General features: G+C 54.1%; 73 protein-coding genes and 1 tRNA gene (2 of these 74 cut by a window edge). 26 read left to right on the forward strand and 48 right to left on the reverse strand.

Annotated elements, in window-relative coordinates:
• The 27 genes from IB212_RS15575 to IB212_RS15705 form a co-directional block, all read right to left on the reverse strand.
• Positions 1-662, reverse strand: partial view of a phage minor head protein gene (locus IB212_RS15575; RefSeq protein WP_223239671.1) — the 5' portion only. Its footprint begins 106 nt before the window's first position; only the first 662 of its 768 coding nucleotides appear in the window; its start codon is at positions 660-662; its stop codon lies off the left edge, out of view.
• On the reverse strand, positions 592-2,079 hold the full coding sequence (locus IB212_RS15580) for a DUF1073 domain-containing protein (protein WP_188245908.1): 1,488 nt from the start codon (positions 2,077-2,079) through the stop codon (positions 592-594). The genes IB212_RS15575 and IB212_RS15580 overlap by 71 nt, the downstream gene beginning before the upstream one ends.
• 1 nt (position 2,080) lies before the next feature.
• Positions 2,081-3,454: a PBSX family phage terminase large subunit gene (locus IB212_RS15585; RefSeq protein ID WP_188245909.1), complete on the reverse strand. Its 1,374-nt coding sequence runs from the start codon at positions 3,452-3,454 to the stop codon at positions 2,081-2,083.
• Positions 3,429-4,028 carry a hypothetical protein gene (locus tag IB212_RS15590; protein WP_188245910.1) on the reverse strand — a complete coding sequence of 200 codons (600 nt, stop codon included), beginning with the start codon at positions 4,026-4,028 and terminating at the stop codon, positions 3,429-3,431. The genes IB212_RS15585 and IB212_RS15590 overlap by 26 nt, the downstream gene beginning before the upstream one ends.
• A 5-nt stretch (positions 4,029-4,033) precedes the next feature.
• Positions 4,034-4,219, reverse strand: coding sequence for a hypothetical protein (locus tag IB212_RS15595; protein WP_188245911.1), 186 nt, complete (start codon positions 4,217-4,219; stop codon positions 4,034-4,036).
• Positions 4,220-4,227: 8 nt separating this feature from the next.
• On the reverse strand, positions 4,228-4,431 hold the full coding sequence (locus IB212_RS15600) for a hypothetical protein (protein WP_188245912.1): 204 nt from the start codon (positions 4,429-4,431) through the stop codon (positions 4,228-4,230).
• 511 nt (positions 4,432-4,942) lie between these two features.
• Entirely contained in the window at positions 4,943-5,359 is a 417-nt protein-coding gene (locus tag IB212_RS15605) for a DUF2570 domain-containing protein (protein ID WP_188245913.1), read from the reverse strand.
• Positions 5,352-5,846, reverse strand: coding sequence for a lysozyme (locus tag IB212_RS15610; RefSeq protein WP_079916582.1), 495 nt, complete (start codon positions 5,844-5,846; stop codon positions 5,352-5,354). The genes IB212_RS15605 and IB212_RS15610 overlap by 8 nt, the downstream gene beginning before the upstream one ends.
• The gene (locus IB212_RS15615; RefSeq protein ID WP_021241270.1) at positions 5,846-6,118 is read right to left on the reverse strand and encodes a hypothetical protein; all 273 of its coding nucleotides are present in this window, start codon (positions 6,116-6,118) and stop codon (positions 5,846-5,848) included. The genes IB212_RS15610 and IB212_RS15615 overlap by 1 nt, the downstream gene beginning before the upstream one ends.
• A 428-nt stretch (positions 6,119-6,546) precedes the next feature.
• Complete coding sequence (locus IB212_RS15620; protein ID WP_188245960.1) at positions 6,547-7,311, reverse strand: antitermination protein; 765 nt, start codon at positions 7,309-7,311, stop codon at positions 6,547-6,549.
• Between the two features lie 157 nt (positions 7,312-7,468).
• On the reverse strand, positions 7,469-7,651 hold the full coding sequence (locus IB212_RS15625; RefSeq protein ID WP_188245914.1) for a hypothetical protein: 183 nt from the start codon (positions 7,649-7,651) through the stop codon (positions 7,469-7,471).
• Complete coding sequence (locus IB212_RS15630) at positions 7,639-7,836, reverse strand: protein ninH (RefSeq protein WP_188245915.1); 198 nt, start codon at positions 7,834-7,836, stop codon at positions 7,639-7,641. The genes IB212_RS15625 and IB212_RS15630 overlap by 13 nt, the downstream gene beginning before the upstream one ends.
• Complete coding sequence (locus tag IB212_RS15635; protein WP_188245916.1) at positions 7,833-8,441, reverse strand: recombination protein NinG; 609 nt, start codon at positions 8,439-8,441, stop codon at positions 7,833-7,835. The genes IB212_RS15630 and IB212_RS15635 overlap by 4 nt, the downstream gene beginning before the upstream one ends.
• Positions 8,416-8,601 (reverse strand): protein NinF, encoded by a 186-nt coding sequence (locus IB212_RS15640; protein ID WP_188245917.1) that lies wholly within the window; start codon positions 8,599-8,601, stop codon positions 8,416-8,418. The genes IB212_RS15635 and IB212_RS15640 overlap by 26 nt, the downstream gene beginning before the upstream one ends.
• Positions 8,594-8,899, reverse strand: a complete 306-nt coding sequence (locus IB212_RS15645; RefSeq protein WP_188245918.1) for a phage protein NinX family protein — start codon at positions 8,897-8,899, stop codon at positions 8,594-8,596. Before IB212_RS15645 ends, IB212_RS15640 begins: the two co-directional genes overlap by 8 nt.
• 1 nt (position 8,900) lies before the next feature.
• Positions 8,901-9,128 carry a hypothetical protein gene (locus tag IB212_RS15650; RefSeq protein WP_188245919.1) on the reverse strand — a complete coding sequence of 76 codons (228 nt, stop codon included), beginning with the start codon at positions 9,126-9,128 and terminating at the stop codon, positions 8,901-8,903.
• 394 nt (positions 9,129-9,522) lie between these two features.
• On the reverse strand, positions 9,523-9,960 hold the full coding sequence (locus IB212_RS15655; RefSeq protein ID WP_188245920.1) for a recombination protein NinB: 438 nt from the start codon (positions 9,958-9,960) through the stop codon (positions 9,523-9,525).
• Complete coding sequence (locus IB212_RS15660) at positions 9,941-10,189, reverse strand: DUF3850 domain-containing protein (protein ID WP_188245921.1); 249 nt, start codon at positions 10,187-10,189, stop codon at positions 9,941-9,943. The genes IB212_RS15655 and IB212_RS15660 overlap by 20 nt, the downstream gene beginning before the upstream one ends.
• Positions 10,190-10,191: 2 nt before the next feature.
• Positions 10,192-10,374 (reverse strand): hypothetical protein, encoded by a 183-nt coding sequence (locus IB212_RS15665; RefSeq protein ID WP_188245922.1) that lies wholly within the window; start codon positions 10,372-10,374, stop codon positions 10,192-10,194.
• 11 nt (positions 10,375-10,385) lie between these two features.
• Positions 10,386-10,586, reverse strand: a complete 201-nt coding sequence (locus IB212_RS15670; protein WP_223239672.1) for a hypothetical protein — start codon at positions 10,584-10,586, stop codon at positions 10,386-10,388.
• A 25-nt stretch (positions 10,587-10,611) separates the two neighbouring features.
• The gene (locus IB212_RS15675; RefSeq protein WP_188245923.1) at positions 10,612-10,800 is read right to left on the reverse strand and encodes a hypothetical protein; all 189 of its coding nucleotides are present in this window, start codon (positions 10,798-10,800) and stop codon (positions 10,612-10,614) included.
• On the reverse strand, positions 10,790-11,245 hold the full coding sequence (locus IB212_RS15680; protein WP_188245924.1) for a transcriptional regulator: 456 nt from the start codon (positions 11,243-11,245) through the stop codon (positions 10,790-10,792). Before IB212_RS15680 ends, IB212_RS15675 begins: the two co-directional genes overlap by 11 nt.
• On the reverse strand, positions 11,242-12,615 hold the full coding sequence (locus tag IB212_RS15685) for a replicative DNA helicase (RefSeq protein ID WP_188245925.1): 1,374 nt from the start codon (positions 12,613-12,615) through the stop codon (positions 11,242-11,244). Before IB212_RS15685 ends, IB212_RS15680 begins: the two co-directional genes overlap by 4 nt.
• Positions 12,612-13,418, reverse strand: coding sequence for a replication protein (locus IB212_RS15690; RefSeq protein ID WP_188245926.1), 807 nt, complete (start codon positions 13,416-13,418; stop codon positions 12,612-12,614). The genes IB212_RS15685 and IB212_RS15690 overlap by 4 nt, the downstream gene beginning before the upstream one ends.
• Entirely contained in the window at positions 13,411-13,557 is a 147-nt protein-coding gene (locus IB212_RS15695) for a DUF2740 family protein (protein ID WP_088130987.1), read from the reverse strand. The genes IB212_RS15690 and IB212_RS15695 overlap by 8 nt, the downstream gene beginning before the upstream one ends.
• Before the next feature lie 34 nt (positions 13,558-13,591).
• Entirely contained in the window at positions 13,592-13,870 is a 279-nt protein-coding gene (locus tag IB212_RS15700; RefSeq protein WP_045259811.1) for a lambda phage CII family protein, read from the reverse strand.
• Between the two features lie 106 nt (positions 13,871-13,976).
• Positions 13,977-14,207 carry a YdaS family helix-turn-helix protein gene (locus IB212_RS15705; RefSeq protein ID WP_045408360.1) on the reverse strand — a complete coding sequence of 77 codons (231 nt, stop codon included), beginning with the start codon at positions 14,205-14,207 and terminating at the stop codon, positions 13,977-13,979.
• A 110-nt stretch (positions 14,208-14,317) separates the two neighbouring features.
• Between IB212_RS15705 and IB212_RS15710 the strand changes: the two genes are divergently transcribed.
• The 21 genes from IB212_RS15710 to IB212_RS15810 all read left to right on the forward strand — a co-directional run bounded on the left by IB212_RS15710 (position 14,318) and on the right by IB212_RS15810 (position 23,488).
• Positions 14,318-15,013: a helix-turn-helix transcriptional regulator gene (locus tag IB212_RS15710; RefSeq protein WP_188245962.1), complete on the forward strand. Its 696-nt coding sequence runs from the start codon at positions 14,318-14,320 to the stop codon at positions 15,011-15,013.
• Positions 15,014-15,520: 507 nt separating this feature from the next.
• Positions 15,521-15,624 (forward strand) — tRNA-OTHER (locus IB212_RS15715).
• A gap of 22 nt (positions 15,625-15,646) precedes the next feature.
• On the forward strand, positions 15,647-15,907 hold the full coding sequence (locus tag IB212_RS15720; protein ID WP_223239673.1) for a hypothetical protein: 261 nt from the start codon (positions 15,647-15,649) through the stop codon (positions 15,905-15,907).
• 314 nt (positions 15,908-16,221) lie between these two features.
• Positions 16,222-16,356 (forward strand): hypothetical protein, encoded by a 135-nt coding sequence (locus tag IB212_RS15725; RefSeq protein ID WP_262985612.1) that lies wholly within the window; start codon positions 16,222-16,224, stop codon positions 16,354-16,356.
• Positions 16,356-16,535 (forward strand): hypothetical protein, encoded by a 180-nt coding sequence (locus tag IB212_RS15730; RefSeq protein WP_188245927.1) that lies wholly within the window; start codon positions 16,356-16,358, stop codon positions 16,533-16,535. Before IB212_RS15725 ends, IB212_RS15730 begins: the two co-directional genes overlap by 1 nt.
• Positions 16,536-16,736: 201 nt before the next feature.
• Positions 16,737-16,871: a hypothetical protein gene (locus IB212_RS15735; protein ID WP_063957786.1), complete on the forward strand. Its 135-nt coding sequence runs from the start codon at positions 16,737-16,739 to the stop codon at positions 16,869-16,871.
• Positions 16,856-17,002: a host cell division inhibitory peptide Kil gene (locus IB212_RS15740; protein ID WP_188245928.1), complete on the forward strand. Its 147-nt coding sequence runs from the start codon at positions 16,856-16,858 to the stop codon at positions 17,000-17,002. Before IB212_RS15735 ends, IB212_RS15740 begins: the two co-directional genes overlap by 16 nt.
• A 96-nt stretch (positions 17,003-17,098) precedes the next feature.
• The gene (locus tag IB212_RS15745) at positions 17,099-17,407 is read left to right on the forward strand and encodes a hypothetical protein (protein ID WP_188245929.1); all 309 of its coding nucleotides are present in this window, start codon (positions 17,099-17,101) and stop codon (positions 17,405-17,407) included.
• Positions 17,404-18,225, forward strand: a complete 822-nt coding sequence (locus IB212_RS15750) for a PD-(D/E)XK nuclease-like domain-containing protein (RefSeq protein ID WP_188245930.1) — start codon at positions 17,404-17,406, stop codon at positions 18,223-18,225. The genes IB212_RS15745 and IB212_RS15750 overlap by 4 nt, the downstream gene beginning before the upstream one ends.
• Positions 18,225-18,794 (forward strand): hypothetical protein, encoded by a 570-nt coding sequence (locus tag IB212_RS15755; protein ID WP_188245931.1) that lies wholly within the window; start codon positions 18,225-18,227, stop codon positions 18,792-18,794. Before IB212_RS15750 ends, IB212_RS15755 begins: the two co-directional genes overlap by 1 nt.
• Before the next feature lie 314 nt (positions 18,795-19,108).
• A complete protein-coding gene (locus IB212_RS15760) occupies positions 19,109-19,399 on the forward strand; it encodes a DUF5405 family protein (RefSeq protein ID WP_188245932.1) in 291 nt (96 codons plus the stop codon).
• On the forward strand, positions 19,396-19,569 hold the full coding sequence (locus tag IB212_RS15765) for a DUF2737 family protein (protein ID WP_188245933.1): 174 nt from the start codon (positions 19,396-19,398) through the stop codon (positions 19,567-19,569). The genes IB212_RS15760 and IB212_RS15765 overlap by 4 nt, the downstream gene beginning before the upstream one ends.
• A complete protein-coding gene (locus IB212_RS15770) occupies positions 19,566-20,291 on the forward strand; it encodes an HNH endonuclease signature motif containing protein (RefSeq protein WP_223239674.1) in 726 nt (241 codons plus the stop codon). The genes IB212_RS15765 and IB212_RS15770 overlap by 4 nt, the downstream gene beginning before the upstream one ends.
• Positions 20,288-20,473, forward strand: coding sequence for a hypothetical protein (locus IB212_RS15775; protein WP_188245934.1), 186 nt, complete (start codon positions 20,288-20,290; stop codon positions 20,471-20,473). The genes IB212_RS15770 and IB212_RS15775 overlap by 4 nt, the downstream gene beginning before the upstream one ends.
• Positions 20,470-21,042, forward strand: coding sequence for an ead/Ea22-like family protein (locus IB212_RS15780; protein ID WP_188245935.1), 573 nt, complete (start codon positions 20,470-20,472; stop codon positions 21,040-21,042). The genes IB212_RS15775 and IB212_RS15780 overlap by 4 nt, the downstream gene beginning before the upstream one ends.
• Positions 21,043-21,166: 124 nt before the next feature.
• Complete coding sequence (locus IB212_RS15785) at positions 21,167-21,994, forward strand: hypothetical protein (RefSeq protein WP_188245936.1); 828 nt, start codon at positions 21,167-21,169, stop codon at positions 21,992-21,994.
• On the forward strand, positions 21,994-22,236 hold the full coding sequence (locus tag IB212_RS15790) for a hypothetical protein (protein ID WP_188245937.1): 243 nt from the start codon (positions 21,994-21,996) through the stop codon (positions 22,234-22,236). The genes IB212_RS15785 and IB212_RS15790 overlap by 1 nt, the downstream gene beginning before the upstream one ends.
• A gap of 207 nt (positions 22,237-22,443) precedes the next feature.
• Positions 22,444-22,587 carry a hypothetical protein gene (locus IB212_RS15795; RefSeq protein ID WP_223239675.1) on the forward strand — a complete coding sequence of 48 codons (144 nt, stop codon included), beginning with the start codon at positions 22,444-22,446 and terminating at the stop codon, positions 22,585-22,587.
• A gap of 36 nt (positions 22,588-22,623) precedes the next feature.
• Positions 22,624-22,872 carry a hypothetical protein gene (locus tag IB212_RS15800; protein WP_188245939.1) on the forward strand — a complete coding sequence of 83 codons (249 nt, stop codon included), beginning with the start codon at positions 22,624-22,626 and terminating at the stop codon, positions 22,870-22,872.
• Positions 22,873-22,979: 107 nt separating this feature from the next.
• Positions 22,980-23,210, forward strand: a complete 231-nt coding sequence (locus tag IB212_RS15805; protein WP_188245940.1) for a hypothetical protein — start codon at positions 22,980-22,982, stop codon at positions 23,208-23,210.
• Between the two features lie 155 nt (positions 23,211-23,365).
• Complete coding sequence (locus tag IB212_RS15810; protein WP_337992686.1) at positions 23,366-23,488, forward strand: AlpA family phage regulatory protein; 123 nt, start codon at positions 23,366-23,368, stop codon at positions 23,486-23,488.
• On the opposite strand, the gene IB212_RS15815 is transcribed toward IB212_RS15810, so the two are convergent.
• A complete protein-coding gene (locus IB212_RS15815; RefSeq protein ID WP_188245941.1) occupies positions 23,457-24,644 on the reverse strand; it encodes a phage integrase central domain-containing protein in 1,188 nt (395 codons plus the stop codon). The two genes, IB212_RS15810 and IB212_RS15815, sit on opposite strands and share 32 nt — an antisense overlap.
• Before the next feature lie 317 nt (positions 24,645-24,961).
• Here IB212_RS15815 and IB212_RS15820 point away from each other — a divergent pair, with 317 nt between their 5' ends.
• Genes IB212_RS15820 through IB212_RS15830 form a run of 3 tightly spaced genes read left to right on the forward strand, consistent with a single transcriptional unit; the run spans position 24,962 to position 27,911 of the window.
• The gene (locus tag IB212_RS15820; RefSeq protein ID WP_041908951.1) at positions 24,962-25,942 is read left to right on the forward strand and encodes a tripartite tricarboxylate transporter substrate binding protein; all 981 of its coding nucleotides are present in this window, start codon (positions 24,962-24,964) and stop codon (positions 25,940-25,942) included.
• An 11-nt stretch (positions 25,943-25,953) separates the two neighbouring features.
• Positions 25,954-26,385, forward strand: a complete 432-nt coding sequence (locus IB212_RS15825; RefSeq protein ID WP_014884622.1) for a tripartite tricarboxylate transporter TctB family protein — start codon at positions 25,954-25,956, stop codon at positions 26,383-26,385.
• An 11-nt stretch (positions 26,386-26,396) separates the two neighbouring features.
• Positions 26,397-27,911, forward strand: a complete 1,515-nt coding sequence (locus tag IB212_RS15830; protein WP_041908947.1) for a tripartite tricarboxylate transporter permease — start codon at positions 26,397-26,399, stop codon at positions 27,909-27,911.
• Here IB212_RS15830 and menE read toward each other — a convergent pair whose 3' ends face one another.
• From menE to IB212_RS15870, 8 genes are all read right to left on the reverse strand, one after another.
• On the reverse strand, positions 27,912-29,273 hold the full coding sequence (gene menE, locus IB212_RS15835; RefSeq protein ID WP_188245942.1) for an o-succinylbenzoate--CoA ligase: 1,362 nt from the start codon (positions 29,271-29,273) through the stop codon (positions 27,912-27,914). It abuts the gene before it with no gap.
• Positions 29,270-30,235, reverse strand: coding sequence for an o-succinylbenzoate synthase (menC, locus tag IB212_RS15840; RefSeq protein WP_041908942.1), 966 nt, complete (start codon positions 30,233-30,235; stop codon positions 29,270-29,272). Before menC ends, menE begins: the two co-directional genes overlap by 4 nt.
• Positions 30,235-31,092, reverse strand: coding sequence for a 1,4-dihydroxy-2-naphthoyl-CoA synthase (gene menB / locus IB212_RS15845; protein WP_028013920.1), 858 nt, complete (start codon positions 31,090-31,092; stop codon positions 30,235-30,237). The genes menC and menB overlap by 1 nt, the downstream gene beginning before the upstream one ends.
• Positions 31,089-31,865, reverse strand: coding sequence for a 2-succinyl-6-hydroxy-2,4-cyclohexadiene-1-carboxylate synthase (gene menH, locus IB212_RS15850; protein ID WP_188245943.1), 777 nt, complete (start codon positions 31,863-31,865; stop codon positions 31,089-31,091). Before menH ends, menB begins: the two co-directional genes overlap by 4 nt.
• Positions 31,862-33,532 carry a 2-succinyl-5-enolpyruvyl-6-hydroxy-3-cyclohexene-1-carboxylic-acid synthase gene (menD, locus tag IB212_RS15855; protein WP_041908939.1) on the reverse strand — a complete coding sequence of 557 codons (1,671 nt, stop codon included), beginning with the start codon at positions 33,530-33,532 and terminating at the stop codon, positions 31,862-31,864. Before menD ends, menH begins: the two co-directional genes overlap by 4 nt.
• Positions 33,533-33,620: 88 nt before the next feature.
• Positions 33,621-34,916 (reverse strand): isochorismate synthase MenF, encoded by a 1,296-nt coding sequence (gene menF, locus IB212_RS15860; RefSeq protein WP_188245944.1) that lies wholly within the window; start codon positions 34,914-34,916, stop codon positions 33,621-33,623.
• A gap of 85 nt (positions 34,917-35,001) precedes the next feature.
• Positions 35,002-35,307, reverse strand: a complete 306-nt coding sequence (gene elaB, locus IB212_RS15865) for a stress response protein ElaB (protein ID WP_028013924.1) — start codon at positions 35,305-35,307, stop codon at positions 35,002-35,004.
• A gap of 53 nt (positions 35,308-35,360) precedes the next feature.
• Positions 35,361-35,822, reverse strand: a complete 462-nt coding sequence (locus IB212_RS15870; RefSeq protein WP_069733486.1) for a GNAT family N-acetyltransferase — start codon at positions 35,820-35,822, stop codon at positions 35,361-35,363.
• A gap of 71 nt (positions 35,823-35,893) precedes the next feature.
• Here IB212_RS15870 and rbn point away from each other — a divergent pair, with 71 nt between their 5' ends.
• Both rbn and IB212_RS15880 read left to right on the forward strand, forming a co-directional pair.
• A complete protein-coding gene (rbn, locus tag IB212_RS15875; protein WP_045629891.1) occupies positions 35,894-36,811 on the forward strand; it encodes a ribonuclease BN in 918 nt (305 codons plus the stop codon).
• Positions 36,812-36,875: 64 nt separating this feature from the next.
• The gene (locus IB212_RS15880; RefSeq protein WP_028013927.1) at positions 36,876-37,880 is read left to right on the forward strand and encodes a chemotaxis protein; all 1,005 of its coding nucleotides are present in this window, start codon (positions 36,876-36,878) and stop codon (positions 37,878-37,880) included.
• 91 nt (positions 37,881-37,971) lie between these two features.
• Here the strand turns inward: IB212_RS15880 and nuoN are convergent, their stop codons facing one another.
• The 12 genes from nuoN to nuoB form a co-directional block, all read right to left on the reverse strand.
• Positions 37,972-39,429 (reverse strand): NADH-quinone oxidoreductase subunit NuoN, encoded by a 1,458-nt coding sequence (gene nuoN, locus IB212_RS15885; protein WP_028013929.1) that lies wholly within the window; start codon positions 39,427-39,429, stop codon positions 37,972-37,974.
• Positions 39,430-39,435: 6 nt separating this feature from the next.
• Positions 39,436-40,965: an NADH-quinone oxidoreductase subunit M gene (gene nuoM / locus IB212_RS15890; protein WP_008500214.1), complete on the reverse strand. Its 1,530-nt coding sequence runs from the start codon at positions 40,963-40,965 to the stop codon at positions 39,436-39,438.
• Between the two features lie 76 nt (positions 40,966-41,041).
• The gene (gene nuoL / locus IB212_RS15895; protein WP_045629894.1) at positions 41,042-42,883 is read right to left on the reverse strand and encodes an NADH-quinone oxidoreductase subunit L; all 1,842 of its coding nucleotides are present in this window, start codon (positions 42,881-42,883) and stop codon (positions 41,042-41,044) included.
• Positions 42,880-43,182 (reverse strand): NADH-quinone oxidoreductase subunit NuoK, encoded by a 303-nt coding sequence (gene nuoK / locus IB212_RS15900; RefSeq protein ID WP_003861496.1) that lies wholly within the window; start codon positions 43,180-43,182, stop codon positions 42,880-42,882. Before nuoK ends, nuoL begins: the two co-directional genes overlap by 4 nt.
• Positions 43,179-43,733 carry an NADH-quinone oxidoreductase subunit J gene (gene nuoJ, locus IB212_RS15905; RefSeq protein WP_008500212.1) on the reverse strand — a complete coding sequence of 185 codons (555 nt, stop codon included), beginning with the start codon at positions 43,731-43,733 and terminating at the stop codon, positions 43,179-43,181. The genes nuoK and nuoJ overlap by 4 nt, the downstream gene beginning before the upstream one ends.
• A gap of 10 nt (positions 43,734-43,743) precedes the next feature.
• Positions 43,744-44,286 carry an NADH-quinone oxidoreductase subunit NuoI gene (gene nuoI, locus IB212_RS15910; RefSeq protein WP_003861491.1) on the reverse strand — a complete coding sequence of 181 codons (543 nt, stop codon included), beginning with the start codon at positions 44,284-44,286 and terminating at the stop codon, positions 43,744-43,746.
• A gap of 13 nt (positions 44,287-44,299) precedes the next feature.
• Complete coding sequence (gene nuoH / locus IB212_RS15915) at positions 44,300-45,277, reverse strand: NADH-quinone oxidoreductase subunit NuoH (RefSeq protein ID WP_008500211.1); 978 nt, start codon at positions 45,275-45,277, stop codon at positions 44,300-44,302.
• Complete coding sequence (gene nuoG / locus IB212_RS15920) at positions 45,274-47,997, reverse strand: NADH-quinone oxidoreductase subunit NuoG (protein ID WP_060571948.1); 2,724 nt, start codon at positions 47,995-47,997, stop codon at positions 45,274-45,276. The genes nuoH and nuoG overlap by 4 nt, the downstream gene beginning before the upstream one ends.
• A gap of 180 nt (positions 47,998-48,177) precedes the next feature.
• On the reverse strand, positions 48,178-49,515 hold the full coding sequence (gene nuoF, locus IB212_RS15925) for an NADH-quinone oxidoreductase subunit NuoF (RefSeq protein ID WP_188245945.1): 1,338 nt from the start codon (positions 49,513-49,515) through the stop codon (positions 48,178-48,180).
• Complete coding sequence (gene nuoE / locus IB212_RS15930) at positions 49,512-50,012, reverse strand: NADH-quinone oxidoreductase subunit NuoE (protein WP_006176513.1); 501 nt, start codon at positions 50,010-50,012, stop codon at positions 49,512-49,514. The genes nuoF and nuoE overlap by 4 nt, the downstream gene beginning before the upstream one ends.
• A gap of 2 nt (positions 50,013-50,014) precedes the next feature.
• Positions 50,015-51,817 (reverse strand): NADH-quinone oxidoreductase subunit C/D, encoded by a 1,803-nt coding sequence (gene nuoC / locus IB212_RS15935; protein ID WP_028013933.1) that lies wholly within the window; start codon positions 51,815-51,817, stop codon positions 50,015-50,017.
• Between the two features lie 89 nt (positions 51,818-51,906).
• On the reverse strand, positions 51,907-52,542 hold the 3' portion of the coding sequence (gene nuoB / locus IB212_RS15940; RefSeq protein ID WP_003861482.1) for an NADH-quinone oxidoreductase subunit NuoB. The gene runs 39 nt beyond the window's last position; the window shows 636 of its 675 coding nt (coding positions 40-675); its start codon lies beyond the right edge, outside the window — the gene reads right to left on this strand; the stop codon is at positions 51,907-51,909.

Below are 52,542 nucleotides of genomic sequence, written 5' to 3' on the forward strand. Positions count from 1 at the left end.
TCCTGACCATTAGCTTTCACGTGCTTGGGTCGTGGATGACTGCCTCCACCTGAATGTATCCAGATTCCTTTGGTGATACCCAGTGATTGCTGCCTGACCCTTGCTAACTCAGCCGTAGCCTTGTTGTTCTGATCGAGAGCAATGCGTTCTGCCCTGCGCCTCGTCACGCCGAATTGCTTCTGTAGTTCCTCGGTCATGTACTGCAGGTCACGTCCTCGCGTAATCGACTGGATAGTGATTGTCTGCACTTGGGTGAAATACTTCTCAGGGATGGATTTAATCAGGTTAACGTTTTCAGCAACGATGCCATCAACAGCCTGCTTCATCTCGGGCGTCATTGTGAATTTAACCTTTGGCAGGTCTTTTTCACCGATTGAGCGCTTGAGTGATTTTGTCGCTGTGCTGTCTACTGCTTTAACAAACTTAGGGGCTATTGTTACGGCCGCATCTGAGAATGTGGCAACCCATCGCTCCCTGAGGTCAATCAGGCGGTCGGCTATATCATTCATACCGCGCTCTCCTGACTGATGTGCGTTGTACTGAGCACGAGCCCAATAGTCAGCGCTCTTGACCATTTCCGAGATGAGACCTTTAAGCGACATCGCGTATTGATTTGCTATCGTCGCGTTGTAGCGAACCCGACGAAGGGTCTTTATCTTCATCAGTATCGTCCTCAGGACAGATGCTCACGACTTCATACTTGATGCCGTTGAACTCCGAATCATCATCAGCTGCGATCACCTTGCAAACCTGCTCAGGCGTTACAACTTCAGCATCAATCAGCTTCACATACGTATCAGCCTTCTTGTTGTTGATATCGGCAATTTCCAGGTCGCTCAGTTCATCCAGAGGATTGAAGTCGATATACAAGTCTTCGTAAAACTCCCCAAACTCATTCAGGCAGAGGATTTTCAGCACCCAGTCAAGCACCGGCTTGTAGCTGTTCTTCTGCTTGTTGGAGATGTTCTCGTGCTGTGATTCCCTTTCACCCTCGCCACTGGCGTTCATTCCGCTTGGCTGGCTGCCTGTCAGGCTTGTGACGCTTAGGCGTGAAGGTACGCAGATTAGCCTGAGCATCTCTGCCTGTAGCTCCTGAAGCCCTGAAAGCGATGTGTTCATCTGCTCCAGAGTTTCCTGGGTCTTATCGATTGCCAGGACGCCGTGGTTGTCTTTCCCATAGACCAGAGTATCTAGACGCTTGTCGAACTCATTGCGGTCCTGCAGATACGTTTCCATATCCGTAGACCAGATATACGTCCTGAAGGAAGTAATGATTCTCGGGATGTCATCGCGCACGCTTTCCCAGTTTGTTACATAGGGAAGCATCATCTGAATCAGGGACAGGCCGCCAAAGTTATAGGACGGCTTCAGCATGTCCGGCACCGAATAAAGCACCAGGGACTTCATGCGACTGGCGCTTACGATGCGACCCATCACATACCATTGCTGAGGCACGAAGAACTCAGGGCTGATTGGGTCGATTGCGTTGTATGCCTGTGGATAGGTCCACATCGGCTCAATAACGCGGAAACCTTCCAGATCGCCTTTCTTAATCTTCGTAGGGTCTAGCAGAAGCTCTTTGTCGCGTTCGTTCTCATCGCCCTTCATTTTCACAAACAGGAATGAGTTTCCGAACGCCTCAGCGTTGAATCCGAGCAGCTTAAGGTGTTTCTCTACCGCATACTTCTCAAACGCGTCCTCAAGCTGGCCGATGATATCTGAACGGTCATTCTTGGTATCGTTGGACTTCACCTTGAAGCCCTTACGGAACACCTCATTTACAGACTGCTCACAGGCTACGCGGTTCTCTGATTTCTGCGCCAGGGTAGCCAGCAATGGATAGCCCATGAATACAGAATCAGACGATACAAACACGCTGTTAAGCATGCCGTAATCGACGCTGTCACCTACTACTGCAGTATCAGGAACAACGCCTTTTGGTGGCTTATATGCTGCGTGCTTCATGCCCGCAAAGTGCTTGTCTATTTTTTGCTTCTGATACTCGCTGTCAGATGCCCATGACTGGCCCACAGCAAGCTTGCGCGGCTTCTGTGCTGCGCTTGTGTTTCGTTTTGACATGTTACCAGCCTGAGTTTTTGCCAACGAGAAGTGAGCGATTAATCGGTGCGTACGCCATAACGAAAGCATCTGCCAGGTTTGGCGACTTTATCTCTCGCTTAGCCAGGTCTTTTTTGCTCTCAACCTTTACGCGTCCGTTATTGTCGAAGTCGCGCTTGGGAGTACTGAGTTCAGTCTTCAGCTTTTCGAGATATGGCATATCAGAGGAAATGCTGATCATCTTCTCTGGCTTGAATGGCTCACCGCGCTTAATGGCGTTGAATGTGTTTCTGAACCGGTCGGCAAGACTCCACCACGACTGAGCTTTGATGTTTGAGAAGTAGTCCTTGTTGGTTATCTTCTCAACGTATAGCTTTTCTGGGTTGTGCACTGAGTCGCCAGCGTTGAACTTCGCATACTGGATTCTTGTTTTACGCTCTGCGTTAATCTCGCAAAACTTACTTCCCGCAAATGCACCTACACCAATGGAGTCATAGGTAATGTGAGCATCACGCTTAAGTGCCTCGCCATACACGCGCGAGCATGACTTACTTAGCTCATCCTCTTTCGCTGACCATTCATCGCACCAGAACGCCACAGAGCCATGCGCATACACCATCGCGCACTTATCCTCACCATCATCCGCAACGTCAAACCCGATGCGTTTCATGCCTTCTGGTTCGAACCCAAGCTTTATGTGCGCATCAATGGATGCCTCTATCCAGGAGCGCTTAATTACCGTCGCATCATCATCTGAGCGTGGCACGCCAAGATAGACATGCTCAAATGCCTCTTCGTCTCGCTCTTTCGCCGCGTCAATGACTTCAAGCATGGTCTTCGATAAGAATGGGTTCTCATCAAAGTTAATCTTGCGAACCAGCGTCCTTGGCGGAGGGTTAACGATGAAGTTTTGATATACGAAATCGGTGTAGAGGTTGGGGTTGAAGATAAACCAGCATTCAGAGCCTTCTTTACGAATGGTTGGCTCAAGTATCTCCCATTGCTCTTCAGTCAGTGCATGAGCCTCTTCCAGCCAGAGCACGTCGATACTCTCAAGCGACTTAATCTCATCAACGCTGTTCTTCAGGCCGTAGAAGATGAACTCCGTTCCGGTAACGCGATTGACTATCTTGTCTTTCAGCACACGGAAGCGCGACTGCAAGCCAAAGCGCTCAATCTGAATCTTCAACAGCGCGTAGACCGACTCGGCTATCTTGTTTTGTATCTGACGAGCACAAAGGAAGCGCAGCTTGTAATTGTTTGCCAGGTAGATAGCAAAACCTGCTGCATCCCATGACTTGGAGCTTGCCCGGCCACCATAGAGAATCTTGTTGCGTGATTGCGTAGTCCAGAAGTCTCGCAATACAGGGTTAAGAGTTGGTGTTGTAGAAGTCATTGAGGCTGGTTCCTTTGTTGACGCTTGAAGGCTCATCCTCTTTGATGCTGTAAGCCTCACGCTCAAGGCCGATTAATGTCTTGAGGGTGTCGCTAAGGTCTTTCATGGATTTGACGCGCTGGGGCATGCTGATAATTTTGTGGTACAGGTCATTGAGCTTGTCCTGCCCCTTATCATCAGGGTTAAGCATTAACTCGCCGAGCTTATGGAGAGCCTCAACGTCCGTGCATTCAGCTGATAGCTCACTGAAGAGAAGGTTAGCCAACTCTCTCGCTCGCTTTATATCACCCCTGTGCTCCATGCGAACATTGGCTATTGCCTCGGCCGTAGCCTCCACCAGTTCGCGTTCGCTGATATGGTTCTCACTGCGAACCTGTGCGCGAACCTCCCTCTTGCGAACCAGGTCATCAGCTTTGGCTTTAACCTTAGCTGCAAGGTCACGCGTCCATTCTTCTTTCTTTGCTCGCTTGCGTATGGCGGTATCACTTATGCCATGCTGCGATGCTATCTCTCTGAGGCTCAACACCCCGGCACGGTAAGCCGACTCGATGGCCTCCCAATCCGGAGTTGCCATGTTAATTACTCTTCAGTTTCGTATTGGACTTTGTACTGGTTGACCTTCTGCAGGTTATAGCTGCGTGTTTCGTTTGCGAGTTTCACGGTCAGAAACCCATCTTTAATCGACGGCTCAACCTTCGACTCAAAGTTTTCCCAGCTGAATCCATCCTGGTGAACGGATATCAGGAATTTATTAATTTTCGCCATTTCACACCTCAGCTTGATGCCATGTGACCTGCGGCGATCAGCTTGGTCAGCAGTGAGTTGAAGTCAGCCTGAGTAGGCGCTGCTGTTAACTGGGCAGTGAATGTCATCTGCTTAACTGTGCCGGCAGTGGATGTTGTTGCTGCTACTGGGGTTTCTGTTGCTTTTGTTACGCTTACTGCTTCGCCCGACTGAGCGACTACGATTGCTGGCATGATTTCACCTATGCGTTAACGATAATGATTGCGTCAGCGTTAAGTGGCTTGACGTATACAGGAGTGCCAGAAACGGCATGGTAGATACTCTGACTAATTGAGCCGCCTACAAAGGGAAGCCCAATCAGATCGTCCTCTGGTGCGTTAGTAGACTGGCATATGTACGCCTCGGTGCCTGAGATTGCGATTGTTGATGCAACGGTCCCAGCATAAACCTGAGTCCACACGCCTACTGGCGCGGATACGTTTGTTAATTCCATTGTTTGCTCCAATTTCTAGCGCAACGGTTTCTCTGCTTCTCAGTAGTGATTGGTTACTTACGGCTTACCCGTCAGCAAGATTGGGACCACCGCCTTATTGGGGTTGAGCAATCTGTCCTTGTCGGGAGGATTCGATTTCACGAATAGCTTCTAACTGTCCGTTGCAGTTCTCAATCGAAAGCAGTAGCGCGACGTTGAGCTGCACGCTGTCTCCGAATGTCATTTGTTCTGGCACTTCAGGCACCACGCAATCAATCAGTAGATTTGCGGGTATCGGCGGATTTTTTACCTTTATGGCCTCGCGCACTATCTGCTGCTTTGTGCACCCCGATAACAGCATTAGCAGGGATATACTCAACAGCACATGCATTGCCTTTGAGCGCATCCTTCACCTCTTCTTGCAGTTTCTGGGCTTTCATTTCAGCTGCGGCACGACGACGCGCTTCAGTTGCCACTATCTTGTTCATTACGCCGATCTGCTCTACCAGGCCATCAATCGAGTTAGCCAGACCTTCGTTCTTCTGCCCGATATCTTTAATCTGCTCGGATAGTCGCCCGTTATCTTCACTGAGCTTTTTGTTATCCGAGGCAAGGCGAAGCGTCAGAAGAATCACGATGACTATTGCTGCTATGGTGATGATCTCGCCTATAGGCCACTTCTTAAGCATTCTTCTGGCTCCATGTGCAAACCTGGTATTCAACATCGCGGCGGTTAATCAAGCCTTTCCACTTTTGACCACCTGCAAACACCCAACGCTTCAGCTCGTCACACGCACCAGAGTAGTCTTTGGCGTTGAGCTTTTTCATGAGCGTTGAGTTTATGGCGGCGCTTGCTCCAACGTTGTAGGCGAAGGAATAAATGGCGGCGCGTTGCGTTTCAGTGGTGGGAACTTTGATGGCCGGGTCTACTTGTCTTGCTATGCGAGTCAGATCGCTCTTAGTAATCGCATCGCATTCTTTGTCTGTATATCGCTTGCCGGGAATGATGTCTTTGCCGGTGTGTCCATCACAGACCGTGAGAACACCAACGACATCTTTGTAGGCGACATATTCCCTTCCCTCAAGCCCTCCCTTTCCGGAAAGCATTGCGGTGGCAATAGCGATTGCGCCAGCACCAATTGCGCCTGCTATTTTATTTCTGAGCGCACTATCCATCAGAGTTCCTTCGGAGCTTTTTGTCCGAGTTCAGCAATCACTCTGGCGGTAGCGGAGGGATTGTCTGTATCTGTTTTGTTTAGGATGTCCTGCAGGATCTTCGTTCGCTTCATCTGCTCACGTTTATTGAGCCGGTAGGTAAGCACGCCGAGGGTGATACTGAATGCGACGCCGATAATGAAGCCCCAATCCTGCAAAGACAGGCTGGCGAAGAAAGCTGCAAGACCAGCGCTACCGTAGGAAGCATTGCTGTATCTCTCATCCATCTTCATATCTCACCCCCAGAGTTCGGGGATCTGTTCAAAATAGGAATTAACGTGGTTGTTGAGTGAACAAATCCAGGATACATTTTGCGGTAACGTGGTTTGTTCGTGAGTAAACGCATGAGCAAATCAGGCAAGAGGCTGTTAGCGCAGTCTCTTGTCGCCCATTTTCACGAAGCCCGCCATTGAGCGGGTTTTCTTTTTTGCAAAGCGCATAGCACCGTAGCCACAGCGGATAAGGTGAGGGTATTGTCTGTCTGGTATTTGGTGGGATGCGCTTTCAGAAAGGTCGTGCTTAAAACGCAAAAAGCCCCGAGCTATTAACTCAGGGCTATCGAATGACTGCACTACTCCATCATTGGTTTCAGATTAAACAAATATCGCCACTTTGTAAAGTGTGATTTTCTAGATATTTCCTATTTCGTAGAAAATATTTACTAGCGAGTGACCTTGCTCAACATCTGATTTGCATACTCCTCCTGCTTAATGCATTCACCAACCAGGCTTTCGAAGAAGTCCTTGTATGACCTGCGCCATGTGGTCTCTGGAACATCAATCACCGTTGCGCAGATATACTGACGAACACTATCAGGCAGCAATCGAGCATAACCACGCCCATTGCAGCGTCCGCATGTTTTATATGCAGGAACGCCGCCCTGTAGAATGGTTTTCTCTTTGTCTACCACAACGCCTTTGCCGTTGCACTGGCAGGCATTGGTCAGCACCCCTTTTCCTTTGCACTTGTGGCACAGCACCTTCACCGTTTCCTTGCGCTCTTCAAGGTATGGCTGACCTATGCTCTTCATCGTCATGACTTCAGCATCGACAAACTTCTTACCACCACAGCAATCACAGGTTCGGGTACTGGCGGCGCTTCGGGAATAGTCAGCAAATGCGAATGTTGCGAGCACTTGCATTACCTTTGGCTTAATATCATTTTCGAGCTTACGTAAGGCGGCAACCTTATCGCAGTGCTCAAGTGCATATTGGGTCAGCAGTTCAATAGCTTTCTCACGGTCATTGCTGCTGATTTCCATTTTCCCTAAAAACGCGCTGTAACCCAACGTGGCGCGACTTTGTGTCATTCCCATGGCAGCCATCACATCAGTGCCAGTTAACGTCTCTGAGGATGTTGCACGCGGCGTATCGTTTATCTGAGTTGACTTTGCGAAGTGAAACTTGACTGTGTTTTCCAAGTTCATCGTGAAATTCTCCAGATTGTGTATGGCCAGGCGATGCCAGCGAAAAGTGATATCCATTTGAGGTTGGTTTTATAGCCAAGCTCTTTCTGTCTGGTATGCGTGTACTCAGTGGTCATTCCGGCCATGAACGCATAGGCGATCATAAATAGAGTCAACATCAGGCTGCCTCCGGACCATCTGGCTTATTTGTTCCCAGCCGGTTACGCACTTCCCGAAGCTGCTCGCGCACATACTCAAGACTGCGCTCAAGCTCATGCTCCTTGCCAATCAGCACCTGCTCGGTATGCATATCGCGCTGACGCTGCCATTTGACTTGCTGGATGTTGGTTACTGAGCACATGTTTTACCTCGACCGCCTTGATGAACCATGAGAACGCCGTTAACAATGGCGTGGAATTGAGCTTTGGTGTCTCGTGAATACCTGAGAATGGTGTTTCGACTGCAAGCTAATTGCCTTGCTGCTTCTGACTGATTCCCGCGTACCTCAACAAGGATGTCAGGGATGGTTTTGATAGAGGGTGTCATGCTGCCTCACTTCTGCTTTCACGCAGGTCTTTGAGCTTCTGCTGATACTCCGCCTTAATCGCTTTGCACTCTTCTGTAGTCCAGCGATGGCGCTTATGGTCAGATTCGATTTCGTCTACAGCTGCATTACCGATGCGTTCGATAAGCATCACTCGATAAGGAACCAGGTTCCCGCTCTTGTGCTGATTGCATACGACGCATTGCTTATGGATATTGCGTTCATCAAATCGGAGTTGAGGTGCCGCAGCGGTCGTCCGGTAGTGGCCGGCATCCCACTGAGCGGACGTGAACGTTCCGCACGAGATACATGGTAAGTCGCGGTCTCTTTCTCTGATGAAGGCGTTTACTGCTTGTTGGGCTTGTTTAATCCAGTAACTGCGGGGCTTTAAGGCGAGCTTTCGAATCTTTAACTTGTCTTTCTGCTGCTGATATTCTCGTCGTCGTTTCTTGTCTGCTGCTTTCTCTGCTTTTTCTCTCTCCTTGCTCCGTCGCTCCAGTGCTATCTTTGTTCCGCATTCCGGAGAACACCACCATATATTCGAGTGTTGAGGATGAAACCATTCTCTACACTCTTCGTTTTTACATCTGCGCCTTACCTTCCTCATTCGACATATCTCCGTTCGGATCACGATAAATCAGCCATTCATCTACGCATTCAGTGCACGCATAGGTTTCCTCTGGCGTTAGCTCCTTCGTGCAGCCCGCGCACAACGTTCGACGAATGCTCTGCTGCTCGTACTCTTGAGGCCAAGGGGTGTTAATCATGTTTGGCGTCCTGCATCATGAGGAAGACAACCATGGCCGCTCTAAGAACGTTTTCATGTTCGTACTCCCAAATAGGGTTAGCAGAAGCCCCGTGCAATCCATTCTCGTTCCAATCCCAGAGAATGTTGATGCCGTTGTCAGCAATAATTAGCCATGCATCATCGGGATTTTTACAGGGGTTAAATTCACCATCCTTTTCGTTGTGCAATACGACACCATCAACCGCGCATACGCTACCCCATCGATGCGCACTAACTAAGCTGTTAATTTCAAAATCTGATAACTGTGAATAGTCCATATCAATGCACCCTCTCGCTAACTGGCTGTTCGTCATTACTGACGATGCTGATAATCAGGCTCTTTCCGCCGAAGTCGACGCAAAGCGTTTTGTCTTCTTCACCCTCAAGCTCGCCTTCGAGATAATCGGCGATTGAGTTGACCAAGAGGTCAATGGGGTCGATGTCATCTACTGATGCCTCTGTAAGCAGGTCATCAAGTCGGCCCTGGTAATCTTCGATAAGGCTCATAGTTAACTCCAGATTCGTTGTTGATACTGACTCCTACCCTTTGGCTCGCTGGCGTACTCAGGAAGCAATGCGGAAACCACCCATAACCTAGGGTCTGCGCTTAGCGTTCGTTGAGTTTTTACATTGCGGGATTGGTAGGCGGTGATTAACTGATTGGCTTCTTCGTTTGTGAGATTTAAGTGGTGGAACCATGTGAGTCTTGCCATCGCTCACCCCTTCCATTCGTCTTGGATAACCCATTCATGCTTGCAATGCCTGCATCTGAACTTGATGTAATCTCCTAGGTAGTCGAGCAATTGAACCTGTTTTGTGCCGCACATGCTGCACGGGGTTACTTTCGATGCTGCATATTCCCTACGGTCTACACAGTGATTTAGCCTGTCAGTAAATTCACTCATGCTGTATCTCCGAATCTGGATTTCCATTCCAGCGCTAATCTGGCTTCGTCAGACCACTTCACATTCTTCTCTGCACCGAATGCCTGGATAAGCTCCAGAAGATCTGCAAACTCGCCTACGCGCATCTTGCTGGTTGACTGGCCTATCACTACGAATCCGTTGCCAGCGAGGTTAGGAACAACGTCCTGCTGCTTTAACGCTGCTGTGAAGATGCACTTCCAGCTTTCAGCATCCAGCCATCGACCATGCCATTCGACCTGACGCGAGACATCACCAAGACAAGCCCAGAGTTTTCGATTCTGGTCAATGCTTCGGTTGCGTTCCTGAATGGTCACTACGATGGGCTTGGTTTGGTCGGGGAAGATTTGCTGTATGGCTTGAATGGCGTTCTGCTGATGAATGGGGCTTCTTAGTTCAAACGTTAGTTTCCTCATGGATTTCTCTCATGCTCAGAAGGGCGTAGCCAGGTAGATATGAACCGACATCAGCAACGTGAATAACTTCACGCTCGCATGCGTCGCCCGTGTATTCACCATTCCATTCGTACAGCGTCAGAATATCGCCGACCTGATAGTTTCGGTCGTTTTTGCGAAGCTCAGCCAGCTTCAAGCCGTCGAGCACCGGAATGAAATGCTCAGGAAGAATTTTCAGTTCGTGCCTCATACTCACTCCTTCACTTTGATTCCAGCGGCGCGGTAACCCTGAAGTTCTTTGCAGATTGCGTAAATCACTCCGGGCGAAGCCAATTTGTCGAACTCAAGTTGATAATTTGGGTCTGGATGGCAAGTTGCCTCTCCAGCATAAAACGCGATATTTGAAAGTTCTTCATCGGTTATTGATTCGTCCATATTCCTCTCCATCACTCTTCTGGCTTGTAAATTGACCATCCGTTAATGGCGTCTACATTACGTCGCACCTTGCGACCACCGCCATGGGTTCCCATTCTTAAAGTGGCCTGCGAGCCAACAATCTCTTTAACCAGATACAGGAAACCTCGCGGTGACTCCCAAACTTCACCAACCTGAAAACGCTCGCCTTTCTTAATTTCTGCACTCATCATTCCTCTCCATCAGCGTGCTGGGGTGTTAGATTATCCATTTGATGCAAGCATTTATTGCCAAAACTGGAAGTACGCCAACAACGATAAATACTGCAGCTGCAGCAATAAGCATTTCTATCGGGTCACGGCCTTCTTTTACTGCTGATAACCAGGCAATTACAATTGCTCCCATCCAACAAACAAGATAAGCAAGGGCAAAATCTTTAAATACCACTTCGCACCTCTCTTAATGCCTTGTTGATAAATGCAGTCAGTTGGTTAGCTGCGCCAAAGTTAAATACCGGCTTCTTGCTGTATACCCATGCGTTCTTGTGGCACCAGTCACGATGAAGTTCACCGTTTTCATGAAGGTGCTTGAGCATCTTCGTGACGAGGCGCTTGTCGATTCCGGTTGCGGTTGATATCTCAACTGCCATTCCGGTTTCGTGCTCGTCCAGATAGCGCATGACGGCTTCTGTGCGCTCATGATGAAGCGATGCCAGCCGGTAATATTTAACGCTCTTGCTGATGCGCTCAATCTCAATCTGACCGTCTTCGATTAGGTCACGCAGTAGCAGGTTGATATGTGATTTCTGGCATCCGAGGAGTTTTGCTAATTGTGGTGCTGAGGTGGGAATGTTTGTTTCAAGGTGGTTGAGTATTTTGTCTCGTGTGTTCATACATCGGCTCCTGAATATCGCCGGCCTTTCTGTGGAGGCTGGCTTGCAGCTGTGCATTTTGTTCTGGCTTCGTCCTGGTCGCATCCAACAAAGTGACCATTCCGGAATCCCTGATACACGGTCCCCAAGGAGCCAAAGCGGTTTTTCGTCACGATGATTTCTGCGTAAGGTGCGGCCGGGCTGTTTTCGTCATACACAGCCTCGCGATACAGCATGATGATTGAGTCTGCATCCTGCTCAATACTGCCTGAGTCGCGCAGGTCTGCGTTGGTTGGGCGTTTGTTAGGGCGTTTCTCGACTTCTCGTGATAGCTGGCTGAGCGATACGACAGGGGTTTTAAGCTCCTTCGCCATAGCCTTCAGGCTTCCAGAAATGTGGGCAATAGCCAGGTCGTTTCGTTCTGCTTTTGGCTTCTGGATAAGTCCAAGGTAGTCAGCCATGATGAGCGACAGGTGCGGATTCTCCTGCTTCAGGCGTTCTGCGATCGACCTGATTTCCTCAACCGAAAGGCGACATGCATCGACTACCCAAACGTCAAGTCCGGCAAGGCGTTTCATACCTTCCGCCACCCTTCCCCACGCTTCGTCGTTCATTCGCGTTGGGTTTCTCAGTGAGCTAACCGACATCATCCCTGCTCCGGCAATGCTTCGTTCGGCAATCTGCAGTGCGCTCATCTCCATCGAGAAAATAAGCACTCCGCGTTTTTGCTCTGAGTTAGGCAACGTACGGCTTGCTACGCTTTCTGCCAGCTTGAGAGAGAACTCCGTCTTACCCATGCCAGGTCGTGCAGCAACGATGATCAGGTCTTCGGCGTTAATGCCGCCAAGTATTGCATCAAGCTCGTCTATACCGGTCTTCAGGTTGTCGGACTCTTCACCGTTACGCAGGCGCTTATCAAGCGTTTCTGTGTAGTCGGTGATGATATCGCCAAGGTGAACAGGTTTAATCTCGTCGCGCGGCTTCCTGATGGCTGACAGGCGCTTTACCAGTTCGTCCATGGCCTGACCTGAGGTGTCGATAGTTCCGTTCTCGATAGGGTCACGCATTTCACTGATAAGCTGCAGTACCAGGCGGCGATGATAGTTATCAGCAACCATACTGGCGTAGCCTTTCAGGTTTGCAGCACTTGGGCATGACCGCGCAGTCATCATCACGTCGGTGGCATGCTCATCACCGCATTCCTCAGCGACCATAAGAGCGTCAATCAGGTTACGATTGCGAGCTTGCTTGCAGATAACCTCAAAGGCTTTCCGGTAGAGCGGGATGGAGAATGCTTCCGGTTCAAGAGTGGCCAGAACGTCTCCAGCTGCAGGCGTTAACCCTCCCAGGAGAAGTCCGCCAATAACGCTGGCCTCGATATCCTGTCTCATAGTGTTCCCTCACGAATTGCAGTTAATACTTTCGGTTGCAGAAGGTAATCAAACGTCGCCACCCAGCCGCGGTCGTTATCACCGAAATGGAATGGCCTTGCAGCGTTCATGAACGCTTTCACGTATGCCCGGTAGCCGTCGATGTTTTTGGTAGCGAGAGAGTTAATCAGCTTCTTGAGTTTTCGCTGACGCTCTGCGTTGGCCTCAACAGCGTGAGGTAATCTGTCACCCACGATTTCGTTGTAGGCTTCGAGATACTCGTTGTAGTTGATGCGAACGGCCTTTCGCTTTTCAGGTTTAGAAACCTCATCGCATCCCCCTTTAGGGGGTAAGGGGGTAGTTGTATTTATTGTCTTTTGAATATTGTCTTTTGTGTTTAGCTGAGTTGGCTTATACCCATTAGCTGACTTGGCTAATGTTTTATTAGCCGTCTTAGCTAATGTTAAGCTGTCTTGGCTAATCCACTCTGAGACCACCTTGTTAACGCCAATTCTCACCCCGTCTGCAATGAGAAACTTTCGCTCAATCAGCTGACGTTTTGCGGCGCAGATATGCGTGTGGTGAATACCGGTCATTGCTGCTATCTGCGTGTTTGTGAGCCTGTCCATTGGCTTATTGAATCCGTATGTCTTGCGCATGATAGCGAGCATTACCTTCAACTGCCGGGCGGTTAAAACAGCCATCAGTAAGCTGTCTGTAAGCTCGTTAGCAACGCGCATGAAGCCATCTTCGGTATCTGCCACGCGATGCTCCACAACCTCAAGGTGAGGCTTTATAGGTGTTACGGTTGCGAGATTACTCATGACCTTTCTCCTTCTGCATCAGCTTCACTTTCTCCAACTCAGCCCGAAATCGACCAGGCTGCTTGAAGCTGGACAGGAAGCGATCACGTAGTATGTTTTTGTGCATTTTGTCCTGGTAAGGACTGAGTGGTTTTGTCATAATTACTCCTGTTGCTTGGCGTAACACAGTGTGCTTAAGCGTCCAGACTGCTACCAACAGCTGGACGTTTTTCTTTTGTGAGAATCGACGCCACCTGCTGTGCAAGTCTCGCCATCTCATCATCAACAACTCCCCATTCAAGCACTGCCAGAAGCATCGAGAACTTAGGAATCCAGTCTCGCTTCCAACGGCTAATCTGTGCTTTATCGACACCTACAGCTGCTGCTGTTTTCTCTGTGCCAATAAGGGCAATCTTGTTAAGCAAGGCGCTTTCAATGCGCATTGCCTCGTTGCGTTTGTTTGCGTGTTCCATTTGTAATACTTCCTTTAGTTAATAAGTGTTTACGCATCGGTTGATGCGTTGGTTATCCCCGCATTTCGGCGGGAATGAGGCCAGAGCTGTTAAAGAGCGGTACTGCTTATGCGGCCATCAATTCAGGCCAAATGCTTACCCAATCACCAGGATGCAGGTCCTTACGGGTCACGCTACCGTTACTGAACTTCTCGATTAGTACGCATAACGCAGCGCCTAACTCATGATTCTTGCTAAGAGCTTTACGCAAATAGCCGATTGAAGTTCCGCATCGGGAGGCAAACTCGCGCTGCTCCTCAAGTGAGAGGGAGTTGAGATATGTACGAAGTTTCTCCATATCCTTTCTCCTTTCTCGTTGCATCATGAAAATAGTTTACCTACAGGTAAAAGATAAATCAATACCCGCAGGTTATTTACCGTGGGGTAATCTTGGATAAGATCTCTGCTATGGATAAATACGAACAGAGAAGACTGAAGCTCATTGAAATCCGGGACAGGTTCTGTAACGGGAAGGCAGCCGAGCTTGCGCGTCGAATAGAAAGAGAGCCGTCGTACATTTCAAGAATGCTCTACCCTGAAGGAAAGGCGGGGAGAAAACGCATTGCTGATGACATGATGGAAATCATTGAAAACGCATTCAGCCTTCCTCGCGGCTGGATGGACTCGATCACATCTGAGATGCCAAGCGCAAATGAAGAACTGGAATTTGCTGGAAGCATTCGCGCAGGATATGTTCCTGTAATTGGTGAGGCCGTTTTGGGAGTAGATGGCTCAGTGGATATGATCGAGTTCAGAGCCGGTTGGCTTCGAATTTATAGCGGAGACAAGGACGCCTATGGCTTAAAAGTCAAAGGCGATAGCATGTGGCCTCGCATTCAGTCTGGAGAATATGTCGTTATAGAGCCAAACACTACGGTTCATGCGGGTGATGAGGTGTTCGTACGAACCAAAGACGGTCACAACATGATTAAAATCATGAATAAAACTCGGGATGGAGACTATCAATTCAGTAGCGTCAACAGCGACCATAGGCCGATAACTTTAAGTGTTGATGATGTTGAAAAAATTCATTTTGTATCCGCTATAGTGAAGCACACGCGTTATGTGGATCAGGACGACGTTCCAAGAGTTGAAGAGGATTAACCTAGTGTATATTCCTGGGGCCTTATTATTAGTTGTTTTGGCATTCTGCTTGTATAAGCTTTATATAAAAACAGGAGCCGAGCATAAGTCAGGCCTCAGGAGAAAAGAAAGACTGATTTACGAAGCTGAATCGGTGGTTGAGAAGACAAAAAACATCTCGTGGGACGAGATGGACCATTCTCAGCAAGAGATGTATACCTGCGCCATAACTCGCCTGAACGTGCTTAAGTCACTGAAACCCAATCAAACAGTCAACGAAAATCTCCTGCCCGCCTGGCCTGAAAATCCCAACATCTAGTTAAGATTAAAAAATAAATTACCTGGTTTTTCAATCAGGTAAACTTTTTCGCTCAAAATATTTACCCATGGGTATAGACATTGTTTTTACCCGTAGGTATATTTATTCCATCAGCAGGACGCGCTACTCACCAGGACGGTGAATCGCTCTTTAACATTGATGGGATTGTCCCGCCGAAATGCGGGAACCAAAGAGTAGTTGGCTTTGGCGGTGGAGAAGCTTGATGACCGGTTAGCTACCGAAGGAGAAGCATCAGGTTGCGCATAGAAAATAAATCCTGAAGTCGTGGGTTCGATACCCACCTCCACCACCAAAGCTAATCATCGGAGGTCAACATGATAATCGTTACTTACCTGGCTGATGATAACGCCAGAAATCGCCGCAGAGCACGCAGACAAGCTCAACGTGAACAGGCAATGCAGGACGCTTCTCTTGCACGCCGGGTAGCAAATAGCACATGCAGTACACGAGTTTCGAAGGCCATTTCGCTTGCCGGAACGCGTCAGAAGGAAGTTGAAGGTGGAGCTGTGTGCCTGCCAGAGGTGGCGCTTTTCGCAGCTGGTCATCGTAAGTCTAATAACGTAACAGCGAGGTAGTTATGGGGTTCAAATTAAATGATGAAGTTAAATGGTCAAGCTCATCAAATGGCGTAACGAAAGAAAAGATTGGTGTCATAGTTGAAGTGATACCTGCGGGGGTTAACGTCAGAAAATTCGAACTGGGCCGCCAACTTGATGCTCCAGGCCTTCCGCGCAAAGAAGAGAGTTACATCGTATGTGTCGGACCAAAACCTGGATCTCGTGCAAAGCCAAAGTATTACTGGCCTCGGGTTAATGTTTTACAGCGCTTTCGTAATGGGAAATAGGCCGCATAGTCGGCCTTCTTTTGGCAGCAAGCCACAGAGGTGAATATGAACGCAGTTGAATTTACAAAATGGATGGCAGAGCAGGATATCACCGGCGCTGATGAAAAGGCTGTGTACTACATGGCTCTGCTATGGATTCACAAAGCAAAAGAGGCTGCAAAGGCTCTGGGGGATGAGTGATGGGAAAACAAAATGAAGTCTTAATTCATATCAAGACGAATAAAGTTGGCTCGGAAATGGTTAAGTCAACCGGGTTCAGCAAAGAAGAGTGGAGCGAGTTAGATGAAGATGAGAAGCAGGAAATTATTAATGAACGAGTATGGGAAAGCATTGATTGCTGGGTAACAGGCGACGAATAAGCACCTTATCGACTTTCACAGAGAGTCGATAGTGAGCCAATCCGCGCTCGCATCATCTAAAGGAGACGATAGGTGATGTTCTGATTGATACCCCCTTGTTGTCATCTTGGCCTCTTCGTGAGGCCATTTTTTTACCTGCATCTGAGTGAGCGTTAATAAGCGTTCAGCCACATGCAATCACAACAAACTAAGGACTATCCCATGATGCACTACAGCCTCGCGGGAAGCGGCGTCATGTCCGCTTTTTATCCCGCTGAATCAGAATTATCCAAACGTGTTCGCCGTCTTATTCGTGCTGCCCGTAAGCACCTGGAGGGTTTATGTCACCAGTTATAAATCACAGCCTGTTGAGAGCAGCGCAGAGCAAAGCGGTTATCGCTCGCTATCTCGGTGATGGTCGCATGTGGCAAGAGGCTCATGAAGCCATGAAGACTGCAATCAATTTGCCGTGGTATCGAAAATCATGAGTGCACTGGCTTTCAGAGACATGACAGATGAGCAGTTCGCAAATCTGTTTAGAGACATTGTGAACGCACCAGTTAACGACGAGCAGGAGACGCCAAATGCGCCTGACGATGACAGACAAAACAGAGATTAAGCAAATCATCGCGAGCTTTAGCGACGATGACAATGCGGCGATTGATAAGCAGGTTGAGATGCTGTGCGCGAACATGCGGCCGGTGCTCAACATGTTGGAAGCACACAAGCCTGACGATTACACGAAACAGGCCGTCGAGTGGCTGGGCGAAGACGACTGCAACTATCAGGAATTCGCTGGCGAAGTTATGTGGGACATATTCAGACCACGCGTAGAAGTTGAGTATGCGATCGGCATATTCCTGCGTCATCATACATTCGAGGATGCAGCATGAAACCTGGTGTCTATTACGGAATGTCGAACGAGGACTATCACGCTGATGAGGCGATAGGTTCCACGACAGTAAAAGCAATCAGCGTCAGCCCTGCAAATCACTTCTTCAACAAATTTACTGGCAGTAAATCGGCGCACATTGGAAGTGCGATTCATGCAGCATTACTTGAACCTGATGTGTATCAGTACCGGTATGCAAAGCGCGAAGAAATAACATCTCGTGCCAGCAAAGAATATAAGGAGTTGACCAAGCAATTTCCCGCTGAGTTTATCCTGGTAGGTAATGAGGTCGATACGATACAGCGTATGTATGAGTCATCTCGCCTGAATGATGACTTCATGGACTACATGAACACCAAAGGGAATTCAGAGGTGTCCATGTTTGCAGAGTGTCCAGAAACGGGCCTGATGCTTAAATGCCGCTTCGACAGGCTATCTGATACCCTCGCATACCCTCTTGACGTTAAAAGCTGTAGAGACGCTTCTGAGCGCGGATTCAGCAATGCCTTTGGTCAGTATAAGTACCACATTCAGGCAGCCTTCTATCTCTACGTTCTCAAGCTCGCAACAGGCATCGAATATAACCAGTTCGCCTTCTTCGCTATCGAGAACTCACCGCCATATCGAAACTGCATGTACTACATCGGCGAGGAATCGCTTGAGCTTGGATATCGCGAGATGTACGCAGCTTTAGACAAGCTTGTTGCATGCAGAAAAAACGAATCGCTGAAGTACGAGGGAATTGTACTCCCTTCCAACGAAATTAACGTCCCGGCCTATTTGCTGGATAACGAATACGATGACGAGGTAATTCTATAATGGACCTTTCACGCACAATCATTCCAAAGTCCGACCAAATTAACTTTGAAGATGTTCAGACTCAAAGCATTACGGCAGTCATTAAAGCTGTCAGGGCCGGCAATTCAGAGCAGCCAGTATTCATCGATCTTGAGGGTTACGATGGTCGCCCTTACAAGCCTTCTAAATCGATGCGTCGTGTGTTAATCGGCGGTTGGGGTGCAGATGGTCATTCTTGGGTTGGACGCTCACTTACGCTCGTTGGAGATGCTTCTGTGCGCTTCGGTGGCGTTGCTGTTGGTGGCATTAAGATTCATGCGATGAGCGACGTTGAGGCTGATTTCTCAATGATGCTTTCGGTATCACGTGGCAAGCGTCAGGAGCATCGGGTTCGCAGGCTTGAAGTTAAGCAACAGGCCACACCTGAAAAAGCGCTGAAGTGGTTCTCTGATAACGCATTAAGCATGGATGCTGCAAAGCTTGATGTTGCTTACAACCGCACTAAAGGCGTCATCGGCAACAATGATGAACTGCTTTGCAAGCTCGACGAAATCCACAATCTGCGCAAGGCGGATTTAGCCAACTCCTGATTTAACACAATGCGAAAACTAAACGTCACTCCTGAAGAAATGAAGGCGGTGTGCGGCCGTATGGTCGCTCCCCGCGCAGCTGACCATCTCGGACTTACGCTAGCCCAATTCTATTACCTAGCTCAGAAGTATTCGTTATCTACAGCCTGCACTCAAAGCCCGTGGAGCCCGCAAGACGAAGAGACGCTAGCTCGACTCTACCGTGATGGCTACCTGCAAAAGGACATCGCCGAAATGATGGGCAGAGGTTACACAGCTGTCAGGTCAAGAGTTACAAGGCTTCGCAAGCGAGACATGAACATGAGGAAAGCAGCATGAAACTTAATATCGAAGTTGGCAGTAAATACGTAATTACCGGAACTAAGTTTGACCTTGTTCTTAGCGAAAAGAAAACAGTCACAGACGAGAAGAGCAAGAACTTTGGCAACGAAATAGTCTCCCGCCTCGGATACTTCAGCACATTCGACAAACTGGTTAAAGAACTTTGCCACAAAGAGATTCTTGAGTCAGAAGCACAATCACTGGCAGAGCTGAAAACTCATATCGACGACCTGTCTATCGAACTGGCAGAAGGCGTTAACGATTTCCTGGAGCGCGCACAATGATAGGCATGACGTACGACCCATTCATCACTCCCAATGAGCTTATCGCCGGCCACCGATTCAAACCCATCAACGATACCCCACGCGAAGAAATGCTGAAGAAGAACTCATTCCCAAGCGTGAACGAGAACAAATTCCTGACAGCGTGGTTAAACCAGAGGGCGAAGAAATGAGCGTGAAACAGAAATTTATCGAGTGGTTTACCAAGAACAACAACGGCTGCTCGCCATCGATGGAAGACGACAGAGGCTTTGTGCACGAGAAGACGCAGCACATGTTCGAAGCGTACCAGGCTGGCGTGACAGAAGGTGAAGCCAGATGCGCGGCGTTGGCTAACTTATTTGGCGATGTGAAAGAGATCCATGGTTTCAAGTATCGCTATTTCATCACCTCGAGGGGGCTCATTTTCTCATTGGCCTCTGGCGAGCTAAAACAGTTAAATCCAACTATGCGCGGCAAAAACAGAAATCAGTATTTGTTCGTTAGGCTGGAGCTTGAAGGGAAACTGAAAGGCGTGAACATCCACCGATTAGTTGCTGAAAACTTTATCGGACCAAAACCTTCCGATGAGCACGTCATTAACCACAAGGACGGAAATAAGCAAAACAATGATGTTTCAAACCTGGAATGGACAACGATAGCGGGTAACACTCAGCACGCATATAGAACCGGCTTGGCCGGTGGAAGAAAACACGGTTCATATAAAGGTCCTGTCTGCGCAGAGAATGAGGAAGGTTTTGGGTATGTGTTCTTTGACAGCAAGCAGGCTATCGAGGCTGGCTTTAACCCAAACTCAATCAGGGACGCTGTAGTTAAGCCATGGAAGAAAGTATTCGGATTCTATTTTAGCCGTATCAATACCGAAGTTCAGCTTCGCAAAGGAGTGCAGTCATGAGCAAATTAACATCCAAGCAAATTGAGGTCTTGTCGTGCGTTTTCAAAGGTGAAAAGCCATACGCAATGTGGCGACAAACTCTCAACGCTTTACTGCGCAAAGGGCTGATAACCAGAACCGTTTTCGGATATTCAATTACAGCCAATGGAATCGACGTAATTAAGCAGGAGGCCGCCCAATGAGCAACATCGACAAACGCGCATTACGTGATAGCGCTGAAAGCACAATCGGCATTCTGGAAAGCATCGCCGGGTTCGAACCATCTGATATCGACGGCGACACCGTAGAGCTCCGCTTTGAAACAGAGGACGGCTTCGATACTGGTTGTGACGTGAGCATTGTTGACCAGTGCAAGAAAGCAGCTGATGTAATTCGGGCGCTGCTGGATGAACTGGAAGCCGCAGAGAATCGGACCGCTGAGGTTGAATCACAGCGGAGAATGGCTTTCATGGCTTGTAATCGGTGGGAGGATAAGTTCAGAGAGGCAGAGAAGCGGATTGCTGAGCTGGAGCGCAATGAAATTCGCGAAGAAGGAAACCAGTTTCTCGTCGTTCGGCACCCGGGGAAGATTCCTGTCGTGAAACACTGCGCTGGCGAACTCGAAGGCTTTCTGCGCCAACTGCTTGAGCATGACCCTATGGCAACCATCGACATCATCACACACAGATATTACGGCGTTGGTGGTCAATGGGTTCAGGATGCAGACGAATATCTGCAAATGATGGCCGCCGCAGCCGGTAAAGGAGAGTGAAATGATAGCAACTATTGGAACGATTCTGGTGTGGGCAATCATCATTCTTGGTGGTATTGCTGCGGCGTTTTTCGCTGTCATCGGATTGATGTTTTTCCTGAGCTGGCCTAAGGGGCGATAACCCATGAGCACTATTACCAGAGAGTTCACCAAAGAGCAGTTACAGCAAATCGAAGCTGCTGCGAAAGAAGTCATGTGGCCTGTTGTGTGGTCGGAAAAGAAAGCACGAGAGCACTTCAGTGAAAAAATAACTCCCAAGGTGGTACTGAAGCTGGCGCGTATCGCGCTGGCATCGCTCGAAGCGGAGCCTGCGATTCACCGCTGGCGTCGTGTGACCGTTGAGCCATACGGCCCTTATCCTTGGCATTACGGTAATTTTATCGGCTTCTCAAAACCCGTTGAGGGAATTGAGGATGAGTATTTTTACTCCGCCCCTCCAGCGCCGGTATCTGTGCCAACGTTCGATGAATGGCTGGAAATTCGCGGTAATAAACCGCTTGGGTGGGTAAAAGATGCCATGCGTGAATCGTATGATGCCTGCCGCGCCGCCATGCTTCAGGGTGCAAAACGTGTAACGACGGCTAACAAGTTGCCGGCGATTGGTTGGCTACGTGCTGACTATCAGGATGATAATCGTGGCCTGCGAGGTAATGCTCCACTGTTCGTGTTGGGTAAAAAAGACCCTTCAACGGTGTGGGGGCTGGATTACATCCCGCTTACCAGTAACTCTCTGGTAGTTCTGGATGGTGCTTGCCCATGTTGTGGTAGAAAACAACTCAAAAACAGGACATGTACTGTTTCTGGTTGTGATGGAAAGCATGTCGCGCATGGATTTTGCAAAAAACATTACGACATTGAGCGCAAAAAAGACCCGTCACGTCGCGAGAGCATCCGAGCCGCAGATAAGCGCTACCGCGCACGAAAGGCAGCAGCACCGCAGCAGGAGGCGTGATGTACGACAAATATCACCTTAGCCGATGCGATGCCATGGAGTGGCTTGCTGAGCACTACCCTGTATTTCCTGCGTCCATGCCTGATGTTCCGATGCGTGTCGAGTGGTGCAGTGAAAACCTGTTTAGAGGATGGGCGTTCATCATTCTGCTCGACGGCACTCTGGCATTCGCTGACTGCCTGTCACCATGTATCCGCGCTGAAGATATGGAAGGCTTCAGAATGCCGGAGATACAGATATGACCTCCACATTCGGCGCATAACAAACCCGCACCCAGCGGGTTTTTCTTTATCCGGAGTCACCATACATGCCAATCCAATTATCTGGCTCATAGTCGGAATTATGGCTCTGAGCGCTATCTCTTCACTCATTCACATGTCAGAGGGCTTGTTATGGCTAAATTTGCTGTGGGCGCGTTAGTGCAACTTAAGTCTGGAGGAATCAGAGGGATGGTTGAGAGCCAGATTGAGCCGGATAGCGACCATCCGAAAGCGTGGGTCCGATGGGATGACGGCAACTACTCGGTGCATCACGAAAACGAACTACGCGCGGCTACTGTTGATGAGCCTCGCGTGTATAAGAAATTATCGTAGAATATATGAACATGAGAGCGAAAAGACGAGGTTGTTATGAAACCAATCGAATACCTTGAGCTGCTTGCGTTAGAAGAAACGCGACCTTCTGCTGATGGCAGTACAAAATTACTAGACGGCTCAGCGCGTAGAATTTTTGATGCCTTTAGATTTGGCAATATCAGTGAAGATGAAGCAGTTATCATGTTTATGAAGAGCCAAAAGGAAAAGGCGGAATTTTATCTTAATGAGAGCATAAGCTTACGCGTGAACTCAACGTCTACCCCAATATTTATTGGCGGGTAGCGATACGTTTCCAGTACAGAAAAATAAGATTACTAAGGTCGCTAAGGCGCCCTTTTTTACGCATCGACTATACCGCCGCAATGGCGGTTTTTTATTGGAGATAGATAATGGGAAAGATGACTTTTGTTGTTGAGTTCGAGGATGGAAAAGAGCCATCTGTGCATTGGAAGACTCAGGTGTTAGGGGGGAAGATTGTTTCGGTTGAATGGAGTGATTACAGAGACGATCACTTTAGTGAAGATGAAAAAGACATGATCGTAGATGTCATGAATTTTATCCCGAAAGGAAACCCTCTTCGTGAAGGAATCCTGAAACGCCTTGAATTACTGACCTCATAGCGTCGGAGTAACCATGGAATCACACAGCCTCACACTCGATGAGGCCTGTGCATTTCTCAAGATATCAATTGGAGACAGCAATGAGCGATACACTCATGCCGATCACCGATGTGTGCGCGGCAACCGGATACAAGAAGCCAACCATTTACGAATGGATGCGAGACGGTAAATTCCCGCGCCCTGTAAAGATAGGTCGAAGCGTAAGATGGCCTTCCAGTGAAGTCGATGCATGGATAAAGGATAAAATCACTTCTTGTCCGCGATCAGGTCAGCAATAACACCGCCCCACCACTCCATCATTTCCCTTCTCTCTTTCATATACTCCGCATGGTTATACGCGGCAGCTACTCTATTCTTTTGCTGATGCGCCAGTTGTGCTTCTATCACTTCTGGCCTGAATCCTTGCTCATATAAAGCGGTGGATGCCGTGGCGCGGAAGTCATGCCCGGTTATCTCACCGCTTGCAAATCCCTGATACTCGATAGCGCGATTAATGGTGGTTTTGGCAATAGGCTGTCCAGGCTTCGATGGGCTGGCGAAGAGATACTCTTTATCACCGGTCAGAGGTTTAAGTTCCTCAAGCAATGCGATAACATGCTCACACAGCGGAACGCGATGTTCACGGCGTTTCTTCATCACTTCTTTCGGGATTATCCATTCAGCCTTTTCAAAGCTGATATCCTCCCACCTGGCAAACCTAAGTTCCTGTTGACGCACGAAAGTCATAACCAGCATTTTTATGCAGATGACCATAACGGGGCTTTTATAATTACGTAGTGCAACGAATAGCTGACGCAACTCTTCTGTGGTCGCTGGCCTGGCATGCGTTGTGGGCTTCTGCATCACTGCTCCCCGTAGCGCATAAGAAGGGTCAACTTCCGCTCTCAACGTGGCAACTGCATAGCAAAATACAGCCGAGCATATCTGTCTCACCTTTCCGGCGGAATAAGCGTTACCAGCCTTCTCCAGTGAGCGCATTAAGGCGAGTATGTGCGCTGCTTTGACGTCCTTAACTGGTATCTTTCCAATGGACGGCAGGATGTGCTTGTCCAGAAACCCGCGGTTAACTATCTGAGTCTTCTCTGCCCACGCCTGACACTTGCGCTCATACCATTCTTCAGCGATGGATTTGAAGGTGTTCTCTGCATCCCCCATCACCATCAGCTTTTCAGTGTCTTTGACGATGGTCGGATTTTTACCCTGCTTCACCTGCTCACGAGCCCACTCCCTTTCTCTTCTGGCATCAGCAAGGGAAACGCCAGGGTACTCGCCAATCGTATAGCGACCATCTTTTTTTGGTGTAAGCCAGAACCGGTAGCGCCATATTTTGGCACCGGTAGGTCTGATATCGAGATAGAGACCCTGCCCATCCTGAAGAGAGTAAGGCTTCTCATGAGGTTTAGCATTTCTGATTTTGGTGTCGGTTAATGGCATGGTAACAGGACAAGGTGAGAAATTTGTCCGGTAGGTTATCCGGTTTTTATCCGTCTCTCAATGGACGTTGGCATAACTCGACATAAACGTGATAGGTGAATCATGAGGTGGGAATGGTGACGGGCATAATGTGACATAACTACACATTATTCGGTGTGGATAAGCGAGTAAGAGACGCATGTCACATCCTGTAAAGTTGGTGTCCCGTTGAAAGGGAAATGAAAGGTTATTGTTTTAACAATCACACAACGGAACCGCTACAAGGTGGTTCACATAATCAGAAAAAAAGGCCCGTACCCCCGGCGTGAGGATAAACGATGAAAAAACAATTACTTTCTACCCTTGCTGCAAGCGTATTGCTGTTGAGTACCTCTGTAGTTCAGGCCCAGGACGCTCCGTCCCGTACCGAATGTATCGCCCCGGCCAAACCGGGCGGCGGTTTCGATCTCACCTGCAAGCTTATTCAGGTCAGCCTGCTGGAGACGAAGGCCATTGAGAAACCGATGCGCGTCACCTACATGCCAGGCGGCGTGGGCGCGGTGGCCTATAACGCGATTGTCGCGCAACGTCCGGCGGAAGCGGGAACGGTGGTGGCCTTCTCCGGCGGCTCGCTGCTGAACCTGTCGCAGGGCAAGTTTGGCCGCTACGGTGTGAACGACGTGCGCTGGCTGGCGACCGTCGGCACCGACTACGGAATGATTGCCGTGCGTGCCGATTCCCCGTGGAAATCCCTGAAAGATCTGCTGACCGCTATGGAAAAAGATCCGAACAGCGTGGTGATTGGCGCAGGGGCGTCTATCGGCAGCCAGGACTGGATGAAAGCGGCCCTTCTCGCCCAGCAGGCGAAGGTTGACCCGCATAAGATGCGCTACGTGGCCTTTGAGGGCGGCGGCGAACCGGTCACGGCGCTGATGGGCAACCACGTTCAGGCCGTTTCCGGCGATCTCAGCGAGATGGTGCCGTACCTGAGCGGGGATAAAATCCGCGTGCTGGCGGTCTTCTCGGAAAACCGTCTGCCGGGCCAGCTGGCGAACGTCCCGACCGCCAAAGAACAGGGTTATAACCTGGTCTGGCCGATCATCCGCGGCTTCTTCGTCGGGCCAAAAGTGACCGACGCCGAGTACCAGTGGTGGGTCGACGCGTTCAACAAACTCCAGCAGACGGAAGAATTTAAGAAACAGCGCGATCTGCGCGGACTGTTTGAGTTTAACCTGACCGGTAAGCCACTGGATGAGTACGTCAAAAAACAGGTGAATGACTACCGCGAACAGGCGAAAGCCTTTGGCCTGGCGAAATAACCGGAGGCGCTATGAGCGATCGTATTTTTGCCGGAATATGGCTGCTGCTCTGCGTTGGCGGGATGTTTGTCGCCTGGCAGATCCACAGCGAATACAGCTATGAACCCGTGGGACCCCGCCCCTTCCCGATGGGCATCGTCGGCCTGATGCTGCTCTGCTCGGTGGCGCTGCTGCTTCGCCACCCGGATACCGTCGAGTGGCCGCCGCGTCGCATTCTGCAGCGTCTGCTGGTGATGGTGATTGTCCTGCTGATGTATGCCTGGGGCTTTGAGTGGCTCGGCTTCCCGGTGGCGACCGCCATTCTGACGATGGTCATCGGCATGCTGTTTAACGCCACCCTCCCCGCGGCGGGGATCTCTGGCGTGGTGATGGGGATTTTACTGTGGTACGCCTTTGACCGCCTGCTGGACGTGACGTTACCGCTCGGCGCCTGGCTTAATTAACGGAGCACGCTATGGATACCTGGATTTACCTCTCGCAGGGGTTCGCCGTGGCGATGACCCCGGAAAACCTGGTGATCGCCCTGATCGGCTGTTTCGTGGGCACGATTGTCGGCCTGCTGCCGGGCCTTGGGCCGATCAACGGCGTGGCGATTTTACTCCCGCTGGCGTTTGCCCTGCATCTGCCTGCGGAATCGGCACTGATCCTGCTGGCAACGGTCTACATCGGCTGTGAATATGGCGGACGCATTTCGTCGATCCTGCTTAACGTGCCGGGGGATGCGGCGGCGATCATGACCGCGCTGGACGGCTACCCAATGGCGCGGCAGGGACGCGGCGGCGTGGCGCTCTCCATCTCTGCGGTCAGTTCATTCTTTGGCTCACTGATTGCCATTGGCGGCATCATTCTGTTCGCTCCTGCGCTGGCCCAGTGGTCGCTGGCGTTTGGTCCGGCAGAATATTTTGCCCTGATGGTGTTCGCCATTGCCTGCCTCGGCAGCATGATGGCGCAAAATCCGCTGAAGTCGTTTTTATCCGCGCTGATTGGCTTAGGGTTAGCCACCGTCGGCGTGGATGCCAACACCGGGGTCTATCGCTTTACCTTCGACAGCGTTCACCTGTCCGATGGCGTGCAGTTCATTGTCGTCGTGATCGGCCTGTTCTCTGTCTCTGAGATCTTACTGATGCTGGAGCATACCAGCAGCGGGCAGACGCTGGTGCGCAAAACCGGCCGGATGCTCTTTAGCGCTAAAGAGGGCGCGCAGTGCATCGGCGCCACGCTGCGCTCGTCGGTGATTGGCTTCTTCGTCGGCATCCTGCCGGGCGCCGGGGCCACTATCGCCAGCGCCATCACCTACATGACCGAGAAGAAGCTCAGCGGCAATAGCGACAGCTTTGGTAAAGGCGATATTCGCGGCGTCGCCGCGCCTGAGGCGGCCAATAACGCCTCGGCCTGCGGCTCGTTTATCCCGATGCTGACCCTGGGCGTGCCGGGATCCGGCACCACGGCGGTGATGATGGGCGCGCTGACGCTCTATAACATTACGCCCGGCCCGGCGATGTTTACCGAGCAGCCTGATATTGTCTGGGGGCTGATTGCCGCGCTGCTGATCGCCAACGTCATGCTACTGGTGATGAATATCCCGCTGATTGGGCTGTTCACCCGCATGCTGACGATTCCGCTGTGGTTCCTGGTGCCCGCCATTGCCGCCGTCTCTGCGGTGGGGGTTTACGCGGTGCACAGCACCACGTTTGACCTGGTGCTGATGGTGGTCCTCGGCGTGTTCGGCTACATCTTGCGAAAAATGCACTTCCCAATGTCTCCGCTGATTTTGGGCTTTGTGCTGGGTGAGATGCTGGAGCAGAACCTGCGCCGCGCCCTGTCCATCAGCAACGGTAATGTGTCGATACTGTGGGACAGCAGCGTCGCGAAGGTTCTGTTAGCGCTCGCGGTCATGGTGATTGTGGTGCCGCCGGTGTTGCGCCTGCTGCGTCGTCGCCAGCGCAAACCGGAGCCGGATATCGGCTAACTATACGGAAAGCTGGGCATTGACCCACTGCTTTAACGCCTGGCGGGAGATCTTAATCCCGCCATTTTTTAGCTCAGCCGGCAGCACCAGCCAGTGAACGGGCTGCTCAAAGCGCGCCAGCCTGCCCTGTACCCAGGTCGGGAAACGGGTGATATCCGTTCCCGGCTCGCACTCCACCACCGCCACCGGACGCTGTCCAAACTCGGCGTCATCCAGCGGGACGATAAACACCTGGTTAATCTGCGGGTGCGCGGCGATAACGCGCTCCAGCGATTCCGGCTGGATCCCCTCTCCACCGCTGAAAAAGAGATTGTCCATGCGGCCTAAAATAGTCAGACGGTCGCCATGCCATTCCCCGCGATCGCGAGTGGCAAACCAGCCCTGCGCGTTGGTCAGCGGTATCAGGGCGCCGTCCCGCCAGTAGCCGGAAGCCATGCTCTGCGCTTTGATCCAGACTTCACCGTTAACGACCTGCACCTCTCTGCCCGGCAGCGCACGGCCCACGTCCGGATCGCCGTCAGCCTCTTTTGCGCAGACGGTAGAGGCAAACTCGGTGAGGCCGTAGCCGCAGTACGTCCGAACGCCCTGTTCCCGGGCCTTTTGCGTCAGCGTTACGGGAATGGCCGCCCCGCCGAGCAGCACCGCTTTCAGTGCGATGTGGCTTTCGCTATTGAGGAGACGCCAGAGCTGGGTCGGCACCAGCGAGGCGTGGGTGCAGCCGCGTAGCGCCTGCTCCAGCGGCTGCTTCTCGCGCACGGTTAAGCGCGCACCGGCCTGCAGCCAGCGCCATAAAATCCCCTGGCCGGAAACGTGAAACAGCGGCAGCGAAAGCAGCCAGTCGTCGTTATCCCCGTAGGGCATCAGCGACAGCACGCCGCGGGCGCTGGCAAGATGGGCGGCGCAGGTATGCACCGCCGCCTTCGGCAGCCCGGTGGAGCCGGAGGTGAGCGTCATGGTGGCCAGCCGCGACGGCTGCCACGCAGCGCAGTACGCATCCACTGGCTCGCACATGCTCAGGCCATGAAGGCCGTCGTAGCTGCCGTCCAGCACCAGCGCAAAGCGCAGCGTCATCTGCGGGATCAGCACGTCGAGCAGCGGGCGCGGCAGCTGCGGATTAACGGGAAGAATACGTGCACCGCACTGAAGCAGCGCCAGCCACGCCAGCAGCGTTTGCGGGTGGTTATAGGCCAGCAGCAGTACGCCATCGCCCTCCGCCACGCCCTGCTGGTGAAACCCTGCCGCAAGGTGGTCGACGCGCACACACAACTGCTGCCAGGTGAGCGCTTCATCATTCAGCCTCAGGGCCGGTTTATCGGCAAAAAGCGCGCGCCAGTGACGCCAGGGCCAGTCGGTAAAACTCATAGCAACGGCTCCAGCGCCTCTGCGTCGAGGCACGGCAGCGTGCTGGCAGGCCACTCGCGGAGAAGCTGAGCCTGCATCAGGTTCAGCGTGTCGAGGCCGGGAACCGTGTCCGGCGTTAACCAGGCGGCAATGCGCGCCAGCTGGGTCAGCCCCAGGCTGGACTCTATCGACGAGCTGATCACCGCCGTCAGCCCCAGCGCGTGCGCCGCCGAGACCTGCTCGCGCACCTTCGCCAAGCTGCCGGTTAGCGTCGGCTTAATCACCACCGCGCTGACGCCGGGCTCGGCGACAAATTCAAAATCGTCCTCGCGCAGACTTTCATCCCAGGCGATGGCGATCCCCGTTTCGCGGGCAAAGGCGCGCGAGTCATCGCGGGTTTTGCACGGTTCTTCGAGGAAGGCAATGCGGCTGCGGTACGCCGGGTTGACGTACCTGGCGAACTGCTGCGCCTTAAGCGGCGTCCACGCGCGGTTGGCATCCAGACGCAGGTGCAGATCGGGGATTGCTTCCAGCAGCAAGTTGGCGACCATGCCGTCACGCACCGCTTCGTAGAGACCGACTTTGATTTTCGCCACTTTCTCGCCCGGCATGGCGGCGAGCAGCGCGAACAGCTCGTCCGGGTCGCCCGTGCAGAGCGGTGCCGCGCGATAGTTAGCCTCTTCCGGCAGGCTACCGTCCAGCTCCGCCAGCGCGCAGCTGATGCCAAAGGCGGCGGAACGCGTGTCCGGTAATGCCGGGTTTGCGCCCTCACGCCACGCCTTTACCCACGCCAGCAATGCAGACTGCGCGTCATCCAGCGACTCCAGACTAAAGCCCGGCAGAGGCGAAATCTCGCCCCAGCCTTCCTGCTCGTCCTGATGAAGATGCACAAAGAAGCCGTCACGGGTTTTTAACCGTCGTTCACGCAGCACCACGCCCGCGTCCATCGGTATCTGCCAGCGGTAAACCTGCGCGCGACGCATTACGGGTTCCGTTTGTATTTGCTGAAGTCTGGCTGGCGTTTTTCGTTGAACGCGTTGCGCCCTTCCTGACCCTCTTCGGTCATGTAGAACAGCATGGTGGCGTTACCCGCCAGCTCCTGCAGACCCGCCTGACCGTCACAGTCGGCATTAAGTGCCGCTTTCAGGCAACGCAGCGCCATCGGGCTGTTTTGCAGCATCTCTCGGCACCAGCGCACGGTCTCTTTTTCGAGATCGGCAAGCGGCACCACGGTATTCACCAGGCCCATATCCAGCGCTTCCTGTGCGTTGTACTGGCGGCACAGGAACCAGATTTCGCGGGCTTTTTTCTGCCCGACGATGCGCGCCATGTAAGAGGCACCCCAGCCGCCGTCGAAGGAGCCCACTTTCGGGCCGGTCTGGCCGAAGATGGCGTTTTCAGCAGCGATGGTCAGGTCGCACATCATGTGCAGCACGTGGCCGCCGCCGATGGAATAGCCCGCCACCATCGCCACCACCGGTTTCGGGCAGGTGCGGATCTGGCGCTGGAAATCGAGGACGTTCAGGTGGTGCGTGCCCGCATCGTCCTGGTATCCGCCGTAGTCGCCGCGCACCTTCTGATCGCCACCGGAGCAGAAGGCCTTCTCGCCTTCACCGGTCAGCACGATCACGCCGATACTGTCGTCGTAGCGCGCATCCGCCAGGGCCTGAATCATCTCTTTGACGGTCAGCGGACGGAAGGCGTTACGCACCTGCGGACGGTTGATGGTGATTTTGGCAATGCCGTCGGCAGATTTGTGGTAACGAATGTCGGTGTAGCCTTCGGAGCAGTCCTGCCATTCAACCGGCGCATAAAGCATGTGTTCATCAGGATAGATCATAGAGTGTCCTTTATTCGAAGACGCAGTATCTGAGCCAGACTCGCGGCAACCGCGTCGGGGTTTTCCCGGTGGGCGTTGTGTCCGGCGTTTGGAATCGCATGGCGAACGGCGTCCAGTTCAGCGGCCAGGGCCGCGAACTTCTGGTCACGTTCACCGTAGAGATAGTCAAAAGGGAAATTGCATACGCTAATCGCGGCACGCAAATTGGGCTGCACGGCCAGCGACGTTGCTTCGAGCATCTTCGCCAGCGTCCCGCCGTTGTTCTGGCTGCGCAGGGCGATAAGCGCCTTGTGCTGGCGGTCAGTGAGGGAAGCAAATACCGGCTGTTGATACCAGTCGGTAAAGACCTTTTCCAGCGGTTCGGTGCGAAAACGCGTCGCCCAGCGGCGGTCGGATGTCCACCGCGCGTGACGCTCATCCTCATCCTGCAGGCCCGGATGTCCACCTTCAACGATCACCCCCAGCAGCCCCTTCGGCTGCTGGCAGGCATGAAACATCGCAATGCGGCCGCCGAGGGAGTACCCCACCAGCCAAAAGTTCAGTATGTTGTAACTAAGCAGGGTTCGGGTAAGCAACGTGCTCATCTCGTCGAACCCCGTCACGGCAATATTCCCGGACTCACCGTGGCCCGGCAGGTCAAGATAGAGCCGGGAATACTCGCCGAGTTGCTTCCCGACAGCCTGCCACTCGCGGCAGTCGCCGGAAAAACCGTGCAAAAAGACCAGCCAGGGATAGCCCGGTTTACCGGCCTGCTGCACGCCCGAGAGGATCATAGCTGGCTCACCTGCGCCAGCAGGCTTTGCAGGGTCTGCGCGCCGTCGGCCTCGTTCACCACCAGCTCAATCAGCGTCGCGCCCGGCTGCTTCCAGGCGGTGCTTAACGCCGCTTCCAGCTGTTCCCAGCTTTCCGGGCGATGGTATTTCAGGCTGAACATCGCCGCGGCGTGTTCAAACTGCACGTTCTGCGGCATCAGGTAGAAGCGCTCGCGCTCGCTCTGGGGCGTTGGCAACAGGGAGAAAATCTGCCCGCCGTTGTTGTTGACCACAATCAGCACAAACGGCGCGGACGCCTGACGCAGTAGCGCCAGCGCGTTGAGATCGTAGAGCGCGGAGAGATCGCCCACGATCGCCAGCGTCGATTTCGCGCTGGCGCGCTGCACCCCCGCCGCCGTCGAGATCAGCCCGTCGATGCCGCTGGCACCGCGATTGCTGTACACCGGGTAGCCCGCCGGCAGCTGCGAAAAGGCATCGATCAGCCGCACGACCAGGCTGTTGCCGACAAACAGCTGCCCCTGTTCCGGCAGGTATTGGCGAATACGGTGCGCCAGCCCGGCCTCGCTGAATGTCTCACAGCGCGCTTTGGTGATTTCCCACGCCTGACGCGACAGCTCAGGGATCGCCACCGCCCAGGGCTGACGTTTTTCCGCCGGGTGCAGTTCCAGCCAGCTATCAATTTTGCTCACCAGACGACGGCCGCGATGGTGCGCCGGGTCGAGCCGCCCTTCCAGTGCGTCCACCACCCAGTACTCTTCCGGCGTGCAGGTCGCCTGCCACTGCAGCAGACGTTTTCCGGTCAGGCTTGCGCCGATCTGGACCACAATCTGCGCCTGCGAAAGCTCAGTAACCGCTTTCGCGTTACCCAGCCAGAGATCGGCGCACGGCAGCGGCTGGCCGGTCTGGGAAAGCACGTCGCCAATCAGCGGCCAGCCGAGGGTTTGCGCCCATTCGGCGACCAGCCTGCCTTCGGCGGCGCTCATGCGCCCGGCGATGACCACGCCTCGCTTCTGCCGCCAGAAGAACCAGTCGCGCTGTTTCGCGCTCTCAAGATGCGTCTGCTCGCGCAGCCACGGCTTTTCGCTCTGCCACCATTCGCCGAGTGACCGCTGCCAGTCAAGGCCGGTATCGTCCAGCTCGCCGTACAGCGGCTCGGCAAACGGGCAGTTGAAATGCAGCGCCCCGCTGCGCAATGTCGCCATGGCGTGATCGACGGTGGAGACCAGCCAGCTTGCAGGAATATCCTGGGTGGGACGCGGTAACGAAACCGTCTGCGAAGGGTGCGTAGAAAAAAGTCCGGGCTGGCGAATGGCCTGATTGGCGCCGCAGTCGATTAGCTCAGGCGGACGGTCGGCCGTCAGCAGGATCAGTTTTTCACCGGTTAACCCGGCTTCAATCAAGGCCGGATAGAGGTTCGCCACGGCGGTACCGGAAGTGACAATCACCGCCACGGGTTCTTTGCTTACCTTCGCCAGCCCGAGCGCGAGATGTCCCAGACCTCGCTCGTCAAAGTGGGTGTGGTGAACAAACGCCCGGTTTTCAGCCGCCGCCAGCGTCAGCGGCGTTGAGCGAGAACCCGGTGCAATACACACGTGCCTGACGCCATGGCGCGTCAGGGCTTCAAGGATCACCGCCGCCCAGCGTCGGTTAAAAGAACTTACTGACATGAGATTGTCCGGTATCAAGAATGCGACACAGTATAAATAATAGAAAAAATTGGAATTTTGATATGAATCGGGATTGCGCGAATCAGTATTAATCCCTTAGGAGCAGAGAGCGCAATCCGGCGGCTTTGTTTTCGATCTCCTGCCACTCCTGCTCCGGGTCAGAGCCGCTGACAATGCCCGCTCCGGCGTAAAGCCGCAGAGCGTCTTCCTCTACGCGCGCCGAGCGCAGCGCCACGCAGAATTCGCTTTGTTCGGGGGATAAATACCCGGCCGAACCGGCGTACCACTCGCGGTTAAAGGGTTCAACGTGCTGAATAAACTCGCGCGCTGGCTGTCGCGGAAGCCCGGCAACCGCCGCCGTCGGCTGTAGCACGTGCAGGCACAGCTCATCGTCGGCCTGCTTGAGCTCGGTCCAGATACAGCGGCGTAAGTGCTGCACTTTGCGCAGACGGACGACCTGAGCCAGCAACACCTCCAGCGTCTGCGTATGGTGTTGAAGACGCTGGCAGATATCTTCCACCACCAGCATATTTTCGCGCTGGTTTTTATCGTCATTCAGCAGCCACTCGCCCAGACGCTGCGCCTGTTTATCGTCAGTATGGCTGGCGACGGTGCCCGCCAGCGCTTCGGTGCGCAGCAGCTTGCCGCGCCGCCGCCAGAGACGCTCGGGCGTGGAGCCGAGAAACGCGTTGCTGGCGTCGAATATCATGCAGAAATGATAGCAGTTTAAATTCAGGGCGCGGCTGGCGGCCATCAGCGCGACGGGGTTAACGCGCTGTTTACACTGCAGGTCGGTGGCTCGGGCGAGAACGACCTTTTCGAAATCACCGCGTGCAATTGTCTCTGTCGCTTTGCCGATAAGGCTAAGCCATTGCGGTTTTTCCGGGTGATGGGTTTCGCGCTCAACCTGCACGGAGAGCGGACGGATCGGTCTGGCGGGAAGCAGTTGCTGTAAGAACGCCCGCGCGGTGTCGGCATCGTCCTCAAGCGAGCTGTCGCTCCACAGCTGCAGACGCAACGTGGCGTTGCCAGCGGTACGTCGCCACAGCAGACGCGGTAAAAAGAGGCTGCCCTGCTCCGGGTTAAACGCGTTCAGGCCGCAGATTCGGGTATCTTCAGGGGCGTGTTGCGCACTTAAAAACTGCGAGGCTAACGCCAGAGAGGAGAATTGGACCACCGCTCCCAGCGCGGCCAGCTCTTCATCGCCGTTACGCTGTTGCCAGTAAAACTGAGGATAGCACTGCTGCTCGCCCAGCCAGGCAAGGGGATCGAAGGCATCGTTTAACGGGAAAGAGACGTCGAAATGACGCAGGCCGGATGTGGCAGGTAACGCTTGCGAAAGATGGCTACGCAATTGTTCCAGCGCGAGGAAAATCGAATTCACGCGAACCTCTCCCTGTTAAAACCTCATATTATACGGGGTACCATAAGAAATATCAGTACCCACGTATAGGGAGTGGTTAAACGGCTTAACGACGGGCCAGCAGCAGACCCAGCACCAGCCCTACGGCTGCGCCCACCCCAATGCCCTGCCACGGTTTTTCATGGACGTAATCATCGGCACGATAAACCGCTTTTTTGGCGCGGTAGTAGTAAGTATCAGACGCATGGCTGACGCGGTTTTTAACGTCGTGGAGCGCCTGCTCGGCACGGGCTTTCAGCTCGATATATTTCTGATCGGCAGGGTCGCCCGAGGAACGTAACACCTCTTCCAGCGTTTCGCTCAGTAAGGTCAGGTCGTCGTCGATACGGGTATCCCAGGATTGAAATGACATATTTTTCTCCATGTTAGTACACCAGTCCGCTAACTATAGACAACGACGCGCCATTACGCCTGTTTCGCTTCCCGCGCCATGCCGATGTGCGGAATACCGTCTTCGTCGTAGATGTCGGTGACCGGCATAAAACCGAAATGACCGTAGAAGGATTGCAGGTGCGCCTGCGCGCCCAGGTATAACGCCTTGTCCGGCCACTGTTTCTGGCATGACTCCAGCGTTTTTTCCATCAGCTGATAACCCAGTTTTTCACCCCGCGCGTGACCGCTGATAATGACGCGGCCTATCACCACGGGCTCGACATCGTCCTCGCTTTTCAGAATCCTCGCATACGCCACCAGCTCGTTATCCTTCCAGCCGAGGATATGGCGGTTTTCGCCAACGAGGTCATCGCCGTCGATGTCCTGATACGGGCACGTCTGTTCAACCACAAACACTTCGCAGCGCAGTTTAAGCAGCGCGTAGAGCGAATGAACGGTGAGCTCACTATGATGTAAATCTTGCCACTGGATCATCTCTTTCTCCTTCCTGGGGTTCATCACGTTATACTAAACCCCTCCCCGTTCGGCAAAGGGCTGATTGCGTTATGGAACTGATTTTTCTGGGTACGTCCGCTGGCGTGCCAACCCGCTCACGAAACGTGACGGCAATTCTGCTGGATCTTAAGCATCCCACCCGCGGCGGGCTGTGGCTGTTTGACTGCGGTGAAGGGACGCAGCATCAGCTGCTGCACACCGCGTATCACCCCGGCAAGCTGGATAAAATTTTTATTACTCACCTGCACGGCGACCATCTGTTTGGCCTGCCGGGCCTGCTGTGCAGCCGCTCAATGGCCGGCAACGCCAATCCGCTGACGATTTACGGGCCTGCGGGTGTGCGTGAATTTGTTGAAACCGCGCTGCGCCTGAGCGGATCATGGACGGATTATCCGCTGGAGATCGTTGAGATTAGCGAAGGCCTGGTTTTCGATGACGGTGATTATAAGGTGAGCGCTCAGCCGCTAAATCATCCCGTTGAGTGCTATGGCTATCGCATTGAAGCGCATGACAAGCCCGGCGCGCTGGACGCCGCCGCGCTGATGGCCGCTGGCGTAAAACCCGGACCGTTGTTCCAGCGCCTGAAGCACGGCGAGACCGTCACGCTGGAGGACGGTCGCGTCATCAACGGTCAGGATTATCTCGCCGCGCCCGAGCCGGGCAAGAAGCTGGCTATCTTTGGCGACACGGCCCCGTGCCCGGCGGCGCTTCAGCTTGCCCAGGGCGTTGACGTGATGGTGCACGAAGCCACGCTGGAAACGGCGATGGAAGAGAAAGCCAACGGCCGCGGCCATAGCTCAACGCGTCAGGCGGCGCAGCTTGCCCGCGACGCAGGCGTCGGAAGGCTGATCGTCACTCACGTCAGTTCCCGCTACGACGCGCGGGGGTGTGCAAGCCTGCTGGCAGAGTGCCTGGCGGTGTTCCCGGCGTGCGAGCTGGCCGAAGATTTCGCTAAGGTCAGCGTTTAGCCCTTCATTTTTCTCTCAGGATGCCGATAACGATTAAAAGGTCAGCATTTCTCTCGAGGGTAGAATGGATAATTTCCAGAAAGATATTGATGACAGGGCGAATCTCACCCTGTCGAACCGTTTTGAACTGTTGCTGTTCCGTCTTGGCACCTCTCTGAACGAAAATAAATCCGAGCTGTTTGGCATTAACGTCTTTAAGCTGCGTGAAATTGTGCCGATGCCGGAATTCACAAAACCCGCCGGGATGAAATCACCGCTGATGGGGATGGTGAATATTCGCGATCAGGTGATCCCGGTGATCGATCTGGCCGCCGTGGCGGGCTGTAAGCCTACCACCGGGCTGAACATCCTGCTTATCACCGAATATGCCCGAAGCGTGCAGGCCTTTGCCGTGGAGTCGGTTGAAAACATCATGCGTCTGGACTGGAAGCAGGTGCACGCGGCGGAAACGGCCGTCAGCGGCCGCTATATCACCAGCATTGCCTGCCTGGATGAGAAAACGGATACCAACGATCTGGCGATGGTGCTGGACGTTGAGCAGATCCTGTATGACATCACCCCAGCCAACCACGATCTGCACGCCACCAATCTGAAAACCACCAAGTTCAACATCAAGCCGGGCGCAGTCGCGATTGTGGCGGAAGATTCCAAAGTGGCGCGTTCGATGCTGGAGAAAGGTCTGCAGGCGATGGAGATCCCAGCGCAGCTGCACATCACCGGCAAAGACGCGTGGGAAAAAATTGGCGTGCTGGCCGCGCAGGCGCAGGCTGAGGGCGTGCCGATCACCGATAAGATCGCTCTGGTGCTGACCGACCTCGAAATGCCGGAGATGGACGGATTTACGCTGACGCGCAAAATCAAAACCGACCCGGTTCTGAAGGATATTCCGGTAGTGATCCACTCCTCCCTTTCCGGCAACGCCAACGAAGATCATATTCGCAAGGTGAAGGCGGACGGGTACGTGGCGAAGTTTGAGCTGAACGAGCTGTCGTCGGTGATTGAGGAAGTGCTGGATCGTTCGATGAAGAAGATTGGCGGGCCGTTGATTAGCCGGAAGCAGCTGGCTTAAGTCCTGTGCGGGCTGGTGCCCTCACCCCATCCCTCTCCCACAGGGAGAGGGCGCAAACCATAAAAAACCCGCCGAGGCGGGTTTTTTGTTTTTACATTAATGGCATCGCTCGCTGCACGATATCAATCAGCGGCTGCGGATAGATACCGAAGATCAGCACCAGCAGCGCGGAGATAAGCACTACGATACCACCGGCGCTGTACTGCCAGTTGCCTGGAGCATCACGGTTAAGCTGCTGAGGCGCGCTCAGGTACAGGCTCACGGCCACACGCAGGTAGTAGTACAGACCAATCGCGGAGCCGATAACGACACCGGCAGTCAGCCACCACAGGTGCGCCTGCACACCGACGGCCAGCACGTAGAACTTACCGATAAAGCCCAGCGTCATCGGGATACCCGCCAGAGAGAGCATCATCACGGTCATTACCGCGGACAGAATTGGACGGTGCCAGAACAGACCACGGTAGGAGAACAGTGAATCGGCATCCGGACCACGGTACGGGCTGGACATCAGGCTCACCACGCCGAAGGCGCCGAGGCTGCTGAACAGGTAACCGGCCAGATACACGCCTACGGCTTCCATCGACATCTCACCGCTCTGCAGCGCAATCAGCGCCACCAGCAGGTAGCCCAGATGAGAGATGGACGAGTAGCCCAGCAGACGCTTGATGTTGGTCTGGCTCAGCGCCATCAGGTTACCGAAGATGATGGAGACGAACGCGATGATGCCCAGCACCACGCGAACGGCTTCACTATCACCCACCGGCGCGTACAGGAACAGACGCATGACCACACCGAAGATAGCGATTTTGCTCGCCGTCGCCAGGAAGGTAGAGACCGGTGCAGGCGCACCCTGGTATACGTCTGGCGTCCACAGGTGGAACGGAACCAGAGAGAGCTTGAAGCCGAGGCCAACGATCATCATGCCCAGACCCGCCAGCAGCAGCGGCTCATGCAGCATGCCGTCGCCGAGGCTCTTGCCGAGCGCCATGAAGGAGAGGTTACCGGACTGTGCGTACAGCAGCGCAATACCAAACAGCAGGAAGGACGACGCGGCAGCAGACAGAATGGTGTACTTGATGCTCGCTTCCAGAGAGCGCTTCTGACGGAAGGCGTAACCAATCAGGCCGAACAGAGGCAGAGAGATCAGCTCAATACCGAGGAACAGCGCGGCCAGATGGTTGGCATTCGCCAGCAGAATGCCGCCCAGCGCGGCAATCAGTACCAGCAGGTAAAACTCTTCTTTGTTGTCGTTGTAGCCTTCGAGCCACGGGTAAGCAAAGGTACAGGTTGCCAGGCTCGCCAGCAGCACCAGCCCGGTATACAGCATGGCGTAACCGTCAACGCGCATCAGCGGGGTGACGTCCATCGCCCCGCCCTGGCCAACAAACCAGAGTGAGACTAACGCGGCGTTCAGGCCGATGACCGACAGCGTGGCATTCAGGAAGTGATTGCGTCGCCACGCAATGGAGAGCATCACAACCACCACCGTCAATCCGACGATCAGCAGCGGTAGCAGCGCGATCAGTTGTTGTGGAGTTATTGTCATGGCGAATTACGGCCTTGTAGTAGAAACAGAATTAACAAACCACTGCTGGATATTGCCCATCGCGCTGTGCGAGGTATCCAGAATCGGCTGCGGGAAGAAGCCCAACAGCACCAGCAGTACGACCAGCAGCAGGATGATGAACAGCTCACGCAGCGACATCCCCGGCAGTTCTTGTGCAGCAATTTCGCTCTTCGCTTTACCGAAGTAAGCGCGGTGCAGCATCGCCAGCGAGTACACGGAAGCGAACACCAGACCAAAGGTGGAGATCACGGTAATCACCGGTACCACTTTGAAGCTGCCGAACAGAATCATGAATTCGCCGACGAAGTTACCGGTACCCGGCATCCCCAGGGTAGCCACCGCGAAGAACATGGAGAGCGCTGGCAGCCATTTAATTTTGCTCCACAGGCCACCCATCATACGCATGTCGCGGGTGTGCAGACGTTCGTACAGCTGGCCGCACAGGATGAAGAGACCGGCTGCGGACAGACCGTGCGCAATCATCTGGATCACCGCGCCCTGGTACGCCAGCTGGCTGCCGGTGTAGATAGCAATCAGCACGAAGCCCATGTGGGAAACGGAGGTATAAGCAATCAGACGCTTGATGTCGTATTGCGTGAAGGCCATCCAGGCACCGTAGAAGATACCGATCACACCCAGCCACATGGCAATCGGTGCGAACTCCGCGGAGGCATTCGGGAACAGCGGCAGTGCGAAACGCAGCAGACCGTAGGCCGCCGTTTTCAGCAGGATGCCCGCCAGGTCAACGGAACCCGCCGTTGGTGCCTGGGAGTGCGCGTCTGGCAGCCAGCCGTGCAGAGGAACCACCGGCATTTTCACCGCGAAGGCAATGAAGAAGCCCAGCATCAGCAGGTATTCAACGCCGTGTGACATCGGGGTCTTCAGCAGGTCTTCATAGTTGAAGGTCCAGGTGCCGGTTGCGTTGTGATGAACGAACACCAGCGCCAGAATGGCAATCAGCATTACCAGACCGCTCGCCTGGGTATAGATGAAGAACTTGGTTGCCGCCGTGATACGCGTTTTACCGTCGGACGCCTTGTGGCCCCACAGCGCGATCAGGAAGTACATCGGCACCAGCATCATCTCCCAGAAGAAGAAGAACAGGAACATGTCGATGGCAAGGAACACGCCGATCACGCCGCCCAGGATCCACATCAGGTTCAGGTGGAAGAAGCCCTGGTATTTTTCGATTTCTCGCCAGGAGCAGAGTACCGCCAGAACGCCGAGCAGACCGGTCAGCACCACCATCAGCAGCGACAGGCCGTCAATCGCCAGGTGGATCGTAATGCCGAAACGCGGGATCCACGGCAGGATGAACTCAGACTGCCACTGCGGAATGCCCGCAGACTGGGTCAGTGAGTAACCGCCCTGCAACCACAGTTGCAGGCCAAGCGCGAGCGTCAATCCCATGGTGATCAGCGCGATCCAGCGCGGCATCTTCACGCCAAAGCGTTCAGTCTGCCAGCACAGGAAGCCGCCGATGAAGGGAATTAATATTAGCCAGGGTAGTAACATGGCGATTTACATTCCTTTTTAAGGCCCCCAGCAGGGGCCTGATTTTCAACGAATTCGAATAAAATTCACTTAACGATCAACGCAATACCATCAGCAGCGCCAGCACCACAACCGCACCGATGCTCATGGACGCCACATACCAGCGCAGGTAACCGTTCTCGCTGTACAGCAGGCCTTTACCTGCAAAGCGGGAGAGGATTGCCGGGATGTTCATCAGGCTGTTCAGCGGGTCGCGCTTCAGCAGCCACGCAACGCCCAGGAACGGCTTAACGAAGATCATGTCGTACAGCCAGTCAAAGCCCCACGCGTTGTACCACCAGGTGCCCAGCAGGCGGCCCGGCGCACTGTTGGCCACGGCAGTGACCAGCGTACGTTTGCCCAGCCACAGCCATGCCGCAATCAGGATACCCGCGATAGCGACCACACCGGAGGTGATTTCAAGCGTCAGAACGCGACCGTGCTCAAGCTCGGTGGTGTCTGGCAGTACGCCCTGCAGCGGTGGCACAATCATCGCGCCAACGAAGGTGGACAGTACCAGCAGCACAATCAGCGGCAGGTGGTGGGTAATCCCCTTCCCTGCGTGAGCGTGAATTTGTTCTTTACCGTGGAATACGATGAAAATCATACGGAAGGTATACAGGGAAGTCATGAACGCACCGACCAGACCCGCAACCATCAGATTGATATGACCATTCGCCATGGCACCCGCAAGGATTTCGTCCTTACTGAAGAAGCCCGCGGTGATCAGCGGCAGTGCCGCCAGCGCCGCGCCGCCCACCAGGAAGCAGACATAGACCAGCGGGATGGACTTACGCAGTCCGCCCATCTTGAAGATGTTCTGCTCGTGATGGCAGGCCAGAATCACCGAACCGGATGAGAGGAACAGCAGCGCTTTGAAGAACGCGTGCGTCATCAGGTGGAAAATGGCCGCGTCCCACGCCTGAACACCCAGCGCCAGGAACATGTAGCCAATCTGGCTCATGGTGGAGTACGCGAGAACGCGCTTGATGTCGGTCTGAACCAGCGCGGCAAAGCCTGCCAGCACCAGCGTGACCGCACCGACGATACCCACCAGATGCAGAATTTCCGGGGTCATCAGGAACAGGCCATGGGTACGCGCAATCAGGTAAACACCGGCGGTGACCATGGTCGCAGCGTGGATCAGCGCGGAAACAGGGGTTGGACCTGCCATCGCGTCGGCCAGCCATGTCTGCAGCGGCAGCTGTGCGGATTTACCCACGGCACCACCCAGCAGCATCAGCGTTGCCCACCACAGCATGTTATTGCCTGCGGCGAAGTGTGCTGGCGCCAGTTCCACCATCTCGCGGAAGTTCAGCGTGCCCAGTTCGTTGTAGAGAATGAACAGCGCGAACGCGAGGAAGACGTCACCCACGCGGGTCACGACGAACGCTTTCATGGCCGCTGCGCCATTCTTCGGATCGGTGTAGTAGAAACCGATCAGCAGGTAAGAGCACAGGCCCACGCCTTCCCAGCCCAGATACATCAGCAGCAGGTTATCGGCCAGCACCAGAACCACCATGCTGGCGATAAACAGGTTGGTGTAGGCGAAGAAGCGGGAGTAACCCTCTTCACCGCGCATGTACCAGGAGGCAAACATGTGGATCAGGAAGCCGACGCCGGTGACCACGGAGAGCATGGTCAGCGAGAGGCCGTCCAGCACCAGGTTGAAACCGATGTTGAAATCACCGACCGACATCCAGGTCCACAGCGGCACGCTGAAAGGCTGGCGTCCGTTGTTAAAGAAGTCGATACCCGCATACGCTGTGACCAGCGCGGCCAGGCCGACAGAGCCCATGCCAACGGTCGCGGACAGATTCTCAGACCAGCGGCCGCGAGAAAACGCCAGCAGCACGAAGCCAATCAGCGGAAAAATAATGGTTAAGGCAAGCATGTTCATCCACGCAACTCACTTACTGAATCGATGTTCAGATTCTGGCGGCGACGATGGAGCTGCAGCAACAGCGCCAGGCCAATACTCGCTTCAGCAGCCGCGAGGCTGATGGCGAGAATGTACATCACCTGACCATCGGTCTGGCCCCAGTAGCTTCCGGCGACCACGAAGGCCAGCGCGGAGGCGTTAATCATGATTTCCAGGCCGATCAGCATAAACAGCAGATTGCGGCGGATAACCAGACCGGTCAGACCCAGAACGAATAAAATCGCAGCGAGGATCAGTCCATGTGTTAAGGGGATCATGCGCGCTCCTCCGTTTTTCTTTTCGCGCGGTCGTCAGTGCGGTTGCTCAGCACCTCGCCAGCACGCTCTTCGCGGCCAACGTGGAAAGCCACAACCAGGCCTGCCAGCAGCAGCATAGAGGCCAGTTCCACCGCCAGAACGTATGGGCCAAAGAGCGTGATACCCACCTCTTTCGCACCAATTGGCGTGCCGTCGATGCCCTGATCGTTCACGCCCAGAATGGCGTAAACGATCACCACCAGCATGATGGCCGACAAAATTGCCGGGCCAATCCACACCTGCGGTTTTAACCACTGACGTTCCTGCTCAATTTCAGAGCCGCCCAGGTTCAGCATCATCACGACGAACACGAACAGCACCATGATGGCCCCGGCGTAAACGATGATCTCCAGCGCACCGGCGAAGTGCGCGCCCAGTGCGAAGAACACCCCGGAAATAGCCAGCAGCGAAATGATTAAGTACAGCAGCGCATGCACCGGATTGGTGTGCGTAATCACTCGCAGCGTAGCCAGGATGGCGATAAGGCCACAGATATAAAAAGCGAATTCCATTGCCCTCTCCTTACGGTAACAGGCTCTTGACGTCGATAGGCTTAGCTTCGTTCTCTGCTTCGCCCTTATCTTTGCCGTCGATTGCCATACCCGCCATCCGGTAGAAGTTATATTCCGGGTATTTGCCCGGACCGGAAATCAGCAGATCCTCTTTCTCGTACACCAGGTCCTGACGCTTGTACTCACCCAGCTCGAAGTCTGGAGTCAGCTGAATCGCCGTGGTTGGGCACGCTTCTTCACACAGACCGCAGAAGATGCAGCGTGAGAAGTTAATGCGGAAGAACTCAGGGTACCAGCGGCCGTCTACCGTCTCGGCTTTCTGCAGAGAGATACAGCCGACCGGACACGCAACCGCACACAGGTTACAGGCAACGCAGCGCTCGGAACCGTCCGGGTCGCGCGTCAGCACGATACGGCCACGGTAGCGCGGCGGCAGATATACCGGCTCTTCCGGGTACATCCGGGTTTCGCGTTTAGCAAACGCGTGCAGGCCGATCATCCAGATACTGCGTACCTGGGTACCGAAACCTACCAGTAATTCTTTTAAGGTCATGGTCTATAGCCCCTTATGGCTGCTGCCAGAGAATGACAGCTGCCGTTACCAACAAGTTGACGAGCGTCAGCGGCAGGCACACTTTCCAGCCGAAGGACATTACCTGGTCATAACGTGGACGCGGTAACGCTGCGCGAATCAAAATGAACATCATCATGAAGAACGCGGTTTTCAGCGCGAACCAGATGAACGGCGGTAAGAACGGGCCATGCCAGCCACCAAAGAACAGCGTTACCATCAACGCGGAAATGGTGACAATACCGATGTACTCGCCCACAAAGAACAGACCGAACTTCATGCCGGAATATTCAATGTGGTAACCGTCGGCCAGTTCCTGTTCGGCTTCCGGCTGGTCAAACGGGTGACGGTGACACACGGCCACGCCCGCGATAGCAAAGGTAATAAACCCAAAGAACTGCGGGATAACGTTCCAGATGTCGGCCTGGTTGTTGACGATGTCGGTCATGTTGAATGAACCGGCCTGCGCCACCACGCCCATCAGGGAGAGCCCCAGGAACACTTCGTAGCTCAGCGTCTGCGCGGAAGCACGCATCGCACCCAGCAGCGAGTATTTGTTGTTACTGGACCAGCCTGCGAACAGCACCGCGTAAACCGCAAGGCCTGCCATCATCAGGAAGAACAAAATGCCGATGTTCAGGTCAGCGACCACCCAGGTCGGGCTGACCGGAACGATAGCAAACGCCAGCAGCAGCGAGGTGAAGGCGATCATCGGTGCCAGAGTAAAGATCACGCGATCCGAGAAGCGCGGAATCCAGTCCTCTTTAAAGAACATCTTGATCATGTCCGCCACCAGCTGGAGTGAACCACCCCAGCCCACGCGGTTCGGTCCGTAACGGTTCTGGAACAGACCGAGAAGACGACGTTCACCAAAGCTCATGAACGCGCCGCAGGTGACCACCACCAGCAGGATAACAATCGCTTTCAGAATGCTCAGCAGGATGTCGATAAGATCCGGCGTTAACCAACTCATGCTTTTGCCTCCTGCAGATTATCAAGACGCGCACCCGCCAGAACCGGCGCGATGCCAGGCATACCCATCGGCAGACCGACCTGCCCTGCTGTCAGATTTTCAGAAATAATCAGCGGCAGGCTGATGCTCTGGCCGTCATAGCTAAAGGCGATGTTCGCGCCCGCGTTAACGCCAAGCTTCGCGGCATCCGCCGGGTTGAGCTTGATGTAAGGCTGCGGCATACGGGTCTGGAAGACCGGTGAACGCTGGGACAGCTCGTCGCTACCGAACAGGTGGTAGTACGGGGCAATACGCCAGCTACCGTCCTGCGCCTGGAAGCTCGCCGGTACGGTGGTGAAGAAGTCCAGACCGGTTTCGGAAGCTTCAATCAGACGCACGCCCGGATCGCCGTGGCGCAGGGAGCCACCCACTTCAGCCTGGAACTTGTTCCATGCCTGCGGGGAGTTCCAGCCCGGAGCCCATGCGAACGGAATTTGCGAACGCGGCGCAGACGGCTGGTTGTTCCCTTCCATGGAGAAGGCGAACATGGTGTCTTTATCCTGCGGCTGGCGCGGTTCGTGCACGCTGATGTTGGCACGCATCGCGGTACGGCCGCTGTAGCGGTGCGGTTCACGCGCCAGCTTCTGGCCGCGGATGCGGAAGCTTGCTTCAGGTGCGGCATCTTTAATGCCTGCCAGCTGAGGCAGTTTTTCCACCACCGCGTCGATAACGTGGTCGAGCTGCGTCCAGTCCACTTCACGGCTCTGCACGGTGCTGTGCAGGGAGTGCAGCCAGCGCCAGCTTTCCAGCATCACGGTGTTGCTGTCGTAGTACGCCGGGTCATAAACCTGGAAGAAACGCTGGGCGCGGCCTTCGTTGTTGATAACGGTACCGTCGCTTTCTGCGAAGCTTGCCGCAGAGAGCACCAGGTGCGCTTTGTCCATGATCGCGGTGCGCTGATGGTCAATGACCATCACCAGCGGCGCTTTGGAGAGCGCGGCGTCAACGCGAGCGGCAGACGCATGACGATGCAGATCGTTTTCCAGCACCACCACGGCGTCAGCGGAACCGGATTCCAGTTCGCTTAACGCTTCTTCCAGCGAGCCGCCGCCAATCATGCCCAGACCGATGCTGTTTACCGCACGGGCAATCATGGTCACGCCGACGTCTGCACCGCGGCCTTTCAGGGCTTTGGCAACGTTCGCGGCGGCCTGAATGATTTCAGCGCTACCGGCGTTGGTTCCGGAGATAATCAGCGGTTTCTTCGCACCTGCGAGGGCCTGAACAATCACGTCGACCTTGTTTTGCAGGTCGCGATCCAGCTCAACGGCCGGTGAGCTGTTGTCCAGCGCGTGGGCAATGGCAAAGCCAAGACGCGCCTGGTCTTCAACCGGCGCGCAGTAGGTCCACGCCGCGATATCGTCCAGACGGGTATTGTCGACGTTGGTTACAAACAGAGGGTGCTTAGCGCGCTGGCCGATGTTGAGGATCGCCGCAATCTGCCAGTCAGCCACTTTCTGCGCCGCTGCCATTTCACGTGCTTTACCCTTCACCGCCTGACGAACCGCCAGGGCCGCGCGGGCGCCGGTCTGCGTCAGGTCTTCACCCAGCACCAGAACCGCATCATAGGATTCAATTTCGCGCAGCGCAGGGGTATGGATACCGCCTTCACGCAACACTTTCAGTACCAGCTGCAGACGTTCCTGCTCGCCCTGAGCGATGCCGGTGTAGAAGTTTTCCGCTCCAACCAGCTCGCGCAGCGCGAAGTTGCTTTCGATGCTGGCGCGCGGGGAGCCGATGCCGATCACTTTCTTCGACTGGCGCAGAATATCTGCCGCGCCCTGCATCGCCTGTTCAGCATTCAGGGTAATGAAGTCGTCGCCACGGCGCTGGACCGGCTGACGCGGACGGTCTTTCAGGTTCACATAGCCATAGCCGAAACGACCGCGGTCGCACAGGAAGTAGTGGTTAACGGTACCGTTGTAACGGTTTTCGATACGACGCAGTTCGCCGTAGCGCTCACCGGGGCTGGTGTTACAGCCGAGGGAACACTGCTGGCAGATGCTTGGCGCAAACTGCATGTCCCATTTACGGTTGTAACGCTCGGAGTGGGTTTTATCCGTGAATACGCCGGTCGGACAGATTTCTACCAGGTTACCGGAGAATTCGCTCTCCAGCACGCCGTCTTCCGGACGGCCGAAGTAGACGTTGTCGTGCGCGCCATAGACGCCCAGATCCTGACCATCCGCGTAGTCTTTGTAGTAACGCACGCAGCGGTAGCAGGCGATGCAGCGGTTCATTTCGTGAGAGATGAACGGCCCCAGATCCTGGTTACGGTGGGTACGCTTGGTAAAGCGATAGCGACGGAAGCTGTGACCGGTCATCACGGTCATATCCTGAAGGTGGCAGTTACCGCCCTCTTCACAAACCGGACAGTCGTGCGGGTGGTTGGTCATCAACCACTCCACCACGCTTTCGCGGAACTGTTTGGCTTCTTCGTCATCAATCGAAATAAAAGTGCCTTCGGTGGCTGGCGTCATACAGGACATCACCAGGCGACCACGCGTGTCTTCCGCGTTTTGATATTGCTTCACCGCACACTGGCGGCAAGCACCGACGCTGCCCAGCGCCGGATGCCAGCAAAAGTACGGAATATCGAGGCCAAGAGACAGACAAGCTTCCAGCAGGTTGTCCGCCCCGTTGACTTCGTATTCTTTGCCGTCTACATGAATCGTAGCCATTAGCATGCTTCCAGTTGGCTCGGTCTAAACCGAGCGTTAATCAAAATTCTTTTTACGCTTCATCTTTCAGGCTGCCTCTGCGTTGGCTTCCCTCGCTCATACCAGTCACTTACTGATGTAAGCTCCTGGTATTCACTCAGTCGCCGCCTTGACGCAGTCTGAATGATTTTGCGTAAGACACTACCAGCGCGCTTTCAGCAGGTTCGGCTGAATACCATTGATCGAATGGGTATTGCTGAACGGCTGCTTGATGCCTGCTTCGAATTCGTCGCGGAAATATTTAATCGCGCTCTGCAGCGGCTCGACGGCACCCGGTGCGTGGGCGCAGAAGGTTTTACCTGGCCCTAAGAATCGACACAGTTGCTCAAGCGTCTCGATATCGCCCGGCTGGCCTTCGCCGCGCTCGATGGCGCGCAGGATCTTCACGCTCCACGGCAGACCATCACGGCACGGTGTACACCAGCCGCAGGACTCACGGGCGAAGAACTCTTCCAGGTTACGCACCAGCGAGACCATGCCGATCTCGTGGTCGACGGCCATCGCCAGCGCCGTACCCAGACGGCTGCCTGCTTTCCCAATGCTTTCGAATTCCATCGGCAGGTCAAGGTGGGCTTCGGTCAGGAAGTCTGTCCCTGCCCCACCCGGCTGCCAGGCTTTGAATTTCAGGCCATCGCGCATGCCGCCGGCGTAGTCTTCAAGAATTTCGCGTGCGGTGGTACCGAACGGCAGTTCCCAGACGCCAGGGTTCTTCACGCGCCCGGAGAAGCCCATCAGCTTGGTACCGGCATCTTTGCTTGAGGAGATGCCCTGATACCACTCCACGCCGTTGGCGAGGATAGCCGGGACGTTACACAGGGTTTCGACGTTGTTTACGCAGGTCGGTTTACCCCACACGCCGGAGCTTGCCGGGAACGGTGGCTTGGAACGCGGGTTCGCACGGCGACCTTCCAGGGAGTTAATCAGCGCAGTTTCTTCACCGCAGATGTAACGCCCGGCACCGGTGTGCACGAACAGTTCGAAGTCAAACCCGGTACCCAGGATGTTTTTACCCAGAAGGCCGGCTTCGGTGGCTTCGGCAATCGCGCGACGCAGGTTTTCAGCCGCTTCGATGTACTCACCGCGCAGGAAGATGTAGCCACGGTACGCTTTCAGCGCAAACGCGGAGATCAGCATGCCTTCCACCAGCAGGTGCGGCAGCTGCTCCATCAGCAGGCGGTCTTTGTAGGTGCCTGGCTCCATTTCATCGGCGTTACACAGCAGGTAACGGATGTTCATGGATTCGTCTTTTGGCATCAGGCTCCACTTCAGACCAGTGGAGAAGCCCGCACCGCCGCGGCCTTTCAGACCGGAATCTTTCACCGCATTAACGATGTCGTCCGGCGCCATGCCGCCAAGGGCTTTACGCGCACCGGCATAGCCGTTTTTGCTCTGGTATTCGTCGAGCCATACCGGCTGTTTGTCATCGCGCAGACGCCAGGTCAGCGGATGCGTCTCAGCAGTACGAATTACACTTTTCATTTGTACTGCTCCAGCAGGTCAGGAATCGCTTCCGGCGTCAGATGGCTGTGAGTGTCCTCATCAATCATCATGGTCGGCCCCTTGTCGCAGTTACCCAGGCAGCAGGTTGGCAGCAGAGTAAAGCGTCCATCGAACGTGGTCTGGCCCGGCTTGATATTGAGCTTTTTCTCAATCGCAGCCTGAATGCCCTGATAGCCGGTAATGTGGCAGACGACGCTGTCACAGTAGCGGATCACATGGCGGCCTACCGGCTGACGGAAGATCTGGCTGTAGAACGTGGCTACGCCCTCTACGTCACTTGCCGGAATGCCCAGCACTTTTGCGATCTCGTAAATCGCCCCATCCGGCACCCAACCACGCTGTTTCTGTACGATTTTCAGCGCTTCAATGGACGCCGCACGCGGGTCTTCGTAGTGGTGCATCTCGTGCTCAATGGCGGCACGCTCTGCTTCACTCAGCTCAAAAGCCTCGGTTTGTGGTTGTTGATTCTCGTGCATAATTAGCGGTCCACATCTGACATAACAAAATCGATACTACCCAGATACACAATCAGGTCAGAGACCAGACTGCCGCGGATGGCGGACGGGATCTGTTGCAGGTGCGCAAAGCTCGGCGTACGCACGCGGGTACGGTAGCTCATGGTGCTGCCGTCACTGGTCAGGTAGTAACTGTTAATACCCTTGGTCGCTTCAATCATCTGGAAGGATTCTTGCGCCGGCATGACCGGGCCCCAGGAAACCTGCAGGAAGTGGGTGATCAGGGTTTCGATATGCTGCAGCGTGCGCTCTTTCGGCGGCGGCGTGGTCAGCGGGTGATCCGCCTTGAACGGGCCTTCCGGCATGTTGTTGAGGCACTGCTCAAGGATGCGCAGACTCTGGCGCAGCTCTTCCACTTTCAGCATCACGCGGGTGTAGCAGTCGGAAACGCCGCCGCCAACCGGCACTTCAAAGTCGAAGTTCTCGTAGCCAGAGTAAGGACGGGCTTTACGCACGTCGAAATCAATACCGGTCGCACGCAGACCTGCACCTGTGGTACCCCACTCCAGCGCTTCTTTCGCGCCGTAGGCAGCAACGCCCTGGGAACGGCCTTTCAGGATAGTGTTGCGCAGCGCGGCTTTCTCGTAGGAGGCCAGACGTTTCGGCATCCAGTCGAGGAATTCACGCAGCAGGCGGTCCCAGCCGCGCGGCAGATCGTGTGCCACACCGCCGATACGGAACCAGGCCGGGTGCATACGGAAGCCGGTAATCGCTTCCACCAAATCGTAGATTTTCTGACGGTCGGTAAAGGCGAAGAAGACCGGGGTCATCGCGCCGACGTCCTGAATGAACGTGGAGATGTACAGCAGGTGGCTGTTGATGCGGAACAGTTCAGACAGCATAACGCGAATCACGTTAACGCGATCCGGTACGGTGATGCCTGCCAGTTTCTCAACGGCCAGCACGTATGGCATTTCGTTTACGCAGCCGCCGAGGTACTCGATACGGTCGGTATACGGAATGTAGCTGTGCCAGGACTGACGCTCGCCCATCTTCTCAGCACCGCGGTGGTGGTAGCCGATGTCAGGGACGCAGTCGACAATTTCTTCGCCATCAAGCTGAAGAATAATACGGAATGCACCATGCGCAGACGGGTGGTTCGGACCGAGGTTGAGGAACATGAAGTCCTCGTTTTCAGTACCGCGCTTCATGCCCCAGTCTTCCGGCTTGAAGGTCAGCGCTTCCATCTCCAGATCCTGCTTGGCTTTGGTCAGCTCAAACGGATCGAATTCGGTCGCACGTGCCGGGTAGTCTTTACGCAACGGGTGGCCGGTCCAGGTCTGCGGCATCATGATGCGCGTCAGGTGCGGGTGGCCGTCGAAGGTCATGCCGAACATTTCCCAGGTTTCACGCTCATACCAGTTAGCGTTCGGGAAAAGTTTGGTGATCGTCGGCAGATGCATGTCGTTTTCAGACAATGCCACCTTGAGCATGATATCCGTGTTGCGGTCTATTGAGATCAGGTGGTAGAAAACGGAAAAATCCGCAGCAGGGAGACCCTGGCGGTGCGTTCTCAGACGTTCGTCCATGCCGTGTAAGTCAAACAGCATGACGTAAGGTTTTGGCAATTTCTTGAGGAAATCGACAACTTCCAGCAATTGTTCACGCTTCACCCAAACAACGGGTACCCCGGTGCGGGTCGCCTGAACGGTAAAGGCATCCGGCCCAAAACGGTTGCGCAGTTCGCCAATAACGGGGTCATCAAGATGATCCCGGGTCTGCCAGGCGGCTTCTTGCGCGGTTAAGTCGGTCATATTGTTCACCATTGCAAATGGTCCGTGGTGACTGTTAAGCCTGGCTTCGCGCTATTTGAGTAGTGATATGCGAAGGTTTTCTCCAGGCCTACAGGCGCAAATTAAATTTCGTCAGGCGTACGCAGGTTGGTGACGGCAATACGTTCACCACGTTTACGCTCGCGCTCGGACTGCATGTTCGCGCGATAGACACCCTGATCGCCAACAACCCATGAGAGTGGGCGACGTTCTTTACCGATAGACTCCTGCAGCAGCATCAGCGCCTGCATATAGGCTTCTGGGCGCGGCGGGCAGCCCGGGATGTAAACATCCACCGGAATGAACTTATCAACGCCCTGTACAACGGAATAAATGTCGTACATACCGCCGGAGTTTGCACATGCGCCCATGGAAATAACCCATTTTGGCTCCAGCATCTGGTCATACAGACGCTGAATAACAGGTGCCATTTTGGTAAAGCAGGTACCGGCCACCACCATCAGGTCAGCCTGACGTGGGGAAGCACGCAGTACCTCGGCCCCAAAACGCGCAACGTCATGCACCGCAGTGAATGACGTCACCATTTCAACGTAGCAGCAAGAAAGGCCAAAGTTGTATGGCCAGATGGAGTTCTTACGACCCCAGTTGACCATATCGTGCATGGCATGTTCGAGTTTGCCCATGTACACGCTTTTGTTGACTTCTTGCTCCAGGGGGTCGGTTACGATCTCCTGTTTTTGCAGGGGGTAACGGTCATT

The sequence above is a fragment of the Enterobacter sp. E12 genome (assembly GCF_014596715.2).
GTDB lineage: Bacteria > Pseudomonadota > Gammaproteobacteria > Enterobacterales > Enterobacteriaceae > Enterobacter > Enterobacter bugandensis.

Excerpts from the sequence above, each read along its gene's own strand:
- IB212_RS15580 (WP_188245908.1), bottom strand. The coding sequence starts at position 2,079 with ATGTCAAAACGAAACACAAGCGCAGCACAGAAGCCGCGCAAGCTTGCT.
- IB212_RS15585 (WP_188245909.1), bottom strand. The coding sequence starts at position 3,454 with ATGACTTCTACAACACCAACTCTTAACCCTGTATTGCGAGACTTCTGG.
- IB212_RS15590 (WP_188245910.1), bottom strand. The coding sequence starts at position 4,028 with ATGGCAACTCCGGATTGGGAGGCCATCGAGTCGGCTTACCGTGCCGGG.
- IB212_RS15595 (WP_188245911.1), bottom strand. The coding sequence starts at position 4,219 with ATGGCGAAAATTAATAAATTCCTGATATCCGTTCACCAGGATGGATTC.
- IB212_RS15600 (WP_188245912.1), bottom strand. The coding sequence starts at position 4,431 with ATGCCAGCAATCGTAGTCGCTCAGTCGGGCGAAGCAGTAAGCGTAACA.
- IB212_RS15605 (WP_188245913.1), bottom strand. The coding sequence starts at position 5,359 with ATGCTTAAGAAGTGGCCTATAGGCGAGATCATCACCATAGCAGCAATA.
- IB212_RS15610 (WP_079916582.1), bottom strand. The coding sequence starts at position 5,846 with ATGGATAGTGCGCTCAGAAATAAAATAGCAGGCGCAATTGGTGCTGGC.
- IB212_RS15615 (WP_021241270.1), bottom strand. The coding sequence starts at position 6,118 with ATGAAGATGGATGAGAGATACAGCAATGCTTCCTACGGTAGCGCTGGT.
- IB212_RS15620 (WP_188245960.1), bottom strand. The coding sequence starts at position 7,311 with ATGAACTTGGAAAACACAGTCAAGTTTCACTTCGCAAAGTCAACTCAG.
- IB212_RS15625 (WP_188245914.1), bottom strand. The coding sequence starts at position 7,651 with ATGTGCTCAGTAACCAACATCCAGCAAGTCAAATGGCAGCGTCAGCGC.
- IB212_RS15630 (WP_188245915.1), bottom strand. The coding sequence starts at position 7,836 with ATGACACCCTCTATCAAAACCATCCCTGACATCCTTGTTGAGGTACGC.
- IB212_RS15635 (WP_188245916.1), bottom strand. The coding sequence starts at position 8,441 with ATGAGGAAGGTAAGGCGCAGATGTAAAAACGAAGAGTGTAGAGAATGG.
- IB212_RS15640 (WP_188245917.1), bottom strand. The coding sequence starts at position 8,601 with ATGATTAACACCCCTTGGCCTCAAGAGTACGAGCAGCAGAGCATTCGT.
- IB212_RS15645 (WP_188245918.1), bottom strand. The coding sequence starts at position 8,899 with ATGGACTATTCACAGTTATCAGATTTTGAAATTAACAGCTTAGTTAGT.
- IB212_RS15650 (WP_188245919.1), bottom strand. The coding sequence starts at position 9,128 with ATGAGCCTTATCGAAGATTACCAGGGCCGACTTGATGACCTGCTTACA.
- IB212_RS15655 (WP_188245920.1), bottom strand. The coding sequence starts at position 9,960 with ATGAGGAAACTAACGTTTGAACTAAGAAGCCCCATTCATCAGCAGAAC.
- IB212_RS15660 (WP_188245921.1), bottom strand. The coding sequence starts at position 10,189 with ATGAGGCACGAACTGAAAATTCTTCCTGAGCATTTCATTCCGGTGCTC.
- IB212_RS15665 (WP_188245922.1), bottom strand. The coding sequence starts at position 10,374 with ATGGACGAATCAATAACCGATGAAGAACTTTCAAATATCGCGTTTTAT.
- IB212_RS15670 (WP_223239672.1), bottom strand. The coding sequence starts at position 10,586 with ATGATGAGTGCAGAAATTAAGAAAGGCGAGCGTTTTCAGGTTGGTGAA.
- IB212_RS15680 (WP_188245924.1), bottom strand. The coding sequence starts at position 11,245 with ATGAACACACGAGACAAAATACTCAACCACCTTGAAACAAACATTCCC.
- IB212_RS15685 (WP_188245925.1), bottom strand. The coding sequence starts at position 12,615 with ATGAGACAGGATATCGAGGCCAGCGTTATTGGCGGACTTCTCCTGGGA.
- IB212_RS15690 (WP_188245926.1), bottom strand. The coding sequence starts at position 13,418 with ATGAGTAATCTCGCAACCGTAACACCTATAAAGCCTCACCTTGAGGTT.
- IB212_RS15695 (WP_088130987.1), bottom strand. The coding sequence starts at position 13,557 with ATGACAAAACCACTCAGTCCTTACCAGGACAAAATGCACAAAAACATA.
- IB212_RS15700 (WP_045259811.1), bottom strand. The coding sequence starts at position 13,870 with ATGGAACACGCAAACAAACGCAACGAGGCAATGCGCATTGAAAGCGCC.
- IB212_RS15705 (WP_045408360.1), bottom strand. The coding sequence starts at position 14,207 with ATGGAGAAACTTCGTACATATCTCAACTCCCTCTCACTTGAGGAGCAG.
- IB212_RS15710 (WP_188245962.1), top strand. The coding sequence starts at position 14,318 with ATGGATAAATACGAACAGAGAAGACTGAAGCTCATTGAAATCCGGGAC.
- IB212_RS15720 (WP_223239673.1), top strand. The coding sequence starts at position 15,647 with ATGATAATCGTTACTTACCTGGCTGATGATAACGCCAGAAATCGCCGC.
- IB212_RS15725 (WP_262985612.1), top strand. The coding sequence starts at position 16,222 with ATGAACGCAGTTGAATTTACAAAATGGATGGCAGAGCAGGATATCACC.
- IB212_RS15730 (WP_188245927.1), top strand. The coding sequence starts at position 16,356 with ATGGGAAAACAAAATGAAGTCTTAATTCATATCAAGACGAATAAAGTT.
- IB212_RS15735 (WP_063957786.1), top strand. The coding sequence starts at position 16,737 with ATGATGCACTACAGCCTCGCGGGAAGCGGCGTCATGTCCGCTTTTTAT.
- IB212_RS15740 (WP_188245928.1), top strand. The coding sequence starts at position 16,856 with ATGTCACCAGTTATAAATCACAGCCTGTTGAGAGCAGCGCAGAGCAAA.
- IB212_RS15745 (WP_188245929.1), top strand. The coding sequence starts at position 17,099 with ATGCGCCTGACGATGACAGACAAAACAGAGATTAAGCAAATCATCGCG.
- IB212_RS15750 (WP_188245930.1), top strand. The coding sequence starts at position 17,404 with ATGAAACCTGGTGTCTATTACGGAATGTCGAACGAGGACTATCACGCT.
- IB212_RS15755 (WP_188245931.1), top strand. The coding sequence starts at position 18,225 with ATGGACCTTTCACGCACAATCATTCCAAAGTCCGACCAAATTAACTTT.
- IB212_RS15760 (WP_188245932.1), top strand. The coding sequence starts at position 19,109 with ATGAAACTTAATATCGAAGTTGGCAGTAAATACGTAATTACCGGAACT.
- IB212_RS15765 (WP_188245933.1), top strand. The coding sequence starts at position 19,396 with ATGATAGGCATGACGTACGACCCATTCATCACTCCCAATGAGCTTATC.
- IB212_RS15770 (WP_223239674.1), top strand. The coding sequence starts at position 19,566 with ATGAGCGTGAAACAGAAATTTATCGAGTGGTTTACCAAGAACAACAAC.
- IB212_RS15775 (WP_188245934.1), top strand. The coding sequence starts at position 20,288 with ATGAGCAAATTAACATCCAAGCAAATTGAGGTCTTGTCGTGCGTTTTC.
- IB212_RS15780 (WP_188245935.1), top strand. The coding sequence starts at position 20,470 with ATGAGCAACATCGACAAACGCGCATTACGTGATAGCGCTGAAAGCACA.
- IB212_RS15785 (WP_188245936.1), top strand. The coding sequence starts at position 21,167 with ATGAGCACTATTACCAGAGAGTTCACCAAAGAGCAGTTACAGCAAATC.
- IB212_RS15790 (WP_188245937.1), top strand. The coding sequence starts at position 21,994 with ATGTACGACAAATATCACCTTAGCCGATGCGATGCCATGGAGTGGCTT.
- IB212_RS15795 (WP_223239675.1), top strand. The coding sequence starts at position 22,444 with ATGGTTGAGAGCCAGATTGAGCCGGATAGCGACCATCCGAAAGCGTGG.
- IB212_RS15800 (WP_188245939.1), top strand. The coding sequence starts at position 22,624 with ATGAAACCAATCGAATACCTTGAGCTGCTTGCGTTAGAAGAAACGCGA.
- IB212_RS15805 (WP_188245940.1), top strand. The coding sequence starts at position 22,980 with ATGGGAAAGATGACTTTTGTTGTTGAGTTCGAGGATGGAAAAGAGCCA.
- IB212_RS15810 (WP_337992686.1), top strand. The coding sequence starts at position 23,366 with ATGCGAGACGGTAAATTCCCGCGCCCTGTAAAGATAGGTCGAAGCGTA.
- IB212_RS15815 (WP_188245941.1), bottom strand. The coding sequence starts at position 24,644 with ATGCCATTAACCGACACCAAAATCAGAAATGCTAAACCTCATGAGAAG.
- IB212_RS15820 (WP_041908951.1), top strand. The coding sequence starts at position 24,962 with ATGAAAAAACAATTACTTTCTACCCTTGCTGCAAGCGTATTGCTGTTG.
- IB212_RS15825 (WP_014884622.1), top strand. The coding sequence starts at position 25,954 with ATGAGCGATCGTATTTTTGCCGGAATATGGCTGCTGCTCTGCGTTGGC.
- IB212_RS15830 (WP_041908947.1), top strand. The coding sequence starts at position 26,397 with ATGGATACCTGGATTTACCTCTCGCAGGGGTTCGCCGTGGCGATGACC.
- menE (WP_188245942.1), bottom strand. The coding sequence starts at position 29,273 with ATGAGTTTTACCGACTGGCCCTGGCGTCACTGGCGCGCGCTTTTTGCC.
- menC (WP_041908942.1), bottom strand. The coding sequence starts at position 30,235 with ATGCGTCGCGCGCAGGTTTACCGCTGGCAGATACCGATGGACGCGGGC.
- menB (WP_028013920.1), bottom strand. The coding sequence starts at position 31,092 with ATGATCTATCCTGATGAACACATGCTTTATGCGCCGGTTGAATGGCAG.
- menH (WP_188245943.1), bottom strand. The coding sequence starts at position 31,865 with ATGATCCTCTCGGGCGTGCAGCAGGCCGGTAAACCGGGCTATCCCTGG.
- menD (WP_041908939.1), bottom strand. The coding sequence starts at position 33,532 with ATGTCAGTAAGTTCTTTTAACCGACGCTGGGCGGCGGTGATCCTTGAA.
- elaB (WP_028013924.1), bottom strand. The coding sequence starts at position 35,307 with ATGTCATTTCAATCCTGGGATACCCGTATCGACGACGACCTGACCTTA.
- IB212_RS15870 (WP_069733486.1), bottom strand. The coding sequence starts at position 35,822 with ATGATCCAGTGGCAAGATTTACATCATAGTGAGCTCACCGTTCATTCG.
- rbn (WP_045629891.1), top strand. The coding sequence starts at position 35,894 with ATGGAACTGATTTTTCTGGGTACGTCCGCTGGCGTGCCAACCCGCTCA.
- IB212_RS15880 (WP_028013927.1), top strand. The coding sequence starts at position 36,876 with ATGGATAATTTCCAGAAAGATATTGATGACAGGGCGAATCTCACCCTG.
- nuoN (WP_028013929.1), bottom strand. The coding sequence starts at position 39,429 with ATGACAATAACTCCACAACAACTGATCGCGCTGCTACCGCTGCTGATC.
- nuoM (WP_008500214.1), bottom strand. The coding sequence starts at position 40,965 with ATGTTACTACCCTGGCTAATATTAATTCCCTTCATCGGCGGCTTCCTG.
- nuoL (WP_045629894.1), bottom strand. The coding sequence starts at position 42,883 with ATGAACATGCTTGCCTTAACCATTATTTTTCCGCTGATTGGCTTCGTG.
- nuoK (WP_003861496.1), bottom strand. The coding sequence starts at position 43,182 with ATGATCCCCTTAACACATGGACTGATCCTCGCTGCGATTTTATTCGTT.
- nuoJ (WP_008500212.1), bottom strand. The coding sequence starts at position 43,733 with ATGGAATTCGCTTTTTATATCTGTGGCCTTATCGCCATCCTGGCTACG.
- nuoI (WP_003861491.1), bottom strand. The coding sequence starts at position 44,286 with ATGACCTTAAAAGAATTACTGGTAGGTTTCGGTACCCAGGTACGCAGT.
- nuoH (WP_008500211.1), bottom strand. The coding sequence starts at position 45,277 with ATGAGTTGGTTAACGCCGGATCTTATCGACATCCTGCTGAGCATTCTG.
- nuoG (WP_060571948.1), bottom strand. The coding sequence starts at position 47,997 with ATGGCTACGATTCATGTAGACGGCAAAGAATACGAAGTCAACGGGGCG.
- nuoF (WP_188245945.1), bottom strand. The coding sequence starts at position 49,515 with ATGAAAAGTGTAATTCGTACTGCTGAGACGCATCCGCTGACCTGGCGT.
- nuoE (WP_006176513.1), bottom strand. The coding sequence starts at position 50,012 with ATGCACGAGAATCAACAACCACAAACCGAGGCTTTTGAGCTGAGTGAA.
- nuoC (WP_028013933.1), bottom strand. The coding sequence starts at position 51,817 with ATGGTGAACAATATGACCGACTTAACCGCGCAAGAAGCCGCCTGGCAG.